This window comes from Parasphingorhabdus sp., assembly GCF_039968395.1.
Taxonomy (GTDB): Bacteria; Pseudomonadota; Alphaproteobacteria; order Sphingomonadales; family Sphingomonadaceae; genus Parasphingorhabdus.
Genome location: NZ_JBDVPV010000004.1, coordinates 229689 through 287359, shown reverse-complemented (window position 1 = coordinate 287359; position 57671 = coordinate 229689). Strand labels below are relative to the sequence as shown.

Here is a 57671-nt window from a genome sequence, read left to right as displayed (position 1 = left end):
GACATCTACCTCAGCTTTAGGCAAAAAGACGGATCATGGGGTGATGCCATTAACCTGGGCGATAAGATAAATACAGATGCCTGGGAAGCATCGGCGAGCGTGACACCGGACGGAAAATACCTTTTCTTCCATAGAATGGTAAGCGAAGGCAATGTGGATATATTCTGGGTGGATGCGCAGATTGTTGAGAACTTGCGAGCCCAACAATAGTTCGGTGAGAAACCGTCATTGAAGATTTAGATCACGGCGCCCCATCCCCCTCGGCTGTCATTCGCGGTGTGAAATCGCTGGCAAAGCTGGACGACGAATGATCCTCGGCAAATTTTGAAAGATAGTAAAATGAAAAATTTTGGGAGATTAAAATGACCATTGACTTGAAGTTCAAAGCTTTTCTCACCGCCGTCTTGCTTAGCAGCGCAGCTGCTGCAAGTGCAGAAGAAAGTAATGGCCCGGCACCGGAGGCTACGGCTGTTCAGGCCGCACTCTCATTCAGGGATATTCCGCTTCTTGAGAGCGCCTTTGTCGACACGTCGCCAGCAGACAGAGACGATGGTGTTTCGGTGGGCGAATTGGGTCTTGACGGTGGCAAGAAAGACAATATTGTCAAGCTGGCCCAGGAGATTGCCGACGGTGAACACGGTAAGTATGACAGCCTGCTTATCGCCCACAAGGATAAGCTCCTGTTTGAATCCTATTATCTGCGGGGGCGCATCAATCTGGCGCACGGCCAAGCCTCAGCCACCAAAGCCCATACCAGCTTGATACTGGGCCGTGCGATTCAGCTCGGATATCTGACCATGGCCGATCTGGACAAGCCGTTGATTGGTTTTCTGAAGAACCTTGACCGGACAAAACTTGTCGACGGTGCAGAAAAAATCACGCTCCACAAGGCATTGACTATGCATGGTGGGCTTAGCATCAATCGCGAAAATTGGGAAGAGATCGAGAAAAACCCTGTTCCGCTTCAACGTCAGGGTCTGGTTCAGACCCTTCTTGAGCACTCGAGACCGATCACCGAAGAGTCCCAAACCTACCTGTATGGCAATTTCAATCCAATGTTGGTGATGACGGTCATTGATGCTGTCGTGCCCGGTACGGCCGAGGATTTCATCAAAAAAGAGGTTTTGGATAAGTTGGGCATCACAAATTACAGCTGGGACACCCATGTCAGCGGCCTGCCACAGGCGGGTTGGATGGTGAGTATGACATCGCGTGACATGCTCAAATGGGGCAGTGTAGTCCTCAACGAAGGCAAACTAAACGGCGAACAATTTGTTCCCACAGAATATCTCGCCAAAGCCACTAGCGGCCTCGTCAAACCGACGGAGGATTGGATGCCGGAGACCTATCGCTATGGCTATTTTTTCTATCAAACGCCTGTTGAGGTTGGTGACAAAAGCTATAACGCCACTTTTGCCTGGGGCGGCGGCGGACAACGCATCATCGTGGTGGATGAGCTTGATCTAACCATTGTGATCACTGGCCATGACCGGGAAGATCAAATCATGGCCAGCATATCAAATGCCATACTACCGGCTTTTGCCGAACAAAGGTGAGTCACTTCAGCCAAATCTTCTGCGATTGTGATGAAAGCGGCCGTTGTTTTTAGGGCTGCCATTTCGCTTCCGATCCATTTGCCGTCACTAATGTGAGACGGGCCGTAGAATGCCCAATTTGCCCGACAGCACCGATGCATCAAAGATAGAATGGGCCCCACATGAAGAACTGAGCACCGAAAACACCAATGGCCATGAACAGCGTAGCAACCACGATAACGCCGGTGACCATCCGCATTCGCATGGCTGATGCGCTGTCTTGAGCGGAAAAGTATAGTTCCAGTATAGCCAACGGTGCCAGATAACAGGCAAATTGCATCACGATAAAAGCCGGTGCGCTCAATCCCCCATCCAACCCCCATCCGCCAGTGGTAATCGACCAGGCCATCACCATTAGCCGTAAAAACCAAACGCCATTGGCCACCATGAACGTTCGCATGGCCCAGCGGCTGTGTTTGTCGATCTGACGCCTTGCCGCAAGTCGCCAGGCAACGATTGCGAATGTTAAAATCAACAGTCCATCAATTGTTATCGCCACCGCACCCACAAGGTTCTCAACTTCGCCTCTCAGCCAGGTCATCATGATTCCACCCGTTGCCATCAAGAGGGCCATCACCATGAAGCTTCGCCCAATCCACCTGTGAAGCGCTGGCATGTGGTGCCGAATGAAAGGAAGCAGCTGGAGCATTCCGCCCAGGGAAATAATCGTGGCGCCAAATACATGGGTTATAAACATGAAGTTGCCCATGTTGTCGCCATCAACATGACCAACAACGATCGGTTTGTCATTCCACGTTGCGAAATCGCCGCTGATGGTGCGGGTGCCGTAATACATGACTATGAATGCAACAAAGGCGATCTGGCCGGCCAAGGCGATGAGATACCAAAACTGGCCTGACCGCCTGAGCCATTTTTCGGCGGCGGCAGTTCGGGTTTCCAAAGGGGGCGATTGGGCAAGATCGGTAAGGGGTTTGTTGGCGGTAGGCATTGGCACGCTCCATCAGTTTTGTTCTCAAGAAAAAAGGCTGCTGGACAAATTGCGCAGTTTCGTGGGACAGTCTCGCCGATTTGGAAATCGGCCATCGATTTGCATGAGAATTCGAAAATCAGTGCATGTTTTTGCGCGAGGAGTCTGAACCAGTGAAGTCTGACGCTTTATCGCCTCTTGTGAGGTTCCGGCTATTGGGTCCTGTCATCGACGAATGGGTTGCCACTCTCATCAAGAAGCACCCTTTTGGCCAACGCCATAACGTTTATTTTATGCTGTTCGCTGTATCGGCCATGCTGTCTTCATACGTTCGAAGTATCGGCGTTGATGCCAATCTTCTTTCTGGCCTCGCCGCAATGCTCGGTAGCGTAACCTGTGGCTGGGCCTGGCTATTCGTGCGCTCTCTTTTCATACCATCGCGCGAAGAGGCCGCGGCGCCGTTGATGGTGGTACTCTTCATTCTCATCCTTCAGTTTGTAGGTGCCGCTGGTGTAACGCTGGACAGCGGTGAGGCGGCTGTACTCAGGATGACAGGCAACGTCGTTGGCATGGTTGGCTCAACGTTTGTAATCGTGACCCTGGTAGAAATCGCGCGCCACATTCCTGGGACGCAAAAAGGCCCCGAACGCCGGTTTAGGCAGCTCTTTACAGCCGGATATCTCGCGCTGATTATTATGGCAGTTTTCATGGTGGAAGGGGCTCGAGAGGGATCGTTTTTTAGCACACACACCAAGACGATCCAGAGCATTGCCGCTTTAACTGCATTGGCGGGAGCCATAGGAGCTCTGAGGTTCAGGCGCCGGCATCCTTTGACGCCCAGATTGATCGAGGATCAAGCGGCGCAACCATCAGCATTGCCGACGGCTGCAGGCAGACGATTAGCGAGGCGCGTCGAAGAACTTATGCATAAGCCTGAGGTCTTTACCCAGCCTTCCGTTAAGGTTGCTGACATCGCAGCTCAACTGGGTGAACACGACTACCTTGTTTCAAAAGCAATCACCCAGGTGTTGGGACAGCCAAATTTCAATCGGTACATAAATCGCTTTCGTGTGGAGCAGGCGCAAATGATGTTATGTGATCCTGAACTGAGCGGGAGTTCCATCCTCGTAATTGCACTCGACTGCGGTTTTGCGTCAATCGGGCCATTCAACCGGGCGTTCCGAGAGGAGACGGGAATGTCTCCAAGTGCTTACCGGCAACAGAGTGCTCGCAGCCGGTAAGCTGCTTGCGATCCTCGGGTTCGCTGCCTGAATACAAACCAACGGATAAGGGCTCTCTCCAATCATCTATACTTGGATGTGACAAACGCCCTGACGGCGGGCGGTCCTTGGAGCTCTGGAACACAAGGAAACGAAATCGATCGGGCTGTCGCTCGGCCATTGGAGCATCTTTCTGGCGATCCACTCCATCGGCAACTAGAAGTTGAGATTTGGGTCGTGAGCCGAACGGCCGCTCTTCGAATGCAGCATGCACAAAGCTGAGATTCCGCTCTCGGCCCAGTAATTGTCGTTAAAAACGACCTAAGCTAATGTCCGCTTTCGGGATAAAGCGGTCACAACGATAGAGACTGCTTTGGGCGCAAAAGCGGACATTAGGTCTGACGCTTGTTCTGTTAACAATCGCCGTTATAAAAACTCCCATGACAAAAGAATCCATAAAATTGACGCCTTATCGTGCAGGTTCTCTTGAAGAAGTTTTGGAACTCACTGTTCGGGCTTGGACACCTGTTTTTCCAAAAATGGAGAAGGAAATTCCATCGTACGTTTACAAAGCTTTCTATCCCAGTGGCTGGCAAGCTAGGCAGCTTGCGGATGTTGAAGCAATGTGCAGCGACGGAGAAACGGAAATATGGTTGGCCTTGAAGGGCGGTGAGATAGCGGGTTATTTAGGGCTTCGTTCACATCCAGAAGACTCGATGGGAGAGATATACATAATTGCGGTCGATCCCCATTACCAAAGACAAGGGGTTGGCGCGGCTCTTATGGACTTCGCCTTGAGTTGGATGAAACAAAAGGGGCTAGCTATGGCAATGGTTGAAACAGGTGGAGACGAAGGGCATTCTCCTTCTCGCGCAACTTATGAACATGCTGGTTTCGAACGCTACCCCGTTGCTCGTTACTTTCGAAAAGTCTAACTCGTCCAACCTACCGCACGATGTTTTGGAATGCACTTATGTCCGCTATGGGCGCAAAAGCAGACATGGGGCATCGATGCAAACCTCAAACAAAATTTCACTTTTCGACCAGCTCGGAAAGCAGGAAGTCTACCGCCACTCGTATTTTGCTGAGAGCATATTTAGGGCGGTGATACAGAAGGTAAATTCCAGGATTCTCGTTGCGCGAAGCCGCAATCTTCGCATCATTCAAAACAATATGGATCAAATCACCTTTTGCTAACTCTTCACGAATTCCCCATCTAGCAAACATTGCAATACCGTTACCGGCAAGAGCTTCATCCAACAATGTGTCCCCCTGATTGCAAATAAGCCCAGGTGGCACGCTTAGCTCTCGCCATCCATTTTCCATTTGGGCTTGCCAGGATAAGATACCATTTGGGAGACGGTAATAAAGGGCGATGTGGTTTTGAAGATCATCAGCTGTTTGCGGCATACCGTGTCGATTCAAATATCCGGGTGAAGCAACTAAAATGAACCGACCATCAGTAAGCTTCCGTGCTATCGATCGTTCAGGTAAACTGGATGTTGCACGAATGGCAATATCAACTTCACTCTGTGCCAAATTGAAAATTTCATCTGTTAACTCGACATCGCAAATAATATTCGGATACCGCCTTTTCATTTTTTTAAGTGCGGGCATCAAGCGAAATCGGCCATAGTCTGGTCCGGCAGTAATCTTCAACAAACCAGCTGGTGCTTCCGAATGTTGACCAATCATCTCGTCGGCTAAATTCAATGCAACAATGGCGGGCTCTATTTGTTCCAGATACAATGCGCCGAGTTCGGTCAACTTTACTACTCGAGTGGATCGGTGAAAAAGAGTAACACCAAGTTCATTCTCCAGATCTAATATGCGTCTGGAAATCGACGATGCAGGCACACCTAATTGTTTCGCCGCACGTGAGAAGTTCTCTGTTCGCGAAACCTCAATAAAAAACTTAACAGCCCGAAGCTTATCCATTTGCAATCACCTAGCTATTATTGCGATAAAGACAATTATGGTATCCATATCAAGCTATATACACCGCATCCAGTGTAGCTTATTCCATATTTTGCAACAATGAAATTTGTGAGATATGCTATGAAATATATTCAATATGATAAAACGGGCGATCCAGCTGATGTGCTAATGATCAAAAATGCCACGGCTCAACTGTTGTCGTCTGGAGAAGTTCGAGTACGAGTCCTTGCAGCCCCTATTCACCCCGCCAATCTGTTACAAATTTCTGGAGAATACGGGATTGCACCGGAGCTACCTGCCAACCCCGGCGGCGAAGGCGTTGGTCGGGTTGTTGAAGTAGCGCCCGATGTAGCTCATTTGGCGATTGGACAGCGCGTAATGCTCGCGGGCGGTGCAACATGGCGGGAAGAAATTGTCGCACCTGCAGCCGCTTTCGTTCCGTTACCCGATGTCGGCGATGTTGAACAGATGTCGATGCTAACAGTGAATCCCTTGACCGCTCATTTGATCCTCAGTAATTTTGTCGATCTGAACGCAGGCGAATGGATCATCCAGAGCGCAGCAAACTCAGCAGTCGGCGAGTATCTTATTCAGCTTGCAAAGGAACGCGGTTTGAAAACCGTGAATATCGTTCGCCGCGAAAGCCTGATTCCTGAACTCGAAACTCTAGGCGCCGATGTTGTGCTAACCGATGGACCTGATCTTGCCGAGAGGGTGGCCGAAGCTACTAGTAACGCACCTATTTCGATGGCCGTCGACGCGGTTGGCGGAGTAACATTTACCCAAATGGTCGAATGCCTGGCGTTTGGCGGAACCATTGTTGCTTATGGTTCGCTTTCCAAGAAGCCGCCTGTGCTGAATTCGATTGCGACAATTTTCAATGATGTTCGTGTTCGTGGTTTCTGGCTCCAGAAATGGTTTGAGACAACAAGTGATGAAGATCGGCAGGCGGCCTTTGGTGCAATCATTCCGCTGATTGCGAGTGGAGCATTGAAAGCAAAGATCGATTCTCGTTTTGCCATTGAAGATATCGCCGCCGCGGTCACGCGTGCGGCCGAAAGTGGTCGTTCAGGAAAAGTGATACTGATTCCCAATCAGGAATAGCACAACCATAACTATCATCCAATAAAATGGCCTCGAGGAAATTTCGATGAACAACTATCAACCGCTGCTTTCATTCCATATCACGCGGAAACTGTCGACGATCCTTGTGACATTATTCGGTGTCATTTTCGCTGGGCCCGCCTTGGCTGGTGAAATGCGCAACCCAGTTCCAGACGGGCTGTTACCACATTTTGAGAGTTTGATCGCATTGGGTATTGTTGTTGGAGCGGTTGCTATTGCATGGTTGCTCAATCATCGGGCTCCAAAATCACGTGCCTTTGGTACTTTCCTTGCGGCTGTCGCATGCTTTGCCATTGTGATTTTATTTGCTTTGGTTCCACAAACTGGCGTGCTTGAAAATCCAAAACCGCATCGGGTTCCGATGGACGTCGCAAAACCGACGCTGTTATGGATTCAAGTTGGCGTTGCTTTGCTGGCAGGCTTAACCCTGCTGGGTGTGGCCTTTAAACAAAGCAAAAGTCAGGAAGAGCTGGTTTTATCTTCTGCAAACGAAGAAGCCCGCTACGGACGGACGTCCCGAATCTTGCACTGGACTACCGCAATCCTGTTCATTTCCTTGATCCCTACCGGGATATTCGGATCCATGATCCCTGACGATGCATGGTACAAGACCAAATTTTTTGTCATCCATGAAACAATCGGCTTCATTATCTTTGGTCTTTTCATTTTTCGGCAAATCTGGAATCGGAAATCAAAACGACCGAAATTGGAATCTTCGCTAAAACCGATCGAACGGAAAATGGCTCATAATGCCCATATCACGCTATATTTGTTGATGTTTGCGCTGCCTATTACCGGCTATCTAATGACTAGTATGCATGGCTCTTCATCATATTTCTTCTTCGTGAAACTAGAAACTTTTTTGCCGGAAAGTGAAGCTTATCAGATACCGGGGCTGTTTCACAAATTCCTGCTGCAATATCTGCTCTATATTATCCTCGGCGCGCATGTTCTTGGCGCGCTAAAACACCATTTTGTGGACAAACACAAGGAGGCTTTCAAACGCATGGTTAGCTAGCTTGGGATTTGGATCTACGTGGTGATCATTCATATCAAAAGGTCTGTTTTCTAATGTCCGCTTTCGGGATAAAGCGGACTCCGCCCAAACGTCGGATTTTGGGGCGCAAATCGGGGTATTATGAAATGATGGATTCCTTGATGCAAATGGTTCAGGCGTCAGGTACAAAAGTACCGTTCCATGTGCCGCTAGAATCTTCCTGACCCTTCCAAGTTCCCGAAAACTTCTGACGATTTTCACTGAGCTTCCAAATGAACGTACCGCTATTTTTCCGCGTGTGAGGGTTGCTCCACTTCGCTCGTAATGTTGAACCCGAAATCCTTCCGTCGGTAATGGAACCCATTCCCGTCGGATCGGTGAATGTTCCGGTTACTCTTCCAGATTCTTGGGTCAAAACGATTTTCATTGTCGCGGCACCTGCGTTGGCGGTCCACGTACCTTCCCAAGGTTTTTTTTGACAGGCCAATAAGCGAGATTCCAAGTCTGATTTTCCCTGAATCCATGTCTGATTTTTTTGGGAAAACGCTAAATTCTTAGCTTTGAGGACCTGTAATTGATCGTTATATTTTATTTGATCCGTCCTGATCAGTTCTTCGCCAGCCAGCTCACGCTTCCGATCAGCACGGTATCTAGAACTAAGACCTGTGATGCGCGTGTCCCAACTGCTCTCCAACAATTCCGCTGCTTTGATATTGTTTCGCTTTTTCACCCCTTCGGTTGGTTCGCTATGGCGAATTTTATAGGCTTGTTCGTAACGCGGCTTGGAAAATGCGATCGCTGTAGAAAGGCTATTCTCTGCGGATATTCTATCTTTGCGTAATTTTTTGATGGCCTGAGCATTGCGGTTCACCAGCATTCTGGCTCTTGCCAATTTTTGCTTTGCACGATCAAGTTCAGCCCAAGCAACGCGTTGTTCTTTCGATGCTTGTCGAACGGCGGAATATTGTTGATTGAGTCGCTGACGGCATGCGATGTCCCGCTGAAGCTGGTAGGCTCGCGTAGAAGCTTCCAATTCTTCTCGGGTTACTCCAAATCCAGTCCGAACTATGGCATCGGGTTTGTTGATTTTCAGCCGGGTGCATTCTTCTTGCAGTTTCGCAGAGAACTGATTGAGAGCAACAATTGCTTTTTGCATTTTCAGCTTGTCGTTGCCTCTCAGTTGATACTCTTCCAGCTGCATATTTCGAATATGAACGCGCATTTGTATTGTCCAACTAGAACAAATCAGTTCATCAGACTCAACAAGGAGCTGGTTTATGGCGCCCGTTGCTCCCCGCACCGCAGCGCTTTTCCCGGCAATTGCCGTCATCGCACTATCCCCCACGCTTGCAAGGTTTTGAGATTGTTCGCTCATCCCAATTCCCTTGGCAATATACTGAAGGACGACAGCGTTGGCCGGTGCAGAAAAACCGACCATTAGAAAAGCGGTGGAAACACCAACTGAGTACTTCATTTTCCATTCTCCGTATCAAACGAGAAGTCGTAGCTTGTGTCCGATTCGTATCCGAATGCATTCCACATGTATGTGATCGTTGTCATAACTGGGACATTGCGATCAGAGCGTGCAAGGCGCTCCGACCTTTCGAGACCGTTCTACTGACGCACCCAGGCTTTACCATTTGACAAACGCCATTTCAGTTGCCCCGGCAAAGAGATCGCATTGGGGTTTTTCTTGTCAATAAAGATCATCCCGGTTTGGTTCCATGCCGCTTGACCAAAGGTCTGTCCTGGCTTTCTACTTGGCATTTTCGCGGCAAACTCAAATCCGCTCTTGGTCCATACTAACCATGTAGCTCCATTTGTTCCGGCAAGTTGCAGGCCATTCAATATCTCCATGCCATTGTCATAACCATAGTAGCGCATGCGTTCATTTGCTGTACCAATATAAGCGGAGACAGTGCGATCAGCCCGCAAGCGGAAGGTGATGGAACCACCATATTCACGATTCACCCAAGTGCCCAAAATCGAAGCCCAAGCTCTACATTCACCAACAATTACCGGATCGGTTTGGTCATTAATTCGATCACAGGGGTCACGCTCAACTTGCTCTGCATCCGGTCCGCCGACAATATCATCCAGCTCGATTACCTCACCGCCACCATCTGCATCGCCAGTGCTTGTCTTGTCTTTGCATTCAGGAGATTGATAATTTTTGGCGCGTTCAAACCATTTTTTTGCGTTATCATAATCTCCTTTGGCTATTACAGGTGAAATTTTGCTCCGTTTCCCGGCCAGTTTTGCGGCATCCAACCTAGCTTTATATTGTTGAACAATTTTTCCAAATTTTTCTAGCAACTGCGCAGCCTCTTGAGGGTTGCAATTATATTTCAACCGCTGGATCATTCTATTCAATGACTCCGGATCGTTCGAGCGAGCAAGAGATATATTGTACGCATTTATGAGAATTCTGGCTGCTTGTATGTCGGACCAGCGCTTTGCCGCTTCCCGGCGTTTTGCTTCGGTTCGATAAGAATTTTCGGGAGAGAAAAGCTTCGCTTGTTCGAAGAGCAATCTGTCGTTTTCCAGAAGTTCCGCATCAAGAAGACGATATTGCGATACAGTGGCAGTACGAACCACGGATGCAACTCGTTTTCCAAACTGCTTCTCGATCCGTCGAATCGTTGGGCCATTCCGTTCTTGTTTTTCCGTCTGTGCATGGACCGCAGATTGCCCTGGACCATAGGCAACCGGAACCGTCGCCAGGAGTATCGCACTCACAAAAAACGAAAAATATCTAGACATGATTTTCTTTCCATTCCTAAAGCTAAGGCGTGAATCTTTGCTGCTCAATGATCGCAACAATCATTGATAGAGCATGCCCCTTTGGTGTCGGCTATGCTACAAATCACATTGTGGGGGACAATTTGCCAGAAGTGGGCATTTCCTGCGTAGCCTTAACATTCTAATGTCCGCTTTCGGGATATAGCTGTCACAACGCTAATGTCTGCTTTGGGCGCAAAAGCGGACATTAGGAATCTAGGAACGAAAATAGGGAAGCAGGCCGCTATTGGCGTGGCAATTGACATATTCACAGAGGCTTTTGTCACCGTCGATAATGAGCACCTCATGCCAGAGCTTCAGGTCAAGCTGTCCTTCATGTTTCTCCACCATTTTGAAGAAATTGCCAAAAATCGCGAGATGGGTTGGGTGGCTTTTTGACCAATTTTCAAGATGCTCCATGGAAATAAACATCGCGAGGCCGAAACTTTGTGCGGCCAGACTGCCATCCAGTGCGGTTTCGTCCATCAAGCGACAGGATGCACAACCCGATTCTACGGGGTTATCACGTAGATAGGCCATAGCCGCAGTCAACTTCGGTTTGACAACGTCCAGATAGGTTTCGAGTTCCTCATCCGAACAATCTCTCCAATTCTGGCCTGAACGGATCAGGCAAAGATTGTCAGGCAATTTTGTTGCCAGCCGCTGGCCGTGTGATGGTGCTAGTTTTGGTTCTGGAAGTCTGTCACCAATTTTGCTCGGGAAATTATCTTGCGCCGAGTCAGGCACCCGGTCCCGCATCCCGCCCCAGTAATTATGTTCACGGACTGGTTCGCCAAATTCTTTTGCGAGATGGGCGACGCCCGTTGGGCACTTTGAGGAGTGCAGTGTTTCAAATCGTTTGGTCGAGACGGTAAAAATCTCGCGCCAGAATCCGTGAGGACCGCTTTCTCTTTCGGATGCCTGCCACCAGTTTTTTAAAGTGGACCCCTGCCACCAGGCATCAAAGGCCGCCTGGCCGGGCCAATAGGCAATGAAGAGATCATTTTCATAACCAGAAGCATCCACATATTCTGCGCGCGTAACAAACGATGGCGGTGAATTGCCTGCGAAGGCGGTGTGAAATTGATCTTCAAATTCGCTAGCAGAAACGCCCTTCGGTCGCTGTGTGCCGAAATAGGCAAAAACCACTTCTTCAATGCCTCCATCAAATGCGGACTGCCATGCGTCAACTGGTGGTTCCCAGTTTTCGGGCATTTGTTTCGGCATTGTTGCTCTCCCTGTATCGCTGGCCGGCTAGTGGCTTATTCAGCGGCTTCAACAGCCACTTCGCTTTCCGTATCGAGAAGCTCATCAATAGAAATCACGCGGGGCTGACTATTGTCCGGATCTCCAACCTGTTCGACATTGGTACGGCGTTCCTTGTTGGCTACCATACGGAACACATCGGGACGCGAATAGTGGCCGGAAGGATCTGCCGCTGCTTTTGCAATGCTGATCATGTCGAGATCAATATCGGCGTAGATGATCCCTTCTTCGTCTGCATTCAGGGGCTCCCCAATTGAACTCCCGTCCGGACCAAAGATACGAGAGGCTCCGCCTCCCAATGGTAGCAGTTCTCTCTTGAAATCATTATCACAGATCATATCCTGAATTTCCGATGTCACCAAAGCGGTCGCTGCCAATACGAAACATTGACCTTCGGCTGCATAAACCTGACTCACTGCTGTGTTAAGTTCCGGACCCAAAGCATAAGCTTTCTCAGCATAGAGCGAGAATCCTGGCCAAGCACCGATATGGATTTGCTCATTTTGCGCATACATTGCGAATTTATTCAGCGGGTTTAGATGTTCCCAGCAACATAGCGAACCAACCCGTCCCAGTGCCGTATCACGCACAAAAAAGTCGCTGCCATCGCCTTCGCCAAATATTGTCCGCTCTGTATGGGTTGCCTTCAATTTGCGTCGGGGCGTGATTGTTTGAGTCCAAGGATCAATGTGGAGCTGAGCAATGTACAGGCTGCCGTCCTGTTTCTCGCTATAGCCCAAGACGACATAAATCTCATTGTCCATTGCGGCCTTGGCAATGGCCTGCACTTCGGGACCATCGACGGTCATGCAATTGTTAAAATGGCGCGGAACAAACTGCATCCCGACTGCTGCAGCGTCTAGCCATGCCCACCATGGATAGCCCGGTATCCAGCATTCCGGAAAGGCTATGAGCTTTGCACCGGCCTGAGCAGCTTCCTCGATCAGTCTTACCGTTTTGGCCACGCCTGCTTCCATATCGAAATATTCGGGTGCGGCCTGAACGCAGGCGACTTTATAGGCAGTGGATGTCATAATCTTCTCTCCAGAAATCCATGATGGGTAAATTGATTCCCAAAATTTTCATTCCAATGGATATCAATGTCATAAATTTCGCTTTGTCCGGACTGGCATGACTAATTGCCTCAGGCGGCATGGAGCAATTTTTTAGGTGACAATTGGCCAAACTTGGCCCATTTTCAGCAAATGGAGCAGGGACTAACGGTCATAAATACGGATTCGGTGCCGTCGTCGCACCGTGTACCCTATTGGCGTGACCTCGTTTGCGACACATTTGTAGAACTGGCCTGTGAGACCGCTAAAGCTCGCGGCTTCTTTGGCCAGATCGAGAGTCGCCAGGTCAATGACACCAAATATTCCCATGTCCGTTCGACATCCCACCATGTGGTAAGAGACCGCAGCAGAATTGCACGATCGACCGAAGAAAATTATCTGTTAAGCCTGCAGGTCAAAGGTCGCGGTATGTTGATGCAGGATGGCCGGGAAGCGATGCTCGATCCCGGTGATTTCGCATTATATGACGTGACCCGTCCTTATGAACTGAAATTTGAAGATGAATTCGAGCAGCTGGTTATGCAGGTTCCGCGCGACCAGATTGTCTCGCGGCTATTCGACGTCGATAATTTAACCGCAGTTGGCGTTTCTGGAAAAGTTGGCGTTGGGCGTCTTGCTTCAATGCTAATCACCCAGACTGCAAGCCAACTTGCGCATCTGGACTCGGAAAGCCTGGGGCAAGCTCAGGCCAGCACATTGGACCTGATGGCCAATGCTCTGGCAAGTCAGAAGGGCATGCGCAGTGAACTGGTTTCTGAAAGTCAGGAACTGACCATTCGCCGAATATTACAATATATAGAAGATACGTTGAGCGACCCGTCGCTAACCTGTGAAAAAGTGGCAGAAGCAAATGGTATTTCAGAGCGCTATTTACGGAAACTGTTTCAGAACAAGGGCCACGGCGTATCCGAATGGATATGGCAGCGTCGATTGGAACAAGCCCGTCAAGATTTACAAGACCCATTGCTCAACCATCGTTCGATAACTTCGATTGCCTATGATTGGGGTTTTAAAGATACCGCACATTTCAGCCGTGCGTTCAAAAAACGGTTCGAGCGAACGCCGCGACAATCACGCGCGCTTTAATCCCAAATCAGCACTTTTTCTTTACGAGCGGAGCATTGGCGTGTGACCGTCATGTGAATCTGTTTTGATGCCGACGCAACAAAATTTCTCTGTACCGAATTAGACAAACACTCGTGCCTCTGCATGCAATAAACCTGTGAATGCCTGCCTTAATGAATCACCCTGAAAAGACTGTATCAATGGCGGTCATTAACAGGGAGGTTGTTTTGAAACATCAGTTAAACGGATCGAGCAATAAGAGCGCATCATTCAGAAGGGCCGCATTGCAACTAGGTGCGGCTGCAACAACTATCGCCTTGATGGGCAATGCAGCGCAGGCACAAGAAGCTGGCGCGCAGGAAGACCAGAGCGGGTTGAATGTCATCGTGGTGACCGCCCAAAAACGTGCCCAAGGCCTTCAGGATACACCAATTGCGATTACCGCTGTGTCAGGTGAGACCCTCGAGGCACAGGGTGCTGAAAATATTTCGAATCTGCAGCAGATTACGCCAAATCTTATTTTTGATACAACCGCTCCAGTTTCAGGTGTTTCCTCTGGTGCCATCGTATTTATTCGCGGCGTTGGGCAGACCGATTTCCAGCTTACCACTGATCCAGGCGTCGGGACCTATGTTGATGGCATTTATATCTCCCGTTCTGTTGGCGGAGTTCTTGATGTTCTGGATCTTGAGCGTGTCGAAGTTCTGCGCGGTCCACAGGGGACCTTGTTTGGACGGAACACCATTGGCGGTGCCATCAGTCTGGTTTCCAAACGTCCATCGGACAGTTTTGCGGTTAAGGCAGAGGCAACCGTTACCAGCCGAGATGGCTATGCTGGATTGCTGGCGCTTGATGTACCACTTTCCGATTCCATCAGAACCAAATTTGTGGGATCGTACAAGACACAGGATGGTTATGTTACTGGTTTAAGCGATGGCAGACAACTTGGTGATACCGATCGCTTTTCAATTCGAGGTACGATCGAAGCAGATTTGGGCCCCAATTTGCTGGCCACTGTGTCCGCCGACTACACCCGTGTTGATGAGCAAAATGCGGCCAGCAAATTGGTCGGCATTTCGGTTGCAGCTCCTGGATCGCCAACGCGAACGGATTTTCGATTTGACCGAGCAACCGGCGGGGTGATTACTACCAACACTGCCGTTCCCCCGGGGGCACCGACACTCACGTTTCTGCAAAATGTTGGGCCGACCGGTGTCTTTGATCAGAGATTTATATTGCCCGGTCTCGACACAACCGTCGCCACCGGTCCCAATGGTACTGAATTGGATATCTGGGGTGTAGGACTGACCTTGGCGTTGGACGTCGGTTTTGGTGAATTGAAATCGATCACTGCGTATCGCAAAACCACAGGATCGTTTGCGCGAGATGCAGACGGATCGCCAATAGCGCTGACCCACACAAACAACTTCGATTATTCACAGGATCAATTCAGTCAGGAATTACAGCTGACCGGTTCAACAGCCGATGACAGATTGAAATTTGCATTGGGGGCCTATTATTTTGATGAAAATGGCACCGATAACCTGACTGTCACACTTCCGTTTTTGTTCGGTAACGTGAACAACTTTGCCGAGGTGAACAACAAGAGCTATGCGGCTTACGCACAAGGAACATTCAGCGTCACTGACCGGCTTTCTGTAACCGCCGGCGCACGCTATACTGAAGACGAGAAAAGCTATACTGTTCCGGTTGACGGCGGCGCGATTTTTAATGGCCCTGCTGCGGTATTTGGGCCAGCTGGAACTTTCACGCCGTTTTTTCCTGCCGGTACAGTCAGTCAGAAATTTGATAATGTCTCATTCAAAGGTGTGATCGATTACAAGCTTGATGATGGCACATTGTTCTATGTGAGCTATTCTGAAGGATTCAAAAGTGGCGGCTTCAATACGCGCTATCTTGTGCCTGTACCATCAGTGCAATCCTTCGCGCCGGAAGAGTTGACGACATATGAGGCAGGCATCAAATGGGAAGGTCTGGATCGACGTCTCCGACTTAACGGTGCGGTCTACAGCTCGGACTATGACAATATCCAACTCGTTGTTTACGATAGTGGCGCACCGCTGACACGCAATGCAGGTTCAGCCGATATCTGGGGCTTTGAGCTAGAGGCAACCGCCTTGCCGATTGATGAACTGGAGCTTGGTTTATCGGCTGGTTATATTGATGCAGAATATCAGACGGTTACGCCGCTTAATCCGCTTGTTGCTGGCGATAACCAGGTGCAACTTGACAGCGCACTTCCCAATACACCGGAATGGTCGTTAAGCGCCTATGCTGCGCTAACTCTTCCGGTCACTGACGACGCCGAGATCCGGACCCGGGCAGATTGGTCTTACACCAGCAGAATTGAGAATGACTCGGTGAACTCGATTTTTCTGACGCAACCTGGTGTGCATTTGATCAATGCATCAATTGGTTTGCATGATAATAATAGCGGATTTTCAACGACGGCCTTTGTGAAAAACCTGACCAACAAGCGTTACATCGTTAGCGGAGATTCGAACTTCGGCATTGGTTTTCATGAAGCCAATTTCAATGAACCGCGCGAATGGGGCGTAACTTTGCGTTACAAATACTAAGGAAAACGAACATGGCAAAACCCTTTGCATCCTCGACGGATCTCGAAGAAAAAACTGAAACACTGGAGGTTCTCGATGACGGTGTTTATGCGCTGACCGCAGAGGGCGATCCCAATGTCGGTGCCATTGAAGGAGAGGATTTTCTGGTCTGTATCGAAGCGCGTGCCACCCCTGCGGCAGCGCGAGATTGGCTGGTAAAACTGCGTGAGCATACCGATAAACCGATCAAATATCTGGTGCTCACGCACTACCACGCGGTCCGCGTTTTGGGTGCAAGTGCTTTTGAAGCCGAGACAATCATCACTTCTGACACAACGCTCAAGCTAATCAACGAGCGCGGAAAGGAGGATTGGGATAGTGAGTTCGGTCGGATGCCGCGCCTGTTTAAGGAGCCTGATGAAATTCCTGGGCTTACGCGACCTAATCTGACTTTCAGCGATCATATGACCATTCCGCTTGGAGGGGATCGCGGCCAATTGGACTTACAGTTCTGTGGCCGCGGTCATACCGCTGGAGATATCGCGGTCTGGCATGACAAATCAAAAACCCTGTTTGCCGGTGATCTGGTCGAGGCGCAGGCCGCGCTCTACACAGGCGATGCATTTCATATGGATTGGGCAAGCAATACACTGGATGCGGTGAAAGCGTTTCGTGCAGAAAAACTTGTCGGTGGTCGGGGCGCAGTTGCATTGGGTAACGACGCCTGTGATGCGGCTGTGGAGCAAACCCGGGAATTTCTCAATGGAATGATTGAAAATGTCGGTGCTGCGCACAAATCTGGCGGTACCTTGAAGGACGCGTTTCTGGCGACCCACAAGGCGTTGGCTCCGAAATTCGGACACTGGCCAATTTTTGAACATTGCCTGCCGTTCAATGTGCAGCGCCTCTGGGATGAGTTTGACGGAACCGATTGGCCGCGCATCTGGACGATGGAACGCGATCGTGAAGTCTGGGATCAGCTGCAGGACTGAACATGGCTCATTTGCGACCTCTAGAAGATAGCGAAATTGACGATCCGTTTATTGTTGAGCGGTTCGCTCATTATGCAGAGACACGAGGGTTTACGCCAAACTCAATCCGAACAATGGCGCGTCGTCCAGAAATTGTAAAAGCGTTTATGGCGCTTAATCAGGCCATTCTCTATGAAGGAACAGTTTCAGAACAGCTTAAAATGTTGATCAGTCTGGCGAGCTCTTTCGCTGCAGGATGTCTCTACTGCCAGTCGCACATGACCAACTTGTCGCATATTTACGATGCGCCGGACGAGAAAATTACCCAGATACTGGAATTTGAAACGTCTGAGTATTTCTCGGACGCCGAGAAGGCTGCGCTCAATCTAGCTTTCAGAGCAGCACAAACTCCCAACCAAGCTGAGCAAGGTGATTTTGATCGGTTAGGAAAATACTTTAGCGAAAGCGAGATTGTGGAAATTGTTGCGTCCATTGGATTGTTCGGTTTTCTCAATCGCTGGAATGATACCATGGCAACCAGTCTGGAGCCACTTCCAGCCGAACGCGCTGAGCGTATTTTGTCGGACCATGACTGGTCCGCAGGTAAGCATGTAGCGGGCTAGAACGGACGGATCGTGGCAAACATTCCCAACATTCCGGTCTGGCGCGACATTGGCTGCTCGCCCATACCATTGGCCCAAGAAGAGCGTGCGGAGATCTTGATCGTCGGTGGCGGCCCCGTTGGCCTCACGCTCGCGCTGGATCTGGGACGGCGAGGTCGCAAAGTTACGCTCATCAACCAACTGGATTTCATTTCGGCCGGCTCCAAAGCAATCTGTTTTGCTAAACGCACGCTGGATATTTGGAGTCGCTTGGGCGTGGCTGACCGTATGATCGACAAAGGTGTCATCTGGAATGTCGGCAAAGTCTTTTGCGGTGATAGCAATGACCCCCTCTATCAGTTTGATATGCAGCCAGTAAAAGGACAGAAAAACCCAGGCTTTATCAACCTGCAGCAATACCATGCCGAAGAAATTCTGTTCGAAGCGCTCCAGCAATATGACAATGTCGACATTCGTTTGGGACATGCCGCCACAGCGTTGGAACAACATGACACCGGCGCGCGGGTAGAAGTTGAAACGGCGGAAGGTAACTACACTGTTGACGCTCAATGGGTGATCGCCTGTGACGGCAACAAATCACCGATCCGGGAAATGCTCGGTCTCGATTTCGAGGGACGGGTTTTTGAAGATAACTTCCTGATCGCCGATGTGAAGTTTACCGAAGAGCGGCCTTCAGAGCGCTGGTTCTGGTTCGATCCCGCGTTTAACCGGGGTCAGTCTGCCTTGCTTCACAAACAACCTGATAACGTGTGGCGACTGGACTTTCAACTCGGTTGGGACATTGACCGGGAAGCATGCACGAAGCCAGAAAATGTCGAGCCATTTGTACGTGGTATGTTGGGTGGTGATGTTGAATTTGATGAAGAATGGTACAGTGTCTATACTTTCCAATGCCGACGAATGCGTCACTTTGTCCATGACCGCGTGATCTTCGCCGGGGATAGTGCTCATCTGGTTTCTCCTTTTGGCGCGCGCGGTTGCAATGGCGGTGTTGCGGATGCTGACAACCTTGGCTGGAAACTAGATGTGGTGCTTTCCAATCCCGCTTCGCTGCCGCTAATCGATAGCTATAATGAAGAAGCGACTTTGACTGCGGACGAGAATATATTGAACTCGACCCGATCGACCGACTTTATGACACCAAAAAGCAATATGAGTATCGCATTTCGGGATGCGGTTCTGGAGCTGGCCGCGGATTTCGCTTTTGCCCGGCCGTTCGTCAATAGCGGCCGTCTATCAACGGCGGTTGGATATCCAGAGAGCATTTTGAACACAAAAGATCGTGATGAATGGCATGGGGGCGTGGCCCCGGGCTATCCGGCAATTGATGCCGCCATCGCGGAGACATGGCTACTCGATCAACTGGGTGGCGAATTCGTGCTGATAACCAACGATCTGGACATTGCTGTCGATGGATTGAAACAAATTGATCTTCCTGGAAGCGGCGATGCTGGCAGCGCGGCAAGCCGTTATTCCATGCCGCCAGGCAGCGCCTATCTGGTGCGACCCGACCAATATGTGGCGGCCCGCTGGCTCAATCCAACAAAGAATGACGTTGTCGATGCCCTGACACGTGCGAAAGGACTTGCTGATAATGGCCAAGCTTAACACCGATCCGAATGTCGCGACCCCGGACGATTTGTATCAGCAGTTTATCGGCATGCATGAAGGCCTGAGCGACGCGGATAGCATGAAACTCAACGCGAAACTAATCCTCTTGCTCGCCAACCATATCGGCGAGCCTGTCGTTATGCGGGAAGCGATCGCGATTGCCAAAGCCGGTTTCGAACAGAATTAACTGATCAGTCCAGGAGAAGTTCCATGACTCAAACCCCCAATCTTTCGGGCATTCATCATGTCGCCTATCGATGCCGCGACGCAAAGGAGACGGTGGAATGGTATAGCCGGGTCATGGGCATGGAATATACCACCGCATTTGCCGAGGACCATGTCCCGTCGACCGGAGATTATGACCCTTATATGCATGTGTTTCTGGATGCCGGTAACGACAATATACTTGCCTTTTTCGAACTTCCTGAACAACCAGACATGGGTAAGGATCCCAACACACCTGAATGGGTGCAGCATTTGGCATTCCGTATCGGCGGCGAGGAAGAATTACTGGCGGCCAAAGCTCATGTCGAAGGACAGGGCATCGACGTCCTCGGACCCACTCATCATGGTATATTCAAGTCGATCTATTTCTTCGATCCCAATGGGCATCGTGTGGAACTAGCTGCCGATATTGGGACCGATGACCAATATGCTGAATTGAAACGGGTCGCACCGCTGATGCTGGATGAATGGAGCGAGACGAAGAAAGCTCCACGTCATGCCGACTGGCTACATGAACTGGCTCGTAAGGAGCATGAGAATTGAAACTCGCTACACTAAAAAATGGCTCCCGCGACGGGCGACTGGTTGTCGTGTCCAAAGACCTGACCTGCTATTGCGCGGCTGACAATATCGCCCCCACACTTCAGGCAGCGCTCGATGATTGGGCCAATATTGCTCCAAAACTGCAGGCACTATCACTTGATGTCGAGAACCAGGCTGCGCCGTGCGAACGGTTCCATGAACATGATGCGCGCTCACCTTTGCCCCGCTCTTATCAATGGGCCGATGGGAGTGCCTATATCAACCATGTTGAGCTGGTCCGAAAAGCACGCGGTGCCGAAGTACCGGAAAGTTTTTATTCTGACCCGCTCATGTATCAGGGCGGGAGCGATTCCTTCCTGGCTCCGCGCGATCCCATCCCGCTCGGTGATGTTTCATGGGGATGTGACATGGAGGGTGAAGTCGCGGTCATCACCGATGATGTCCCAATGGGTGTCAGCGAAGAAGCTGCCGCCGACCATATCAAATTGATCATGCTGGTGAACGATGTCTCTCTGCGCGGACTAATCCCCGGTGAACTCGCGAAAGGGTTTGGGTTTTTCCAATCCAAGCCATCCAGCGCATTTTCTCCGGTTTGCGTTACGCCCGATGAATTGGGCGAGGCATGGCAAGACAATGTTATTTTTCTTCCGCTGATGGTCGACTACAATGGCGAAGCTTTTGGCCGTGCCAATGCCGGTGTCGATGCAACATTCAGTCTCGCCAAACTGGTTAGCCATGCCGCAAAAACGCGGCCCTTGGCTGCTGGTGCAATCATCGGCTCTGGGACCGTTTCCAATCAGGATGAGAGTGGTGGTCCTGGCAAACCATGCAACGAAGGTGGATTGGGTTATAGCTGCATCGCCGAAATCCGTATGATTGAGACGATAAACCACGGCGCACCCAAAACGTCATTCATGAAACAAGGCGACACTGTTCGCATTGAAATGCGCGATGCTGAGAATCACTCGATCTTCGGCGCGATTGAACAGGAAGTGGTCGGGGTCTGATGAAGAAAATCTATCCAGATGCCAGCAGCGCGCTGGACGGACTTTTGTTCGACGGCATGCATCTGTGTGTAGGCGGCTTTGGTCTATGCGGTATTCCCGAACGGTTGATCGATGCTTTGCAGGAAAATGGCGTTAAGGATCTCACCATCGCGTCGAACAATGCAGGCATCGACAATGAAGGTCTGGGCAAGTTGCTGCGTTCAAAGCAAGTGAAGAAGATGATCTCTTCCTATGTGGGAGAGAATAAGGAATTTGAACGGCAATTTCTGTCTGGCGAACTCCAAGTCGAATTTTGCCCGCAAGGAACCTTGGCCGAACGCTGCCGTGCTGGCGGTGCGGGTATCCCCGGATTCTATACCAAAACTGGTGTCGGCACACAGGTGGCCGAGGGCAAAGAGGTCAAGCAGTTTGACGGAGAAAACTATATCCTCGAGCACGGCATATTTGCGGACCTATGCCTGATCAAAGGCTGGAAGGCGGACAAGGCTGGAAACCTGATCTTCCGTAAAACCGCCCGTAATTTCAACGCACCTATGGCGACGGCAGGCAAAATCTGCGTGGCTGAGGCGGAAGAGATTGTCGAAGTTGGTGAGCTTGATCCTGACGCGATCCACTTGCCGAGCATCTATGTCAAACGCCTGATCAATGGCGGGCCCTATGACAAGAAAATCGAGTTTAGGATGACACGGCAGAAAGCCGCATGAGTTGGGATCGGAACCAGATGGCTGCGCGGGCAGCGAAAGAGCTTCAAGATGGTTTCTACGTAAACCTCGGCATCGGCATCCCGACATTGGTGGCAAACCACATTCCAGAAGGCGTTGAAGTCACGCTGCAGTCGGAAAATGGCATGCTGGGCATCGGGCCTTTTCCCTATGAGGGTGAAATTGATGCCGACCTGATCAATGCAGGTAAGCAGACAATAAGCGAGCTGGATAGCTCTAGCTATTTTGGCAGCGCTGAGAGCTTTGCAATGATCAGAGGCGGCCATATCGATCTGACCGTGCTTGGCGCGATGGAAGTCGCTCAGAACGGCGATATCGCCAACTGGATGATCCCCGGAAAAATGATCAAGGGCATGGGTGGCGCGATGGATTTAGTGGCGGGGGTGAAAAAAATCATCGTTGTCATGGACCACTGTGCCAGGGATGGTTCACCGAAATTCATTCCGGAATGCTCATTGCCGCTGACCGGTATCAACGTGGTTGACATGATTATTACCGATATGTGCGTCTTTCACCGGGTCGATCACGACGGTCCGTTCAAGCTGATCGAACTAGCCCCCGGCGTGAGCGCACAGGATGTCGCATCCAACACTACCGGACACTTTCTCCTCGCTGAATAATCGCTTCAAACCATGTCCGCTTTGGGCGCAAAAGCGCACATTAGGATTAAGTTGATGAAATCTCGAATATGCTTATCAGAACTTCGAACGGTTACAGGTGAGAACTATTGGTTAAGCAGTTTCGTATTGACCAAGGCGATGGAGAGCAGTCGTTCTTTGATGGCGTCACGATTGTTCAATTGACGAATGAGGAATGGTTCTCGCCAGACAATTTCGATGTAGAAAGCCAAGGCGAGTTCGAAACAAGAAAACTGCTTTTGTTCGAGATTCTAAGCAGTGCATCGAAATACAAATATTTGGCCGTAGATTTTGTGGACTTTGACCCCACCAATCAATCCATAGAGTCCGGCGAGTGGTTTCGAACGGTATTATATGGCGTGAAGAGCACAAATTCTGAAAATTATGCATTCGAAGGTCTGGGTTATTCAGTCATCGAAGCGCAATAATCAGGACTATGGAATGTCTGCTTTGGGCGCAAAAGCCGACACTAGATTACGATGCAACGGACGGGTGATCGATTGGACTTTGGTACGTTTCTCAGCACGAAAGCAGAAGAGCTCAGCGCCCTTCATTCGACCGCAACGTGATCTCATCCGGCCCGGAATTCGTTACTGAAACGTCGCCCGTGAGTTTCAAAAACTCGATAAAAGAATCCGGATCATCAGCGTTAAAGACGCCAGAGAATTTCGTGTTAGCAAGTTTTGCGTCCGTCACTTTAATCTTCAACGGGTTATACCGACCAAATTCGCCGACAATTGATTGCAGGTCGTCACCCTCGAAAGAAAGCTGGCGATTGCGCCAGGACGTCGCAGCGGTAATATTAACTGCAGGAACAAACACAGGGCGCTGGCGTGCACCCAAAATCACTTCCTGACCGGTGGTAAGCAACATTCGCCCATCCGCCAATCGCGATGGCCCCGAGACGGTCCCGACCGACTCCGCCGGCAAAGCTGAAGATGTGAGGCTTTCCTTGCCGGTTTCAACAGCGACCTTGCCTTCCACGACCACAACCTTTGCACCATCTTTTGATATGCGCACATTAAACTTTGTGCCGATCGCTTCTGTGACCGTCCCATTGGCTACCACCCGAAATGGCCGGACAGGGTCATGCTCGACTTCGAACATGGCTTCACCCTGTATCAGGTTGACCACGCGCAGCTTTTTGGAGAAGTCCACTTTGATTTCTGACAATGTATTCACATGGACGACCGAACCATCGGGCAGTGCAATCGATCTTTGTTCACCCAGGACAGTCGCATATATTCCAGCCTCATCCGGCCCATCTGCCGGTGCGATAGTGGCTGGACTGTTCAGCCAAAGCATGCCTGCCAACAGCAAACACCCCGCCGCTGATATCATCCCGTAAAGCAAAGGTCTGCGGCGTGTAATCGGATCGGAAACAATATTGTCATTGTCGTTCAATACCGGGTTTTCGGCATGCTGATAAATCGGGATGACGTCGGGTGCGATTTTCTCCAGCAATTCTTCAATCGACAGGTTTTTCCAGGATTCAATATCATCCAACCCACAAAATAAGGAAGCAGCGAGAAGAAACTCGTCGATATGGAGCGGCGACTTTCTGAGCCACAACGCAAGTTCCTTGCTATCGGCGTCCGCAAAGTCGCCAGCATCAATGGATATCACCCAATTGGCTGCTTCCTCGGCTATTTTTGGGTTTTCAAGTGTAGTTTTCATGTTTCCAGTTCCACCCACAACGTGCGACATCGTAGCAGTGCGCGTTTGAGATATTTATGTACGGTGTGATGAGAGATATTCAGTTTTTCGGCTATCTCGCGGTGAGAATAGCCGTCTCGTTTTCTCAGGAGCAATATTGCCTGATAAAGGGGCGGCAATTGATCCAGTATTTTTGCGAGCTCGGCAATTTCGGCACGTTGTTCCAGTTTGTCGGAAAAAGACATGCCGTCAATTTCCGCGAGCGATTCTCCCACGGTATCGATATCCACGGTAAAAGGCTGCTTGTTCTTCTTGAGTAAAAATTCGTTGGCCAGATTTGATGCAATACGAAAAAGATAGGCATCGGGTTCGCGGATCAGATCCGGTTGAGCAACCCGACAAAGACGAAAATAGGCTTCCTGCGCCAAATCCTGAGCATCAATTTCGTTGCCGAGCCGCGCAGCCAGAAAACGTTTCAATCTTGGTGCATATTCGGAAAAACTGTTGGTAAGGCGAGGATCGGGTGCGCTGTTATGAGATGTTTTTTTCATCATATTCACCCTTTCCGCTGCGGTTATTCTCATCCACACAAAAACGCTCGTGACACCGCTTGTGGCCGGGCAATTTTCATCTACTCATATGCTAGAGTGCAATAAACCACTAAACTGGGTACAGAAATTTGTACATATTCTAGAAAATGACGTAGAATTTGTCTTTTCCAATTACAAAATGTCATCAGAATCAGAAGATTTGAAATAATTGGAAAAAACCGTACCCATTTTACAGTTGTAAATGGCTCCTTGGTGATAAGCGTATTCGAAATAGAGAGATACGCCGGGTTTTGAGGGGGTATTAGATGACTAATCAGATAAACGAACGGCCACATGTCAAATGCAAGGTAAAAAAAGCGAAGGCTGCCCTGCGCGTTGTGTCAAGTTTGGCCGCACTGAATATCGTACTTGTTGCAAACACGCAGCAAGCACACGCGGCAGCTGCCAGTGAAAGCAAAGTTGAAATCAGTATCCCGGCCCAATCAATGGAAACTGCCCTAAACAGTTTTGCGAAACAGGTTGGCAAGCAGATTGTGTTTTACTCTGATGACGCAAGAAGCCTTCGGGCCGGACCTGTTTCCGGCTCGCTGACGGAACGCGAAGCGCTCGATCGGATATTGCGCAATTCCGGACTTGAATATCTGTATATCAATGATCGGACGATAGGCATTCGTCGCAAGTCCAGTCTTCTCGGCCTGACCAAGACAAGTCTCCAGGCACAAGATCCCGAAAATGCGGATCAAGGTGCTCCAGGTCGGGTTCAAAGTTCTGACGGAACCATTATCGTAACCGGAAGAAAGCTCGATCAAGTCACCGCGATTGAAAAAAAGAGAGAAGCAAAACAGATCATCGACACGATCACTGCCGATCAATCCAGTCGTCTTCCGGATAACAATGTAGTTGAATCCCTGGGCCGTATTCCCGGCGTTTCTTTCCAGCGTGATTCAAATACCGGTGATGGTACAAATATTTCTATTCGCGGCCTTGATGCGGCACTGAACAACATTCAATTTGACGGCATTAACGCTGGTACTTCAGGCAATGATGGCACGCGGCGGGTTGGCCTGGAAGGAATCAGCGCAGATGATATTGCCGAACTTCGTGTCGCCAAATCGCTTCTGCCCGAAGATGAAGGAGAGGGTATTGGCGGTGCGGTAAATATTATTACAAAAACCGCGCTGGAACGCGGCAAGGACCGGTTTACCTTTGGTATAGAAGGACGTGCCTATGATTTTAACAGCCGGGAAGGCTTTAAGGTCAATGCTGGGCTGACAAAAATCTTTAGCGACAATTTCGGCGTGAATGTCTCCGCTTCATTCCGCCGTCGCGAGACACTCAACTACAGAATTAACTCTTCTGATCTCGAACCATTCCAGTTTTCGCGATTCAGAACGATAGACGGACAGGTTATCGACACGGCAGCCCTTATTGCCTTGAATGATGCACAAAACGCAGCGGATTTTGCCAATGGGGACACAACGCCGGACGACGATTATCTCGATCCGGGCAACAACCTGAACGATCTGATTCCGGGGCAATTGGCCAATACCAATGATCTGGCATTTCAAAGACAGTCTTATTCGGTTAACGATCAAACACGCGACACGTTCAACATTTCGGGTAGTCTCGATTGGCAAGTGTCGGACAGCACGAAGTTGACGCTGGGCGGCAGATTCAACCACGAGACACGCGATCAGGACATCCATAAATTTGATTTCTCGGCAGAGGACGAAGATTTTTCTCTCCGACCGGATGGTGTATTGCGGACCGACTACCTGTCCTCAATCACTAATTTCCGGCTGGAAATCGCGGATCGTGAACGGACCAGCGCAAGCATTTATTTGCGGGGTAAGTCGGATTTCGGACGTTTAAAGTTGAACTATCAGGCAAGCTATTCGACAGAAGAAAACAAGTCTCCTGATTCAGAAGTCGAGTTCCGGCAGAACAATACCATAAGGAACATTTTCAGGGGCAGGGATGCAGCCGTACCGGTCACCTCCGACCAGCAGTTTGCACCGTTCACTTTTGCAAGCAGATATGTCCCATCTCCAAATCTTGGCGTTTTGACCATACCGGGTTTTCAGCAAGCCCTGGGTGATGTGAACAACAGTTACAAAACCCAGCTGTTTGATATCCAGCAGGTTGATGACAATGTTAACGATCGCTACGCGCTTCGCTTTGACGGAGAATATGATCTGGATGCCGGGATCCTGACCACCGTAAAATTCGGCGCCAAATATGAACGGTCAGACACGAAAACAAACTCCCGGCGGTTTACATTTGGCGATGGCAGGGTTGGGCGAGACGGAACATTCAGCCCCGTCAACAACTCGGTAGACGATGATGTGGCATTCGGAGACTATGATCTGTTAAATACGAACCAGATTGTTTCTTTGGACGAAATCGGCAATCCACTTGCAGGTTACCCAATAACAGGCATTCCGCGCATTGATCCCGATGGCTTCAGAAGCATCGTCTCCACCTTTAACAGAACTGTTGATGATCGGGCACCGAGTAATTTTACGATCCGGGATTTGCGCGAAGAAATTTGGGCCGGCTATGCTCAGGCAGAATTCGAAACGGACAAATTCCTGTTGGTTGGCGGTGTGCGTGTCGAACATTACAAAGGAAGTTTTGACACGACGCAACGGATCGAAACTGCACGGTTCGTAGTAGATAACAGGGGCGCGCCTCTTAACGGCGTCAGAACCTTTATTCCCCTGTTGAACGAAGGTAGCCTCAGCGATCAACTCGCACCGGTTGCCACCGGAAACACGGACACACAAATTCTACCGCGATTAAATGCGCGATATGAACTTGCTGACAACCTGTTCTTGAGAGGCGGTTTTGGCTATTCTCTGGCCCGACCTTCACTGAGACAATTGAGCCAGGCCGGTGAGATTGACTTTGATATCAACATTGATGATGCTCCGACGTTGCTGACGGCGACGACGGTTGCAGATATTGTAGCCGCAGGCGGACTTCCAGTTGGCAATATCAGGGTGTCCAGTTCGACCGACCTTGATATTGAACAAGGCAACCCGAACCTGAAACCGGCCCGATCACGGAATATCGATTTAAGTCTCGAGTGGTATCCACGGTCCGGCACGTCGCTTTCAGTTGGGCTTTTCCACAAACGGATCAATAACTTCATTTTCATCAACAATGAACCTGCCGGTACATTTGATGGCGATATTGCTCTCACCACACTGACGGACCAGTTCAGCCCTGATACCGTAGCACTTTTTGCACCCTTTGGCGGCCTGTCTGCATTCCTTACCGGGCCGGGTGCAGATCTCATCGACGTGTCACTTCTACAGCCGCAAAACGGAGGTACGGCTACGATCAAGGGGGTTGAATTTGGTGTAAACCATCAGTTTGACTGGGCACCCAGATTCTTGAAGGATTTCGGCTTTAACGGCAATATTACCTTTACCGATAGCAGCGCAGAGCTTCCTGTCGGGCGATATGATTCCTTTACCGATCTGAACGTTTTGCTGGGTGACGCACAGTTTTTGGAAGATTTGCCTTTGCGCAGCGTTCCGTTCTTCAACTCACCCAGAGTTACCGCGAACGCATTGCTCTATTACGATGCGCATGGTCTCGATATCGGTCTCTCATACAGCTATCAGTCTTCCTCTTTTAATGAGCTGGATGAATTCGGATTTAACCAGTTTGATGATTCATACGGGCAATTCGATTTCTCGATAGCTTATGAGTTGCCGCAAAAGATCTTTGGCGGAGAATTTAAAGTCTATCTCGAAATCCCTGATTTTACGGATGGAGGCTCAAAACCAACTTCCGTTCAGACAGTTGGTCGGGGAACCAATCTCTACGATCTTGTCGCTTTTAACGGCCGCGAATATCGTTTCGGAATTCGGGGGAAATTCTAGAATTGTAGCAGCCCGTTCTCTTGTGAGAACGGGCGGTAAGGGTGGTTTGCACCTGACGATTTCTGGAATTTTGGAACGGAGGGGTTTATTGATCCCTCCGTTTCCGCATTGGGCGGGTATGAAACCGACAGATGTTATTTTTGGAAAGCAAGATGCCCAAACGCAAATATTTATCATTGATAACGGCATTGGGATTGCTCCTCACCGGCTGCATGACGCCTTCTGCTGCCAGCCAAGCATCGCAACCGGATACGCAGAACCTACCGCCCATTATCGCCATGGGAGACATGCACGGCGACTATGATGCATATGAACGGCTGATGCGCGCGGCCGGCCTGCTTGACGTCAACGGAGATTGGAGCGGCGGCAAAACCATATTCGTACAGACAGGGGATATCCCGGATCGCGGACCAGATACGCGGAAAATTATCGAAAGCCTGCAACATATTGAACAACAGGCTGCCAGGGCTGGCGGCACTGTGATCCCAATGGTTGGCAATCACGAAGCCATGAACATCTATCGTGATCTGCGCTATGTACATCCCGGAGAATACAGAGCTTTTGTTATGGATAGCTCCGGGGATCTGAGGCGCAATTACTACTCTGCCAATCGGGTCAAGATCGAAGCCGGATTCCGTGAAGAAGAACCCGGCCTGACTTCTGACCAAATTCAGTCCAGGTGGGAGAAAGATACACCCCTTGGCAAACTGGAACATCGCGCCGCCTGGAGCCCTTCAGGCTATATCGGTAAATGGATAGCCGGAAATCGGGTCGTGGCCAAAGTGCGTGGTTATCTGTTTGCTCATGGCGGCTATAGTCAGGAGTTCAGCCGTTTTTCACTGGATGACATGAACAAGGCAGCCGGGTCTGCCCTGCAAACACAAGACCGATCGCGCGAGACAATCTTGCGTCATAGACTGGGTCCGCTCTGGTATCGCGGCAATGTTCGCGGACGCAAGGATGATCCCGGGTTCAATCCTGACCAAGAGATTGATCAGGTCCTGCAAACCTATCAGGCGACCCATATAATCGTCGGACATACACGGAGTGAAAAGGGCATACGCGTGAGCCGCAGAGGTCGATTGTTGCAAGTCGATACGGGAGCATCCGCTCATTATGGAGGCGTGCCATCTTTCCTGCGGATCGAAAACGGTGAATTTTTCGCGCATACACTCAAAGGATTCAAAAAGCTGAAAATCGCAAACGACCATGTGAATCAGGAATAGATATATTTCATTTTTGCATTTGCACATGGGTTCAGAAGCGACGATAACAATCAAGGAAGCACAAGCTTCTGCATTAAGAGATGAGCTTCTGGCTCACGCCAACCTGCCCGACCGGCAAGGTGGTGGTCCTGATCGGACGATGCGGCCTTATGGCAACCGGTCTTTCACTGGTAGCTTCTGCCCATCGCTTTCGATGCGAGAAATAGGAGTTTGAATTGAAAGCACTGATCAAAGCCAAATCGGAACCCGGGCTGTGGCTGGAGGATGTTCCGGAACCTCAAACCGGTATCAACGATGTGCTGATCAAGGTGAAACGCACGGCTATTTGCGGCACCGACATGCATATCTACAAATGGGATGAATGGGCGCAGAAAACCATTCCTGTCCCGATGACGGTTGGCCATGAATTTGTCGGTGAAATTGTCAGAATCGGGGACAATGTCCGCGGCTATGAACTGAACCAGATTGTATCGGGCGAAGGTCATGTCGTGTGCGGTCGCTGCCGGAATTGTATGGCGGGGCGTCGGCATATGTGTGCGGATGCTGATGGCATCGGTGTCAATCGGCCGGGTGCCTTTGCCGAGTATCTCGCTTTGCCGGCTGCCAATTTATGGCTGCACAATGACGGTATAGATCTGGATGTCGCATCGCTGTTTGATCCATTTGGCAATGCCGTGCATACGGCGTTACAATTTGATGTTCTGGGTGAAGATGTTCTGATCATCGGTGCTGGCCCGATTGGTATGATGGCGGCCGCCGTTTGCCGCCATGCCGGGGCTCGGCATGTTGTCATTACCGACGTCAATGACAAGCGGCTGGAAATGGCACGCAAATTGGGCGTGACCCGCGCCGTCAATGTTACGCGCGAAAGGATTGATGATATCCAAAGCGAGCTGGATATGAGCGAAGGTTTTGATATAGGGCTGGAAATGTCGGGCAATGAAGCGGGCTTTGCTTCTCTGATTGAAAATATGTGCCATGGCGGGAAGGTAGCGATTTTGGGGCTCCCCGAGACAAGCATGGTGATCGACTGGCACAAGGTCATTTTTAACATGCTGACGTTGAAAGGCGTCTATGGACGAGAGATATTTGAAACCTGGTATAAAATGTCAGTGTTCATCGATACCGGCCTCGACATTTCTTCACTCATTACTCACCGCTTGCCCTATACGGATTTCGAAACCGGGTTTCAGGCGATGCTGTCGGGCGACGCCTGCAAAGTTGTGTTGAATTGGGAAGATTAGATCATGTACGGGAATTTTCAGCAGCATTTGCAAAGCGAACTGGATCAAATCAGGGCGGATAGCCTGCATAAGGACGAGCGCTTGATCACCTCTCCGCAAGGGGCGCTTGTGGGGTTAAAAGATCGCAAGGTTATCAATCTATGCGCCAATAATTACCTCGGCCTCGCGCAAGATCCTGATGTCAATGCCGCCGCAAAAAAGGGTCTGGATGACTGGGGCTATGGCATGGCGTCGGTCCGCTTCATTTGCGGAACGCAAAGCCAGCACAAGGAACTGGAAGAGCGATTATCAACCTTTGTGGGCATGGAGGATACGATCCTCTATCCGTCTTGTTTTGATGCCAATGGCGGCCTCTTTGAAACGCTGTTGGGTGCTGACGATGCCGTCATCTCTGACGAGCTGAACCATGCCAGCATCATTGATGGAATACGGCTGAGCAAGGCCAGGCGTTTCCGCTACAAGAATAACAATATGGTTGATCTGGAAGCGCAACTGCGCGCTGCCGATAAGCAGGGCGCACGGTTCAAGCTGATCACTACCGACGGCGTGTTTTCCATGGATGGCACCATCGCTCAGCTTGATAAAATCTGCGCCCTTGCCGAAAAATATGATGCGCTGGTTCATTTTGATGATTGTCACGCAACCGGCTTCGTCGGCGACAACGGGCGCGGCACACATGAGTATCGCGGCTGTATGGATCGCGTCGATATTACCACCGGAACCCTGGGCAAAGCCCTTGGCGGCGCGAGCGGAGGCTATACCAGCGGGAAACGTGAAATTGTCGAATTGCTGCGTCAGCGATCCCGTCCTTATCTGTTTTCCAACACCGTCGCTCCGCCCGTCGTCAGTGGTGCGATTGCAGCCCTGGATGCAATTGAGCGATCACCTGAACGTCTGGAAGATCTGAATCGGAAGACCGCACATTTTCGGGATGCGATGACAAAGCACGGCTTTAGCTTGCTGCCCGGTGAACACGCCATCGTTCCCGTGATGCTATATGACGCAAAGGTCGCCAAGACATTTGCCGATGCGATGCTGGAAGAGGGCGTCTATGTTGTGGCTTTCTCCTATCCGGTGGTCCCAAAGGGAAAGGCAAGGATCAGAACCCAGATATCGGCCGGACTATCCTATGCAGAAATTGACAAAGCCATCACAGCATTTGCGGATGTCAAAGCGCAACTTTCAGTCTGACATCTAGATGATAGTTGCTTGGGCGATCAGTCCTGCAATTTCCGCTTTCGGGATAAAGCAGACACAGCGCTGGCGTCCGCTATGGGCGCAAAAGCGGACGTTGGCGCAGAAAGTTCAATTCAGGCCATCTGCAATTGTATTTACCTGCATAAAATCAGCAGACAGCGTGGGGTTTTCCGGTAAGTAGGCTGCAACGCGCTGCAACCAAGCTTTGACGACCGGATGTGCCGCTGCACTTAGATTTTCTTCGAGTCCGAACATATATCCCCAGACCAGTTGCGGGAATACCGCAAAGTCGAGCATAGTTGGTTGATCGAGCGAGCCCAAATAGGGTCCTTCGCCGATATGGCTGACAAGCTCGCTCGCTATCCGAAGCTGCATATCCTGATAGTTTTCGGTCAAATCCATATGCTTGGCCATGTCTTGGATAAACGGTGCTTTCTGGAGCGCTTCCGGCCAAAGATGGCGGGTCTTTTCAGACAGAGGTGTCTGAGCGCTTAAGATGGCGGCCAAACGCCAGCCCGCTTGTCGGAAGCTGTGGTTCATTTCACCGTCAATCGAATAGCGGAAAATACTGAGCAAAAAGCTATCGCTAACCCATTTGTCGATTTGCTCGATCTTCGTCTTATGCGCTTCGGGGCAAAGGGGCTTCTCTGGAAACAGTTCATCAAGCCAATACGCTTGGGCCGACGATTCCAATCGCCATTCACCGTCAATTTCCAGCACCGGCACCTGAGTTTGGTCCGTAAAACCAATGGTGACTTCAGGTTCCACCGGATTGACCGGTACATGCGTGAAATCAATGCCTTTGTAGTATAGAAAGCTTCCGGTTTTTCGAACATAGGGGCTTGTCGAATACCCGTATAATTTGACTGACTTCATATCTCGGATTTCCTTTGGTTTTATTCTTCCGCGGCGTCTTGAATTCGGGCGTGAACCCGCTGCACAGCCGCAGCAATTTCCTCTGGGGTCTCTTCCTGCAGAAAATGTCCCCCTTGCGTTTCGGTGACGGCCGCATTTGGAAAGTTCTTTTTCATGTTAGACAGTCTTTTGACCAAAATGGAATCCTGCATTCCCCAAACTATTTCCGTCGGAAAGTCGCGGCCCTGATAATATTCTTCCAATTCTCTATATTGTTTTGAACTGGGATGATCCGGGCCATTTGCGGACATGCGCATCATCGCCAAAATGCCCTTGGCGTTGCCGCTGTCTCGCACAGGTTTTTCATAAAGTCGGATTACGTCTTCCGGCATTGAGGCCGGATCAGCCTGAAAGGATGGCAATTGACCGTATATGGACACAAGGCCTTCAAACATGATCTCACCAACAACAGGCGTATTGGCGAGAACAAGCGGCGCTGCCAGATCTCGTTCCTCCTTTGCTGAATCGAGAACGGTGTTCAGGATCACTGCGCCCTTCATCAATTCAGGAGAGCGGGCAAGCGCGCCTATGCCGATGGGGCCACCCCAATCATGGCCAATAAAGATGGCGTCCTGAAGTGTCAGCTTGTTCAGAGCAGCGTTCATCCATCGCAGATGATTTTCAAGCGTGTGCTGACTGGCCGGAACTTTGCTCGAAAACCCAAGCCCAACGATCGTGGGCATGATGACTCGGAATTGATCGCGCGGCAGTTTGTCGGCAACTTTGCGATATAGAAACCCCGTCGTAGGAAGCCCGTGCTGCATATAGACGGGATATCCAGAACCGACCTCCAGGATATGGATTTTGATGCCAGGCTCTACCTCCACAAAGTAGCTTTTATAGTCGTCGCCAACAAATTTGGCCGCATAGTCGGGCAAAGGGAAGGCTTCAAAACTCCCCCCTTCCAATGCGATTGTTCCATCGCCAGCGGGCGTTTTCAATTCTCCATCGCGGGTCAAAACAAATCCGGCCATCGCTACAGCAAGAAAAACTACCCCCAATATACTCAGCAATATTTTTTTCACTGTCCTGTCTCCTGATTAGAATTGTCGCGCACTTGGCGCTAATGTGATTTAGGTTTATGGCACTGCCATGCCCGCTTGCACCGCTGGTCGTGCGGCCATGGCTACATGCCAGTTTTCCAGATTTTTGAAGGTGTCTCCAATCAAGCCTTTAGCGCCTTCATAGGCGGCTGATGACCACGGATAGATGGCCATGTCGGCAATGGAGTAGTCGCCCGCCACATGTTTATGATCCGCCAGTTGCTTGTCGAGAACGCCAAGAAGCCTGACCATTTCATCCGAGAAGCGCTTGATTGCGTAAGGCAGCTTTTCGTCGGCGACATTTAGGAAGTGGTTCAATTGTCCCAGCATTGGCCCCAATCCCGCCGTTTGCCAAGTAAGCCATTCCAAAACTCTGATGCGCTCCGGACCGCCTGTTGGTAGAAACTGATCTGATTTTTCGGCGAGATAGGTAAGGATCGCACCGGATTCAAACACACTCAGGCCATTATCTCGGTCGACGATGGCCGGAATCTTGTTGTTTGGACTGATTTTCAGAAAGTTTGGCGCAAATTGCTCGTCATTTTGGAGGTTGATGGCGTGCACTTCATACGGCAGCCCCATTTCCTCCAAAGCTATTGATATCTTGCGGCCATTTGGTGTCGTGGAAGTGTATAGATCAATCATTGCATTCTACCTTTTTGATGCATGCAATGATCATTGAGTAGAATTGGGACGAACTCAAGCTGATGTGGTGACACTGGATTTTAACGCAGCGAGAGCTTCTGACGGTTCGAGCCGCCGGGTGTATTCGATGTCCACATCGGCAAGAATGATTCGACCATTGCCATCCACCACGAAAGTGGCAGGCACAGGAAGTGCCCAGCCGGTATCAGCATTTAGTTCATCCAAATTCATTCCAAAATTGGTGAATAGCTGCTGCAATCCGGCAGGTAGCTCAAACGCAATACCTACAGCCTTGGCAAGCTGATTACCGGTGTCGGTCAAAACCGAAAATGTCAGTGCATTTTTTTCAATAGTCGTCAGGGAGTTGTCTGGCTTCTCTGGCGAAATCGCAATCAATTGGCCGCCAAGGTCGGTGATCTCGCCAAGAATTTCCTGATACGCCTTCAACTCCAGATTGCAGTAGGGACACCAACCGCCACGATAGAAGGTAATAATGAGCGGGCCCGCTTCGTTCAGGCTAGATAGCGAAACGGATTTTCCAGTCGCGTCGATAAGTGATGCATCGGGTAGAGAATCTCCAGCCTTAAGCGCATTCTCACCAACCTTACGCTCTTTGAGCTCCTCGTCCGCTGCGCGCATGACTTCCAATGCTTCAGGCGGGAATCGAGCTACGGAATCTGCAAGGGTTTCTTGCAGAAGCTTTGCAAGCGTACCTTGTTGAAGGGTGGATTGAAGTGACATGTTGGCATTCCTCAATTGTTGAATGAACCGGAAATCTTGGGATAGCGCTTCGCCAGTGAGCCGTCATCAGTTCATATTGCAACTTGCCGTTGCATCAGATAGCCACTAGTTTATGATTTTGGAGAAATGCCTATGCTCGGTTCGCAACATCTGGAATGGGAAGAGGTCAAGAGTTTTGCAGTTGTCGCGGATGCTGGATCAGTCCGACGGGCTGCACGGGCTCTGGGTGTTCATCATTCAACGGTAAGCCGACGGATCGATAATCTCGAACATGCACTCGGCACCAAGCTTTTTGATCGGCAGCCTGAAGGCTTTGTCTTGAACGCCGCTGGCGAGGAGTTTGTCACAGCTGTCCGCGACTGCGGGGCCCGGCTAAACAGCGCTGAACGATCCATATCTGGACAAGACGGCGATATGAGCGGTGTTGTCACGGTAACAATGGCAGAGCCGATTGCCGTTCATACCTTTGGTCCCCGGTTGTCAGAATTTACCGACATGCACCCCGGCATCGAAGTCCACATGATTGCAACAACCAGTATATTGGATGTCTCCAGGCGAGAAGCCGATATTGCGATCCGTATCGACAACAATCCACCCCAATCTCTCGTCGGAAAACGCATCATCACCTATAATCAAACGGTTTACGCGACACAGGAATATCTGGATTCTCAAGATTTTGAAAATGATCCGGAATCGGCGAGATGGATTGCGTGGGATGCTGACGATGACAAATTTCCGGAATGGACCAAGGAAACCGAATTTAGCAAAGTGCCGATGTGGGGATGCTTTCCCGGCGCAGCAATGCAGTTGTCGGGGGCAAAAGGCGGTCTGGGTTTGGCCATGATTCCCTGTTTCATCGGAGACCGCGAACCACACCTGGTACGCGCCACATCCAGAAAACCGATCAAAGCCCGAGACATCTGGTTGCTAACACATAGTGACCTTCGGAGGACTGCGCGGATCAAGGCATTCATGACTTTTGCCGAAAAGGTCCTTCGTGATGCCAAGCACGAGTTTCTGGGAACCATTTAGATCAAGCTCAAATTCCGCTTGAGCAAAATCCAGTGGTGCGTAGATAAGCCACCAAGTTGCATAACAATCAAATGACAACGAACTGATGCACCGCCAAGTACGAATGAAAGACCCTTAGAGGTTGTTCAAATCGAACCACGAAAATTGCGGAGTACAAAAAATGGTCTATCCTCTTACCACGGCAATGGCAGGCGCTTTCCTGATAATATTGCAACAGTTTTTGATGATGAATGCAGGCTCGCACCGAGCGAGAGCCAAGATTGGCGTAGGCTATTCTGAAGACCAGGATCTTGAACGGAAGGTTCGGCGTCACGGCAATCTCGCAGAGAATGGAGCGCTGTTTCTTGTCATTCTTGCACTGGTCGAAGGATTCTCCGGCGGCGGCACTACCGTGACCATCTTTGCGGCAGTTTTTGTAATCGCGCGCATATCGCACGCCATCGGATTTTCATCGCTATCCGGTTCACATGCCGATGGCAGCGCATTCACACCGTTTGTACTTTTTAGAATGTTCGGTGCGATGGGTACTGGATTAACCGGTATCGCGCTCGGCTTGTACCTTACGTACCTCCTGGCGACGCTTTGAGATCTGGTGTCATCCACAATCGCATTCAACAAGTTTTTGATCGGATTCTCGAAAGGTTCTCTCATTATGAAATTCACCATCAAACTCATCACTCCGATCATGACCTCCTGGTTGGCCTTATTCGGAGCACCGGCCACTGCTGAACATCACGAAGTTGCGGCGACCCAGGGTCATATTGATGCCAACCCAAACGCCTTGGATGAAATGTTCAAGCTGCCGATGCACGAAGAAATTCATATGCTCAATATGATCAAGCTAAGGGACAAAGCAGAATATCCGGAGAGCAGTGAATTTGCGAACAAGGGCTGGACTGGCGCTAAGGCCTATGCGGAATATCGCCGACATGCTGGACCCATTGTAGCGCGGCTGGGCGGCAGCACACATTATACCGGTGTGCCGCAGCTTACTTTGATTGGCCCGGAAGGCGAACAATGGGATTCGATCTTCATCATCTACTATCCCGATGTGACCGTTTTACAGGCTCTGTTCGAAGATCCTGAATATCAGAAACATGCCTTTCATCGGAAAGCCGGGGTCGCAGATTCCAGACTCATTCGCATGGTTCCTGCGCCTGCTCCCAAAAAGTAGCTGCTTGCCCTTTTGTGAATGAACAAGAGTATCTTCAATTCAGTCAAACAGTCGAAAGGCGTCTACATCATGAAAATATTTAACGCTCTGGTCATATCCTTTGTGACAGTATCGATGGCCGCACTAGTTGCCTTGCCCGCCAATGCCAAAGATCAAGAATCGACACCAGCAACTTACGTAAACTCCGATGCAAAAGCCTATGCAGCGATGCAGACACTTCCTGCTGATCAACCGCTGCACATGCTCAACATGATTCGCTTCAAAGACAAGGCGAGCTATCAAGATGATAGTGAATTTGGTGCGAAGGACTGGACAGGTCGACAGGCCTACGAAGAATATAGCCGTCACTCCAGTCCCATTGCCACGCGAACTGGCGGCAAAGTGGCATATTTCGGTATGCCTCAACTCACACTAATCGGGCCAGAGCATGAACAATGGGATGCCGTCTTCATTGTGTCCTATCCCAATCTGGCTTCTTTTTTGGCCCTTGTTGGTGATCCCGAATATAAAAAGCACGCCTTCCACCGGAGCGCTGCTGTGGCGGATTCTCGGTTGGTGCGAATGGCCCCGGCGCCGATACCCGAATAACCATCCTGGCAATGAAACCCCCAGCACTTTTAATGGGAGCTCCACAATGATCTTACCCGAATCGTACAAACAGATGTTCTCCACCGTTTCAGAGGATGGAAAGCTGACTTTGGCATTGCACGATAATCCGATGCCGACGCCGGAATCGGATGAGATTATAGTGCGGATCGAAGCTACGCCGATAAATCCCTCCGATCACGGGGTCATGTTTGGTGGAGCCAATATGGCAGAAGCCGAGTCCAGTGGCGAAGGAGCAAACAGAGTTCTGACCATACCCGTTTCTCCACCCGGCATGGCCGCCATGAAAGGACGAATTGGTCAGGATATTCCGGTTGGCAATGAAGGTGCCGGCACTGTGGTGGCCACCGGTGAAGGTGAATATGCAAAAAGCCTGATCGGAAAAACGGTTGCTGTGATGGGCGGCGCCAGCATGTATGCCGAATATCGCTGTGTCCCGGCCGTTCAAGCTATGCCGCTATTGCCCGGTTGCACAGCGAAAGACGGAGCGTCCAGTTTCGTCAATCCATTAACCGCACTCAGCTTTGTCGAGACCATGCGGTTGGAAGGGCACAGCGCGATCGTGCACACTGCAGCGGTTTCCAATTTGGGGCAAATGCTCAACAAAATCGGACAGGCTGACGGAATTGATATCGTCAATATTGTCCGCCGCCAGGAGCAGGCGGATATGTTAAAAAACCTCGGTGCCAAATATGTCATCAATTCCAGCAGTGATACATTCAAAACAGAATTGATCGACGCCATTGAGGAAACCGGGGCAACCATCGCCTTTGATGCAACGGGAGGCGGCTCGCTAGCGTCTGATATACTGATTGCGATGGAGGCCGCCGCAGCTCGCACTCCCACCGTCTTCAGTATCTATGGCTCAACCAAGCACAAGCAGGTATATCTCTATGGTGGCCTCGACACATCACCAACCGAGTTCGTGCCGCGAAGCTACGGAATGGCCTGGAGCGTTGGGGCATGGCTGCTTCCAAACTTTCTGGCAAAAGCAGATCTGGAGGTTGGAGAACGTTTGCGTATGCGTGTTGCGAAAGAACTCAAAACCACTTTTGCGAGTCACTATACCGATGAAATTTCACTATCGGATGCACTAGATAGTGAAGTCGTAGAACGCTACAATGCCAAGTCAACAGGCTCGAAATTCCTGATTTGCCCGCAGCTAACATTGTAACGAAAAGTCGAGGAACCAATGTCTGCTTTCGGGACAATGTGATGACCGGGCTAACGTCCGTTTCTGGGCCGCGTTGCAAACCAACATCCTTTCTATCTGTAATGTCTCTTTTGTGCCCAAAGCGGTCATCAGAACTCAATCCACCGGCGAACATCTGTTAGCATCATCCTGTTTCCAGATCCGGCAATCCCACATCATCTGCTCAAGGCTCGTCGCCCGATTGACAAGATACTGAAACTTCACTTCGTTGACCTCGCGTGGGGTCATCGGAAAACCTTTCGCCGCATACTCCGGATCAATCCATCCCATGACATTACAATAGCCCCGGTCTGCACAATGCGCCCGAGCAATGTCCGGCAAAATTTCGGGATCAACATTCCGGTACCCGTCATGTGCACGCAAGCTAACATTTGCTCCGGTCGCAAGAGCTAACCAGTTGCTGCTAGCCAGCGCTTAGATAGAAATTGAGGAATGTCCGTGACGGACGCTCATAACCTCCATCTATAAGCTGCTTTGCATTGGCTAATGGCCGCAGGCGATCAATTGCCGCATTATATCTCCACAATTGAGAGGGGGAGAATGTTGAAACGACCGCAATCCGCGCTTGTTGTGGGTGCCGGAGTTATTGGCATGGCGACAGCTTACGCGCTCGCGCGCAAGGGATTGTCCGTCACTCTTGTCGACCGCGAACCGCGACCCGGGATGGGATCTTCATACGCAAACGGCGCGCAACTCAGCTATTGTTATACAGATGCTTTGGCCACGCCCGCCATTTTGCCATCCCTGCCGGCATTGTCGCTGGGCTTGGACAAAGCGTTTCGGCTCAGAGCGCAGTGGGATTTGGATTATGTGTATTGGCTGTTGGCCTTTCTCCGTAATTGCACACATCAAAAATTTGCCGCCAACACTGCGGCCGCTTTGGAACTGGCGCAAGATTCCTGCAAGGCAATGGCTGCCATGCAAAACAGCCATAAAATCGAATTCGGACACAAGGTCGTCGGGAAAATGCATGTCTATTCGGATGAGGCACAATTTCGGAAGGCGAAAGCGCTGTCCGAAAAGAAGAGGGTATTCGGGATTCGTCAGGAAGCCTTGTCCTCCGCAGAAGCCATCCGGTTGGAACCGGCATTGCTTAAACGGACGGATCCAATTGCCGGCGTTATCTATTCTCCCGATGATGCAGTAGGCAACTCACGTACTTTTTGCACGGAAATGCTCAAGTTGCTGGTCACAGAATATGGCGTCAAAACTTCTTTCAAAACCGCCATTTCAAATGTCAAACTCGATCAGAGCGCGCAAGCGACCTGCGGAGACGGAAGTGTAATGTCTGCAGATATCGCCATTCTGTGCACGGGAAGCGCAGCATCTGATCTGCTCGCTCCGCACGGCGTCCGTATCCCGGTGCAACCCATGAAGGGTTATTCTTTTGAACTTCCGGCTAATAACTTTTCGCCCAAGATCAGCATTACCGATAGCCGTCGCAGAATTGTGTTCACCAATCTTGGCGACAGAATAAGGATTGCGGGATTGGCTGAACTGGGCAGCACCTCGACGCGGGTCAGTCCGAAGAGCATGGAAAATCTTGTTGAAACAGCACGGCAATCCCTGCCCGACGCTGGACACTACAATCATGCATCGAATTTCTGGGCTGGTTTGCGTCCGATGACACCAAATTCTCAGCCGATAATTTCGCGCCCGCATGATCATCTCGCGATAAACACCGGCCATGGGATGCTGGGCTGGACGATGGCCATGGGGTCTGGCGAAAAGCTGGCAACCTTAATGTGAGCCTTTAGACATCGTCGGCGGAAATATACTCTTCGACATCAATTTCGTCCGCCATCCTGCCCACTGCCACCGCCACGGTGGCATCGCCGGTCACGTTCGTCATCGTCCGCATCATATCCATGATGTGATTGATGCCGGCGACAAATGCGATGGTTTCGAGCGGCACGCCAATCGAGCTAAGGACAAGGCTCATCATCACCAGACCGGAACCCGGGATTCCGGCTGCTCCCACCGAACCCAAGGTGGCAGTTATCGCGATCAGGAAATATGAAGTCCAGCTTAGCTCAATTCCAAAAAGCTGTGCGCCAAACAGGGCAACCAGTCCGAGATACATGGCGGTGCCATTCATGTTGATCGTTGCACCCAGTGCCACCGTGAAACTCGCCACGCTTTTCGACACTCCCAGATTACGCTGGACACAACGCAAGGTTACCGGGAGAGCGGCATTGGAGGACGCGGTGGAGAATGCAACCGCCTGAGCGTCCACGATGCCTCGGTAAAAATCAATCACCGGCAGTTTGGCGATGGTCTTGAGAATGACCGGATAAACAAGCAATATAATGATGAAACAACCGGCATAGTTCAGTGCCACCATCTGGGCCAGAGGCAGCAGCGCTTCAAAGCCGAATGTTCCTGCAACCCACGCCATCAGTGCGAACACGCCAAAGGGGGTCAGTTCCATCACCAGCATCGTCATTTTTTGCATGACTGCCGAACCGGCATCAACGGCACGCACCAACGGCGCCGCTTCGTCACCCGCCATCAGCAGCGCGATACCGAACAGCATCGCAAAAATGATCAACGGCAATATCTGTCCCTGTGCCATTGTCATGACCGGATTCTCAGGAATCAGCGACAAGATCATTGCGGTTGGTGAGGTTGTTGCGGGTTCCGGAATCGCCACACCAGCTGGAAGACTTATGTCCAGACCGATGCCCGGCTGGAATATCGTTCCCATTGCAAGACCGAGTGAAATCGAAATAATCGCGGTCGTGACGAAGAGCATCAGCGCCTTGCCACCTACATTGCCAAGTTTGCGCAGATCACCCAGCGCAGCAATTCCCGAAACGAGCGAGAAAAAGATCAACGGAACGATCAGCATTTTGATCGCACGAATGAACAGATCCCCAATCCATTTTATCTGTTCTGCGTCAGGGCCCCATGCCAGACCTGTCACAATGCCGAGCAGCAGGGCTCCGACGACACGCTGCCAGAGCGGAATATTGAACCAGAATTTCAGCATTGATTATCCTTCAGCAGCGGCTGGCCAGGTAATGCGCCGCGATATTCGCCATTTTCAATGAGCCGAACCCCATTGACGAAAAGATGGACTACGCCGGCAGTCAGCTCGGTGGGCAATTGATAAGTTGCCCTTGGAGAGAATTTTTTTGGATCAAACAGAACGATGTCCGCAACCATGCCTGCTTTGAGGTAGCCACGATCCTTGAGTCCGGTGATATCCGCAGTCTGTCCACTGCTCCGCCGGATAAACTGGGCAAGCGAGAGCAATTGGTCGCGAACAACAAAATCTTGATATGCCTTTGGGAAGCTTGCATATTTCCGGGGATGACCGGTGCTTCCGTCCGATCCGGTTACGACCCAATTGCGCTGTGCAAATGCCTTGATATCGTCGGGATTCATATTGAATGACGCAACTCTTGCGTCTCCCTTTTCGACGATCCTGACTGCTGCCAAAACCGGATCGATGCCCTGGGCATCAGCGATTTCGGCCAGGTTTTTCCCGACCGTTACTTCGGCCTCGCCAAGACCCGCCGTGATCAACAGCCGACTGGCCCCGCCTCGCCGTTCCAGGTTTTGTACGATCTCGGACTGGATTTTCTTGCGCGTCTCCGCAGATTTAAGTCGTGTGCGCAAACCTTCCAGCCCGCCACTCAGAGACCAGCGCGGCATCAGGGCGTTGCTGATACGCGTGCCAGACGCTGTCCAGGGATATTGATCGGCTGTAATTTTCATCCCCTCCGCGCGCGCATCCTCGATCAGGGTAATCATCCTGGCGCTGTGCCCCCAGACTGCCGGGCCTAGTGCCTTGATATGGGAAACGTGCAGCGGCGCCCCGGACTGCCGGCTAATCTCAATGGCCTCTCGTAATGCACCTGCGACGCCAATGTTGTAGGTACTCTCATCGCGCATGTGCGTGTCATAATAGCCACCAAAGCGCGCCGCGACTTTGGCCAGCGTGATCACTTCATCCGTTTTGGCAAAATTTTGCGGCGTATAATATAATCCGGCAGACAACCCATAAGCGCCTTCGCACATCGCGCCGGTCATTGCCGTCTTCATGCGCTCAAGTTCAACTTTCGTTGGTGCTCGATCGATATTGCCGATAACCTGTTTCCGCAAATACCCGAACCCCGCAAGATATGCGACATTGGTACCAATCCCCTGATTATTCGCTTTCTCGGCCATTTCGCGAACCCTGGTACTTCCATGGCCATCATTGCCAACCACGACAGTTGTCACGCCTTGAAAAGCAAATGCGAGATTGGCACGACGGGAGTCATCTTCAGAAGCCAGATCGCTCCCGGCATGTGTGTGTGGATCGATAAATCCAGGTGCAACCACCAAACCGATTGCATCGATAACGGTATCGACCTGGAATCTTCGGTGCCCTTCCGACCCAACAAATATGATTTTGTCATCCCTGATTGCAATGTCAGCCGATTGTGCCGGATTGCCGGTGCCGTCAAAAATTTGTCCGCGCATGATCAGAACATCCGCCTGCTCCAAACTGGCCTCGGGGATGGACTGACAGCCTGTCAAAGCGATCAGGCCGGCGAGCGCACGAGCTTTTTCAGTGATGCTACGCCATGTCATTCGGGAGCGCTGGTTGCCAGCAGTGTTTCCATCATCGCCACCGCAGATTCTCGCCCGATCCTGGCAATCAGGCCACGATCCGTTTCATCTCCCAATTCGAAAGTTACAGCTGGCACACCATATGTTTCAAAGGCATGGGCTTTTGAAATCGGTCGGTCGGGACTGTGGCGAGCATCCCGGTTTACATCATAGTCCGGCATGCGCTCCTGATAGCGTTTCAACCAGTCACGGATAAATAGCGGCGGGTTCGTTGGAAACTCGTCCGGGATGGTGTAGAATACATCTTTCTGGGTCGAATGAAAATCAAGTAGCAGACGCAATTTCTGATCCGGGTTTTGGGCAATTTTCCTGAGCAGGCCGTCCATCAATCTTGTTTCTGGCTGGGTGAACGGACCCCAGTCACGATTGAGATCAACACCGCCTGTATTGTGCCGCCAATGCCCGTGAACCACGCCGTCCGGGTTCAGCATCGGCACAATGATTGTTTCAAACCGTGCCCGGTATTTTCTAGCCAGCGGCGTATCTTCCAGCAATGTTTCCACAAATGGCAGCATCGCAAGCGCGCCGGTGACTTCGGGCGGATGCTGACGCCCTACCAACACGACCTGTTCGCGCGGGGTGGCTTCGGCAGACTTGATCGTCATCGCCGGGATATCCCGATATTCGGCGGACTTTCCCAGTAGCCATTGCCGGGCATCCGGAGATTTCGCCGCATGGTTCAGCCAAAGCTTATATTTGGATGGCGGGAAAATTTCCTGCCCGGCAACGAACAACGGCTTGTTGCCCAGCTTGATCGACAATCTGGCGCGCTTCCGACCGTCCACTTCCTCGATTTTGACCCATTTCTTTTTTAGATTGGTCCAGGTCACACCATCGGTGCTGATCTTTGGCCAGTACCGGTGACCGCAGGCTTCATAATCAAGATTGACCGTGACTCTCGTCGGTTTGAGCGCTGTCAATCTGAAGGCGTACCAGGCACTACAATTGATCGGCGGCGCATCTTCCGGCGCGAGGGTGATGTTGAGACGTTTTTTGCCAGAAGTTACGCAGGATTTGATATTCCCTGTTGGGAAATTGGTATCAAGTTTGACAGCCCGCGTCTCGCATTTGGGAGAAGTTTCAGCGACTTCTTTCGCCAATATCGGAGAAGGATTCCACAACCCCAAGCTTGCCACGAGGATAACCAACATCGGTATTCGACCAATCATGTGCACCTCTTTCCGGTGAATGGCAGGACCGGGTCATCATCCGGTCCTGCTCACATACCTAGAACTTCTTCTGAATCTCGAAGCTGAACTGACGGCCACGCGCGCTGTGCAATTCACCAAAAAAGCCATAGCTTTCGTCGGCGATCGGTGGATCCTGATCGAAGATGTTGTTGAAGCCGACTTTGAGACGCGTTCCATCCAACGCAGTGTCATTTTCGATCGTGTAACTTATCGACGCATTGAGCGTGAACCAGTCATCGCCCCGGAAAAGTGCACCCGTCGTATTCTGGGTCGCGCTCGGGTCGTTCCATTCACCCACATAACGGCCGAACAGGCTGAAGCGGACCGGACCATTTCTCACGTTCATTGATCCGGACAACCGCCATTTGGGGCGGCCGTCCCGTTCGATCAGTTCACCAAAGCCTTCTGCAGCTAGCGTTGCCACATCGCCTGCGGACAGTTGCGGAATGCCTGAAAGAACTGATTCCAGATCGGCAAGCGGCGCGCCTGATGCCCCTGGAGACTGGTTAAAACCGATGAGACGGGCAGCATTGACCTGGAATTTCAAATCACCGATCGGTGTGCTGCCGACATCGTAAATCAAACTCAGATCGACGCCTTCGGAAACCCGGCTGTCCAGATTCTGATATGGATTCAAGATCTGCACAATATCACCGGCCGGATTGATCCCGGTTCCCGCATAAAGTGCCAGCTGTCCTGCATCAGGCGCATCCCGAACCACGTTGGGATTGGACCCGCCCTGCAGACGCTGAAGCAAGTCCAGATATAGTGCGTTCTGGTTCCCGAGAATGCCGACAATACCATTTTGACGAACCCGCCAGTAATCGGCCGTCACAGTCAGGCCCGGCAGAAATTCCGGAGCCAGGACAATACCGAGATTGATACTCTCGGTTTTTTCCGGCTGCAGATTTGGACCGCCTGACCGGAAATCGATAAGGCCTCGGGTTCCGCAATCCGAAACATCTGCTTCGATGCCCTGGATAATCTCGGCGACACATTCCACTGCGGGAATTTCCGAGTTGGAACGCGTGGTGCCCTGGTCGTTCACCTGCACCAGATTTGGTGCGCGGAACCCGCGGGACCATGCACCGCGAAGAATGACACCGCGAACGGGCGTCCATGAGGCAGCGGCCCGCGGAACAAAGGTACTGCCGGAGTCCGAGAAACTTTCAAAACGCCCGGCCAGCTGAACATTGAATTCGCTGATCAGCGGTATTTCCATATCTTCGGAAACAAGCGGAATGAATGCTTCAGCATAGCCAGAATAGACCTGGCGGTTGCCACTGGTATCCGGAGACGGGCTGGAACCGATCACATCGCTGCCAAAGGTGTCGCCATTGACGGCATTGGTAAATGTAATCGTACCGTCAAGCCGCGGATCACGATCATCGAAGAAAGTCTCCCTGCGGAATTCAATTCCGGCGGCAAGACCCACATCACCACCTGGCAGCGTGAACAAATCGGGTTTGGATACTTTGAAATCGGCCAGAGCGAGGGTGGTTTCACCTCGGCGGAACACGTCGATTGATACGTCCTGCAGCGTCTGGGGGTTGCTTGGCGTACAATCTGCCCGGTTTGGTCCAAGTCCCTGACCCTCAAAGCAACCGCCGTTAAACGGGTTATATGCAGTCGCATCATTCCGGTTGATTGCATCCTGGAGCAACGTGCCCGAGATTCGATTTGCCGTGAAATCATTAGTACGAGCTCGCGAATACACGAAACCGGAATCAAAATCCCAGCCTGCTAATTCTCCCCGGAACCCGCCAACAAAGCGGAACGTATTCTTGGTCACGGTTCCCATTCTCGGTCCGACATCGACAAAACGATAATCTTCGAGCAACAAGTCCCGGCCACCGGCGTCAACATTCGGACCAAGTCCGTTTGTGACGCGATTGGGATTTGGTGATCCATCCGCCAGTGTCGTTGCGCCCAGCGGGTTATAAAAGGCTGATGCGAGGATTCCGATCGGAACAGCACTGAGCATGGTATTCTGTTCACGTTGGCGACTGGATTTCGAGCGATAATAGGAACCTTCAAAATAGAATTCCACAGAATCGCTGAGTTCGTGATTGAACAAGGCCTGGATGTTATACCTGTCTTTTTTGGAGAACAGGTTCCGGTCTGCGCCGAGATCGTAACGAAGATCGCGGTCAATCGTTCCGCCATTATCCGCACATAGTCCGTTACCCAGATCGATAAATCGACCATCAGTGGGCTGGCCACTTGCGCCAAACAGGCTACACGGCTGGAGATGGAAATCATCATCCCGCAAGACAGTGGTATTTGATGACGTCGCACTGGAACCCTGGATATCAAACGCGCCGAAAGGTGAATTGATCGAGCGATTGTCGAATTGGGTATCGCCTTCAAAATCGGTCCCTACGAGAAATGGTCGAAGATCGCTGCTTGCAGAATAATCCCGGATCGAAACCGGCGCCCCATTCTCGTGGAAATAATATCCGTAAAGCGTCAGATTGCTGCGACCTTCATTGAAATCAAAGCCAAGTCCTCCACGAACGCTGACGCTGTAAAGACTTGTGCCGGTTGATGCGCGGTAATTACTGCGCACAAAGCCGCCATCCAGATTGTCTTTCAATTGGGTATTCACAACACCGGCCACGGCATCCGCGCCATAAAGAGCCGATGCCCCGTCGCGCAATACTTCGACACGCCGGATACCGCCTGGCGGAATGGTGTTGGTGTCAGGAGAAACAACGGGAACAAACAATTCAGTCTGGAAACCCGGATTAAGCACCATGCGGCGTCCATTGATTAGCAGCAGCGTGTTTCCGGTTCCAAGTCCGCGGAGGTTGATCGAAGCGATATCGCCGCGTGCGCCATTGACACCGCCTGCCGTGCTCTGTTCGTTAAATGAAACCTGACCAGCCTGCGGAATCGACCGGAACAGTTCATCACCCGAAGCAGCATCGGTCGTTTCAATGGCCTCTTCATCGAGAACCGTCACCGGCAGCACGTCATCAATTTTCGCGCCCTTGATCTGAGACCCGGTGACGACAATAATACTTTCATCTGCAGCTGCGCCAGTCTCGTCAACTGATTGCGCGAACGCCGTGCCACAACTTGCTGCGACGAGAGCTGATGAACATAAAAGCCTGCAGGTTTTTTTCTTTGAAAAATTCATTTTGGTGACCCCCCAAGTCAAATTTTTTCGAATTCCAAATCCATTTTTTGGATGATCGAGTGTCGCTGTAGTCGCGACTATGGGAGAAACATGCCCATATTGGCGTTTCAATGCAATCAAATGTGCTAGATAATAAGCAACATGACCTATAAACAATGGCTATAGTTGCATGCGTGCCACAAAATTTCTCAATTGCTGATCAAGCTCTCAATTGCTGTCAAACAGGCGGCCAATATTTCTGGCTGGTGCCCGTCAACATGACTGATCGCGCAGACCGGATGCGAAATGCTTGTTGAAAATTCATGCTTTTCGAGGTTTTCGGCCATGAAGGAGTTCGCGGTAAATCGATCAACAACCGATATCCCAACACCCAGCCTGACCAGCGATGCTGCGACATAATATGTATGTGTGGTTACCACTTCGTTCGGGGTTATCGCTTCCTTTTCGAGCCTTTCGGTCAAGGCGGTGCCCGCCGGACCACTGTCCTTTAACCCGACAAAATCTGCCTCGTGCAGCACCGAAAGGTCAACCTTGCCGTCTTTGGCATCCAATTGACCGGGTTGCGTAATCAACACGAGTTCTGCGTTCGAAAGATTGCGTGATACAAGCCGCTCATCGTCACTGGCCTCAAATCCAATGCAAAGGTCGCACTTTTTCTCCAGCAAAGCCGCATCCATTTCATCGGAATGAAGCGTCGTGATCTCGAAACTCAGCTGAGGATCATCTTTGCGAAGCCTCGCGATCCAGTCCGGGATCACTGTCAAACTCAAGGAAGGCAATACCCCCAAACGGATATGTCCGCCTTTGCGATTCCGGATATTGCTGGCCGCACGATTAAGTGCCCCGATCTGACCGTAAATATTCTCTGCATCTGCGAACAGTTCAATTGCAGCCGAGGTCGGCGAGAGCTTTCCCTTTTTCCTGTAGAAAAGCGCAAACCCCAGTTGATCTTCTGCGTGCCGCAAAACTTTGCTTACCGAAGGCTGGGACACATGTAGAACTCGAGCAGCGCCGCTGATCGAGCCCTCCCGAAAAACATGATAGAATATTTCGATCTGACGTAGTCTCATAACCTAAAGCAATGGATGCGCATTTTCCGGAGCGCAAGAAGGAAAGGTATTTTTAGGAAGAAAAGGATTGCCTCGGACGCTCAGTACAAACAGTCGGGGTCAATATATTTGAGCGCTCTAGCTTCGGCTAAGCTTTCCGGCACACACCCGGATCCTGTCTACCGACTGCTTCCCCGACGCCCGCGAAGTTCTGGAGCCTTTGTCGGGATGCGGTATCATTGAGTCAGAGATCCCGGATCATATCCGTCAGATTGAAGCCATGGCTAATGGCGCATGATCGATCGCAAACGTCACGATATTCGATCAATTTTGCGCGTCATCCGGACTGATCCTTGGCACGCCCCGTAAACTGGCCATCAGCTCGGCATGCCCGCGCAATTGCCGCTCAGCTTCATCTGGTTCAGGTAGCAAATGAGCATTGCCGCGCTGATGCGTTCCGCCCAAAACGATGTTCTCCCGCCGGGGAAACATATAGAGTATCCCGCCCGGCTGGCGGCTAATATAACTGTAATCAATTTCCGGCTGCGGTTTGAGCAGCGTCAACTGTCCGCGAATGGGATACATATTTTCGTCATCGAACAGAATACCGGCACCCAGTCCGGAGCAATTGACAAGAGCTGTATGCGGCAACCGAGCCAGATCACCGAGAGTGGTAAATTTCTTCGTCCAGAATTGCACTCCCATTGCAGACAAATCTTGCATCAAGGCAGCCAGGTAGAGATTGGGGTCGACCATGATTGTCCGGAACTTGCTGGTGACCCTGCGCCCCAGAAATTCCTCGTAAGTTGACTGGCCGTCCTGCCGCAAAGGCCGCATCTGGAAATGATCTATCCAGTAAACACCATATCTCGGATCGATTAAAAATGGTGTGAATCCGGCTATTACATCAGCGTTTATCGCATCGTCGGACGGGCCGCTATTCGCATTTTCACCCGATCGATAATTCGGACCGGTCAGGATTATTGCACCGGCAATATTGGACGTCGTGTCCGGAGAAAACTGTTCAGCATAGATTGACACGTTGATGCCGCGCTGCGCCAATAACCAGGCGGTCGTCAAACCGCTTACGCCCGCACCGATTATGCCAACCGAACCTGGATGTGTTTTGGAGATTTGATCCGCCGCCCACCGGGCGCATGGCCAGGACAAGGTGTAGCCATCGCCGCCATGCCCATAATTATGGACGACCAGCTTTTCGCCCAGCTTGTCGGAAGCAAGCCTGAACCCGCCAATACGGCCGGGACGCAACCCGACAACCGAGCGATCAAAAAATGCTGGCGATAGTTGAACCGGTACACCTGGCCGTCGAGATTGTGTTGGCACAAGGCGGGCTGTCTGGCAGGCAGCCAGAGTCGCAGTACCCAGCGACAAAACGACCGACCTGCGGGTTATGGACCATTTTCCGGATTGCCGTACCATGACTCTTGCTTAGCTCAGAACCAGGAACTCTCATAGAGTTAGTAATCCTCGTTCAGAAAATCCTTTTCGGACGGAAATAGTGCAGAGTGCCGGGTTGTAAATCCTGCTCCCACAATGAAAATCACGCGCCGCTTCGTGTGGGTTTTCTATGTCTGAGATTTTGCGAAAAAAGTCACACAGCTGCCGCCAGATAGCTGGCCTGATTGATCGCGGCCTTTGCATCCAGTTCCATCGCTTCATAGGCGCCGCCGATCAAATCAGCCGGGATCTCTGCAGCAACCAGATCGTCATAGACGTCCCTCAACGGGTCCTGACCGGCACAGATAATCACGGTATCCGCTTCAACGACATGCGGCTGCCCATCGCTTTGCAGAATGTGCAGGCCATCATCATCAATCTTCACATATTCCACGCCGTTCACCATGCCGACACCGCGCCGCGTCAATGCCAGTCGATGGGTCCATCCGGTGGTTTTTCCCAGACCAGCACCCACCCGGCTTTCCTTGCGTTGCAATAAAGTGATGTCACGATCGGACTTGGCGACCTGCGGTTCAACACCGGTAACACCACCGCGCGGATGGTTTTCGAAATCAACCCCCCATTCCCTGGCAAATACATCCCGGTCAACCGCCCCTGAGGGACCGGAATGGCTGATCAGTTCGCTGACATCAAAACCAATGCCGCCTGCGCCAATTATCGCGACCTTTTTCCCGACCGGTTTTTTCCCTTTGATCACATCAATATAGCCTGCGACCTTGGGATGATCGATGCCTTCGATCTCAGGTGTACGCGGTTTGATTCCGGTTGAAATAACGACCTTGTCAAAGCCTTCCTCTTGCAACGTCGCAGCATCGACTCTGTTGTTCAATCGAAGGTCAATCCCGTGCACTTCGATCATCCGGTTATAATAGCGAATCGTTTCGTAAAACTCCTCTTTGCCCGGTATGGTCTTGGCCAGATTGAACTGACCTCCAATTTCGGACGACGCCTCGAATAACGTCACGGCATGACCGCGTTCGGCAGCCACTGTCGCATAGGCCAGGCCTGCCGGACCGGCACCGACGACCGCGATGCGCTTCGGTTCGGTTGTGGGCAGATAATTGAGTTTGGTTTCATGGCATGCGCGCGGATTGACAAGGCAACTCGTCAGTTTTCCCGAAAATGTGTGATCGAGGCACGCCTGGTTGCAGGCAATGCAGGTATTGATTTCATCTTCACGACCCTCAACAGCTTTGCGCATGAACGCACTGTCGGCGAGCAGTGGGCGCGCCATGGACACCAGATCTGCATCACCGCGGGCCAGGACCTCCTCTGCAACATCGGGCATGTTAATCCTGTTGGAGGTAATCACCGGAACGTTGACTTCCTTGCGAAGACGCCCGGTTACCGAGGTGAAAGCAGCGCGCGGGACCATTGTCGCGATGGTCGGAACCGCGCTTTCATGCCAGGTAAAATGGGTGGAAATGATGGTCACACCGGCTTTCTCCAAAGCCTTTCCGAGTGCAATAATTTCTTCCCAGCTCATCCCGCCTTCGAGCATATCCATGGCGGCAATACGGAAAATAAGGATGAATTCATGGCCTACCGCGGCGCGGGTTTGTTCAACTATTTCAATGGCAAACCGCATCATGTTTTCAAATGATCCGCCATATTCATCTTCGCGCAAATTGGTTTTCTGGACCAGAAATGTTGAAATCAGATAACCGGCAGAACCAATGATCTCGACGCCATCATAGCCGGCCTTTTGCGCCATGACGGCACATTGGACATGGTCATCAATCTGTTTTTGAATGCCGGCCTTGTCCAGTTCGTTCGGGACATGACGGGCGATCCGCGACCGGACTGCAGACGGCGCAACCATCTGCGGGTTGTTTGCCAGCGGGCCGGGATGCAATATCTGCATGCATATCTTGACGTCTGCGGCGGCTTCATGGACCGCATCTGTAACCATGCGATGCTTGGCCGCTTCCTCATCCGTCGACATCATCGCGCCGCCCATGGAGGATTCCGGATTTGGAGCGATACCGCCAGTTATAATCATCCCGATATTATTGGCGGCACGCTCGGCAAAATAGGTGGCCATTCTCTCAAAACCGCCCTCGGTTTCTTCCAGCCCCGTATGCATGGATCCCATTATCGAACGATTTTTGATAGTCGTGAAACCGAGGTCCAGCGGTTCGAGCAAATTGGGATAAGCCGTGTTCATTTTCAATATCTCTTGTGTTTTCAAATTTTCTATCGGGTTAAAACTGTCACGTATCACGCCAATTCAGGCGCTTCTACTGTCTTCTTATTGGCGACTATCGGCCGGAGTCCAATCATCACAATTGGCAGGCGACGAGGCCGCCAGCACCAAGTTCGGAACGGGATTGAAATTTCCGGCTGGCAAACTGGCGGCGATGCCTTAAACCTGTCGATACTTGATCACGGAGAACATATGAAATTACGCCATGCTTGTGTTGCACTTTGCTTGTCGTCACTGGGCAGTTCAATTTCAGCCGCAAATGAAAGCGATGCCGGGAAATTCACGTCAGACCGTGTTTTTGACCTGGAATTCGGAGATAGCCCGCAAATTTCGCCCGACGGTTCGACCATCGTTTATGCAAGAAAGTCGATGGACAAGTTCAAGGACCGCGTGATCAGCGATTTGTGGATGATTGATACCAGATCCGGTGCTCATCGCCCGATGGTTTCGGGCAAAGGGTCCAGTTCGTCGGTCCGCTGGTCGCCAAATGGCGATCGACTTGTCTATCTCACCACAACCAATGGCAAGCCCGATCTCAGGTTGCGTTATACCGATAGCGGGGAAAGCTTTTCACTGGCCCAGCTGGAAAATGGAGCCAGCGCACCTGTCTGGTCGCCTGATGGCAGGTCGATTGCCTTTTCCATGCTTGTTCCGGAAGAAAAAGCATCCTTCGCCAAACCTCCAAAAAGTGCGGAGGGCGCAGAGTGGGCAGAACCCGTACGTGTGATCGACGATCTGGTGTTTCGTTTTGATGGTGCCGGTTATTTGCCCAAAGGGACAACCCATGTCTTCGTTCTCAGCACAGATGGCGGTACACCCCGCCAGGTCACGTCGGGCGACAATGGATTTAACTCTCCGCAATGGCTCGGCAACGATAAATTGCTGGTCACCGGCAATGATGTCGAAAATGCGGACCTTGATCCGATTGAAAGCGAAATTTACCGCATCGAACTGAACAGTCTGAACCGAACGGCTCTAACCCAGCGAGATGGCCCGGACTTTGCGCCAGCCGTTTCGGCCAATGGTGCGCGGATTGCCTATCTCGGCTTCGATGACAAATTGAAATCCTATCAGCATACCGAGCTTTACGTGATGGCACCGGACGGATCCGGATCCCGAAATCTCACAGCTAGTTTTGACCGATCCATCGATGCTTTTGAATGGCGTGCGGATGGACGTGCCTTGATTGCACAAGCGGAAGTAGATGGTCTGTTGTCGCTGGTGTCGATTGATTTGTCCGGCAAAGTCACGACGTTGCTCGACGACATGGGCGGCACGTCTATCGGACGGCCCTATGCCTCTGGGAGTTTTTCAGTTGCAACAAGGGCAGGGGGGAGTAGCCCGATCATCACTTACACCAAAGCGGTTGAGAACCGGCCCGCAGAAATCGCACTTTCCAGGGGCGGGCGCGCTGGTCGGACTATGACACGCCTGAACGAGGATGCACTGGGAAATTTGAATCTCGCACGCATCGAAGAAATCAAAGTTTCGTCAAGCCATGACGGGCGAGAGATCGAGGCGTGGATCGCGCTGCCACCCGGTTTCAAAGCTGATGGGTCTTTCCCGATGATCCTTGAAATTCACGGTGGGCCTCATTCCATGTATGGCCCCTATTTCTCGGCAGAAATTCAGCGTTATGCTGCCGAAGGCTATGTGACTGCTTATGTGAATCCGCGGGGGTCGACCGGCTATGGTGAAGAATTCGCGCAACTTATTGACTTGGACTATCCCGGCAAAGATCACGACGATTTGATGAGCGTCGTCGATGCGCTGATCGCCAAAAACTATGTTTCTGCTGATCGCTTGTTTATTACAGGAGGGTCTGGCGGCGGCGTTCTGACGGCGTGGGCAGTGGGAAAAACCGATCGATTTGCAGCTGCGGCGACAATCAAACCGGTGATCAACTGGACGAGTATGGCGCTCGCCGGAGATATTGCGCGCTATGTCAGCCGGCACTGGTTCCGTGCCCAACCGTGGGAGCAACCCGAAGAATATTGGAGGCGCTCGCCGCTGTCCATCGTGGCGAACGTGAAAACACCGACGATGGTCATGGTGGGCGAGGCAGACTGGCGCACACCGGCATGGGAGGCCGAGCAATATTATACCGCTCTCAAAGTTCAGAAAGTGGATACAGCGCTGGTCCGGATACCGGGTGCTTCGCACCTCATCGCCGCGCGGCCCAGTCAGTTGATTGCCAAGGTGGACAATATCATGGGCTGGTTCAGCAAATATGATCCGTCCCGCCCGAAACCGGAAGGCGAATGAGAAGGGCTATTTTGGCGTGGCGGAATTTTAGGCGGAGCGCCTGAGATCACGGCTTCCGGAGATGTCCAGCCAGTCGGCCATGAACGCTTCAGTCGAAACGGCTTTTGAAATGTGCCAGCCTTGGGCGACATCGCATCCGAATGTCTTCAACCGGTCCATGCAAGCTTGATCTTCGATACCTTCGGCAACCACCTTGAGGTTGAGGGCATGGGCCAACTCAATCGTCGATTTGACCATCAACTGGTTGGCATTGTCGGTCATCATCGTTTTGACGAAACTCTGATCAATCTTGATTTCATCGACGGGAAGGCGCTGCAGATAGCTCATCGTTGATTGTCCGGTACCATAATCGTCGATTGAAACACTGATGCCTGCTGCGCGGACCTGCTCGAGGGCACTAATGGACAATTCCGGGTCAGCCAGTGTGGCCGTCTCGGTCATCTCAAAAATGATGCGGTGGTTGTCGATATTGGCTTCGTTGACCAATCCAATCGCCGTTTGGATGAATTCGCTGTCTCCCAGCAATTGTGCGGAAATATTGACCGAATAGTTTAGGTTCGGATGCGTCACCGCCCAATTCGTGACATTTGCGAGGGTTACTTTGAGAACGTAAAGCGTCAATTCGTTCACGCGGCCCGCTTTTTCAAGCAAAGGAACGAAGACTTCTGGACTGATATTGCCATGTTCTCTGTGTTTCCAGCGCACCAAAGCTTCTGCCCCGGACAAGCGGTCCTCTGCCAGATCCCATTTGGGTTGATAGACCACCCAAATATCTTGCTGTTCGATCGCCTGTTCCAGATCCGCGAGCAAACTCTGATTCCGGCTGGTGGCCAGTGCAGCGTCATCATCATGTCTTGCCCAGCGCTTGCCACCAGCCTGAGCTTGCCCGGATGCGATTTTGGCTTTGTCGATCGAACTGTCGCTTATCCCAAATGCGGCGTTCAGTTTGATTTTGGTGTCGCCCGCCATTACCGGCGCTTGCAAGAGTGCTGCCGCAGTGTCGAAATGGTTGGTGATGTCGTTCACATAATCCTTTTTGACAATCCAGCCGACAATATCCGTGTCCAGATGATAAATGATTTCATCCTCGGCGAGATATTTGAAACGGTCGGCGAGGTTCTGGAAAAGATCGATACGGCTTTGTTCGGTCGTAACCACCAGTAACTCGCGATAGTCAGTCAGTCTGGCGGACGCAATTTGGCGATTTTCCCGCTGAGAGAGAAATTCTCTCAGAGCAGCCTCATTCGGCAGCTGACTGGTCATGTTTTGAAGTCGCGTGGTTTTCAAGGCAAAGTTTGTTTTCAGAATTTTTTCTGCAACCAGCAATGTTCCAATAAAGAAAAAGGCTGGAATATTCGAAAACGAAAAGAAAGCGAAATATTCGGATATCAGCAAGGCCGCAAACAGGATCACGGTTGTTGCTGCCGCATATATTGTGATCCTCTTTTGCGAGGCACGATTGCGGGCGAGACCGAATGTCAGGATGAGCATTGCCAGAACAAGCGGAGGCCAAAATCCGATCTGCGGGATATTGCTGCCTTGAAGCAGAGTTTCTGCGGCCATGGCTTGTATGACAACGCCGGGCATTATCCCAAATCTGCTCATCGGATAGCGGTCACCAAGTTCGATTGCCGTGGCACCCACCAATATCTTTTTGCCGGCAAGATTCAGATC

The 57671-nt window shown here is 51.1% G+C and carries 49 protein-coding genes and 1 riboswitch (2 of these 50 cut by a window edge); of the genes, 28 read left to right on the top strand and 21 right to left on the bottom strand.

The features are described from left to right. On the top strand, positions 1–210 hold the final stretch of the coding sequence (locus ABJI30_RS10500; protein ID WP_348018143.1) for an alpha/beta hydrolase-fold protein. 1467 nt of this gene lie to the left of the window's left edge; only the last 210 of its 1677 coding nucleotides appear in the window; the start codon falls outside the window, past its left edge; the stop codon is at positions 208–210. A gap of 152 nt (positions 211–362) precedes the next feature. Beyond that, positions 363–1556: a serine hydrolase gene (locus ABJI30_RS10495; RefSeq protein WP_348018142.1), complete on the top strand. Its 1194-nt coding sequence runs from the start codon at positions 363–365 to the stop codon at positions 1554–1556. 139 nt (positions 1557–1695) lie between these two features. Here the strand turns inward: ABJI30_RS10495 and ABJI30_RS10490 are convergent, their stop codons facing one another. Then, complete coding sequence (locus tag ABJI30_RS10490) at positions 1696–2544, bottom strand: DUF2306 domain-containing protein (RefSeq protein ID WP_348018141.1); 849 nt, start codon at positions 2542–2544, stop codon at positions 1696–1698. A 152-nt stretch (positions 2545–2696) separates the two neighbouring features. On the opposite strand from ABJI30_RS10490, the gene ABJI30_RS10485 reads away from it, so the two are divergent. Next, the gene (locus tag ABJI30_RS10485) at positions 2697–3764 is read left to right on the top strand and encodes an AraC family transcriptional regulator (protein WP_348025481.1); all 1068 of its coding nucleotides are present in this window, start codon (positions 2697–2699) and stop codon (positions 3762–3764) included. 419 nt (positions 3765–4183) lie between these two features. Then, positions 4184–4678, top strand: a complete 495-nt coding sequence (locus ABJI30_RS10480; RefSeq protein WP_348018139.1) for a GNAT family N-acetyltransferase — start codon at positions 4184–4186, stop codon at positions 4676–4678. 97 nt (positions 4679–4775) lie between these two features. Here the strand turns inward: ABJI30_RS10480 and ABJI30_RS10475 are convergent, their stop codons facing one another. After that, a complete protein-coding gene (locus ABJI30_RS10475; RefSeq protein ID WP_348018138.1) occupies positions 4776–5681 on the bottom strand; it encodes a LysR family transcriptional regulator in 906 nt (301 codons plus the stop codon). A 120-nt stretch (positions 5682–5801) separates the two neighbouring features. Between ABJI30_RS10475 and ABJI30_RS10470 the strand changes: the two genes are divergently transcribed. After that, positions 5802–6785: a zinc-dependent alcohol dehydrogenase family protein gene (locus ABJI30_RS10470; RefSeq protein ID WP_348018137.1), complete on the top strand. Its 984-nt coding sequence runs from the start codon at positions 5802–5804 to the stop codon at positions 6783–6785. 142 nt (positions 6786–6927) lie between these two features. Next, positions 6928–7824, top strand: a complete 897-nt coding sequence (locus tag ABJI30_RS10465) for a cytochrome b (protein WP_348018136.1) — start codon at positions 6928–6930, stop codon at positions 7822–7824. A 151-nt stretch (positions 7825–7975) separates the two neighbouring features. On the opposite strand, the gene ABJI30_RS10460 is transcribed toward ABJI30_RS10465, so the two are convergent. The 4 genes from ABJI30_RS10460 to ABJI30_RS10445 form a co-directional block, all read right to left on the bottom strand. After that, complete coding sequence (locus ABJI30_RS10460) at positions 7976–9277, bottom strand: hypothetical protein (protein ID WP_348018135.1); 1302 nt, start codon at positions 9275–9277, stop codon at positions 7976–7978. A gap of 140 nt (positions 9278–9417) precedes the next feature. After that, entirely contained in the window at positions 9418–10566 is a 1149-nt protein-coding gene (locus tag ABJI30_RS10455; RefSeq protein WP_348018134.1) for a hypothetical protein, read from the bottom strand. Positions 10567–10800: 234 nt separating this feature from the next. Continuing rightward, positions 10801–11811, bottom strand: coding sequence for a phenylacetaldoxime dehydratase family protein (locus tag ABJI30_RS10450; RefSeq protein ID WP_348018133.1), 1011 nt, complete (start codon positions 11809–11811; stop codon positions 10801–10803). 35 nt (positions 11812–11846) lie between these two features. Beyond that, on the bottom strand, positions 11847–12884 hold the full coding sequence (locus tag ABJI30_RS10445; RefSeq protein ID WP_348018132.1) for a carbon-nitrogen hydrolase family protein: 1038 nt from the start codon (positions 12882–12884) through the stop codon (positions 11847–11849). A 153-nt stretch (positions 12885–13037) separates the two neighbouring features. On the opposite strand from ABJI30_RS10445, the gene ABJI30_RS10440 reads away from it, so the two are divergent. The 11 genes from ABJI30_RS10440 to ABJI30_RS10390 all read left to right on the top strand — a co-directional run bounded on the left by ABJI30_RS10440 (position 13038) and on the right by ABJI30_RS10390 (position 23335). Further along, positions 13038–14009 (top strand): helix-turn-helix domain-containing protein, encoded by a 972-nt coding sequence (locus ABJI30_RS10440; protein WP_348025480.1) that lies wholly within the window; start codon positions 13038–13040, stop codon positions 14007–14009. A gap of 206 nt (positions 14010–14215) precedes the next feature. Further along, positions 14216–16588: a TonB-dependent receptor gene (locus tag ABJI30_RS10435; RefSeq protein WP_348018130.1), complete on the top strand. Its 2373-nt coding sequence runs from the start codon at positions 14216–14218 to the stop codon at positions 16586–16588. An 11-nt stretch (positions 16589–16599) separates the two neighbouring features. Next, on the top strand, positions 16600–17559 hold the full coding sequence (locus ABJI30_RS10430; protein WP_348018129.1) for an MBL fold metallo-hydrolase: 960 nt from the start codon (positions 16600–16602) through the stop codon (positions 17557–17559). Between the two features lie 2 nt (positions 17560–17561). Continuing rightward, positions 17562–18161: a carboxymuconolactone decarboxylase family protein gene (locus tag ABJI30_RS10425; protein ID WP_348018128.1), complete on the top strand. Its 600-nt coding sequence runs from the start codon at positions 17562–17564 to the stop codon at positions 18159–18161. A 12-nt stretch (positions 18162–18173) separates the two neighbouring features. Further along, positions 18174–19769, top strand: coding sequence for an FAD-dependent oxidoreductase (locus ABJI30_RS10420; RefSeq protein WP_348018127.1), 1596 nt, complete (start codon positions 18174–18176; stop codon positions 19767–19769). Then, positions 19756–19959, top strand: a complete 204-nt coding sequence (locus ABJI30_RS10415) for a DUF2783 domain-containing protein (RefSeq protein WP_348018126.1) — start codon at positions 19756–19758, stop codon at positions 19957–19959. The genes ABJI30_RS10420 and ABJI30_RS10415 overlap by 14 nt, the downstream gene beginning before the upstream one ends. A 23-nt stretch (positions 19960–19982) precedes the next feature. After that, entirely contained in the window at positions 19983–20540 is a 558-nt protein-coding gene (locus ABJI30_RS10410) for a VOC family protein (protein WP_348018125.1), read from the top strand. After that, positions 20537–21547 (top strand): fumarylacetoacetate hydrolase family protein, encoded by a 1011-nt coding sequence (locus ABJI30_RS10405; RefSeq protein WP_348018124.1) that lies wholly within the window; start codon positions 20537–20539, stop codon positions 21545–21547. The genes ABJI30_RS10410 and ABJI30_RS10405 overlap by 4 nt, the downstream gene beginning before the upstream one ends. Beyond that, entirely contained in the window at positions 21544–22251 is a 708-nt protein-coding gene (locus ABJI30_RS10400) for a CoA transferase subunit A (RefSeq protein ID WP_348018177.1), read from the top strand. The genes ABJI30_RS10405 and ABJI30_RS10400 overlap by 4 nt, the downstream gene beginning before the upstream one ends. Then, the gene (locus tag ABJI30_RS10395) at positions 22248–22889 is read left to right on the top strand and encodes a 3-oxoacid CoA-transferase subunit B (protein ID WP_348018123.1); all 642 of its coding nucleotides are present in this window, start codon (positions 22248–22250) and stop codon (positions 22887–22889) included. Before ABJI30_RS10400 ends, ABJI30_RS10395 begins: the two co-directional genes overlap by 4 nt. Before the next feature lie 107 nt (positions 22890–22996). Then, positions 22997–23335 carry a hypothetical protein gene (locus ABJI30_RS10390; RefSeq protein WP_348018122.1) on the top strand — a complete coding sequence of 113 codons (339 nt, stop codon included), beginning with the start codon at positions 22997–22999 and terminating at the stop codon, positions 23333–23335. A 112-nt stretch (positions 23336–23447) separates the two neighbouring features. Here the strand turns inward: ABJI30_RS10390 and ABJI30_RS10385 are convergent, their stop codons facing one another. After that, positions 23448–24584: a FecR domain-containing protein gene (locus ABJI30_RS10385; protein WP_348018121.1), complete on the bottom strand. Its 1137-nt coding sequence runs from the start codon at positions 24582–24584 to the stop codon at positions 23448–23450. Next, positions 24581–25117 (bottom strand): RNA polymerase sigma factor, encoded by a 537-nt coding sequence (locus ABJI30_RS10380; RefSeq protein ID WP_348025314.1) that lies wholly within the window; start codon positions 25115–25117, stop codon positions 24581–24583. The genes ABJI30_RS10385 and ABJI30_RS10380 overlap by 4 nt, the downstream gene beginning before the upstream one ends. Before the next feature lie 302 nt (positions 25118–25419). Between ABJI30_RS10380 and ABJI30_RS10375 the strand changes: the two genes are divergently transcribed. The 4 genes from ABJI30_RS10375 (at position 25420) to ABJI30_RS10360 (ending at position 32668) form a co-directional block, all read left to right on the top strand. Then, the gene (locus tag ABJI30_RS10375; RefSeq protein ID WP_348018119.1) at positions 25420–29007 is read left to right on the top strand and encodes a TonB-dependent receptor; all 3588 of its coding nucleotides are present in this window, start codon (positions 25420–25422) and stop codon (positions 29005–29007) included. Between the two features lie 152 nt (positions 29008–29159). Further along, positions 29160–30233 (top strand): metallophosphoesterase, encoded by a 1074-nt coding sequence (locus ABJI30_RS10370; RefSeq protein WP_348018118.1) that lies wholly within the window; start codon positions 29160–29162, stop codon positions 30231–30233. Between the two features lie 65 nt (positions 30234–30298). After that, positions 30299–30403, top strand: a riboswitch (SAM-I-IV-variant riboswitch). Between the two features lie 45 nt (positions 30404–30448). After that, on the top strand, positions 30449–31477 hold the full coding sequence (gene tdh, locus ABJI30_RS10365) for an L-threonine 3-dehydrogenase (RefSeq protein WP_348018117.1): 1029 nt from the start codon (positions 30449–30451) through the stop codon (positions 31475–31477). Between the two features lie 3 nt (positions 31478–31480). Then, a complete protein-coding gene (locus tag ABJI30_RS10360; RefSeq protein ID WP_348018116.1) occupies positions 31481–32668 on the top strand; it encodes a glycine C-acetyltransferase in 1188 nt (395 codons plus the stop codon). Positions 32669–32782: 114 nt separating this feature from the next. On the opposite strand, the gene ABJI30_RS10355 is transcribed toward ABJI30_RS10360, so the two are convergent. From ABJI30_RS10355 to ABJI30_RS10340, 4 genes are read right to left on the bottom strand one after another with little or no spacing between them, the layout of a single operon-like run. Further along, positions 32783–33550, bottom strand: a complete 768-nt coding sequence (locus ABJI30_RS10355) for a glutathione S-transferase family protein (protein WP_348018115.1) — start codon at positions 33548–33550, stop codon at positions 32783–32785. Positions 33551–33570: 20 nt separating this feature from the next. Continuing rightward, positions 33571–34614, bottom strand: a complete 1044-nt coding sequence (locus ABJI30_RS10350; RefSeq protein ID WP_348018114.1) for an alpha/beta fold hydrolase — start codon at positions 34612–34614, stop codon at positions 33571–33573. 54 nt (positions 34615–34668) lie between these two features. Next, a complete protein-coding gene (locus ABJI30_RS10345) occupies positions 34669–35277 on the bottom strand; it encodes a glutathione S-transferase N-terminal domain-containing protein (protein WP_348018113.1) in 609 nt (202 codons plus the stop codon). Between the two features lie 54 nt (positions 35278–35331). Further along, complete coding sequence (locus tag ABJI30_RS10340) at positions 35332–36018, bottom strand: peroxiredoxin-like family protein (RefSeq protein ID WP_348018112.1); 687 nt, start codon at positions 36016–36018, stop codon at positions 35332–35334. A gap of 132 nt (positions 36019–36150) precedes the next feature. Here ABJI30_RS10340 and ABJI30_RS10335 point away from each other — a divergent pair, with 132 nt between their 5' ends. The 5 genes from ABJI30_RS10335 (at position 36151) to ABJI30_RS10315 (ending at position 40004) form a co-directional block, all read left to right on the top strand. After that, a complete protein-coding gene (locus tag ABJI30_RS10335) occupies positions 36151–37050 on the top strand; it encodes a LysR family transcriptional regulator (protein WP_348018111.1) in 900 nt (299 codons plus the stop codon). A 160-nt stretch (positions 37051–37210) separates the two neighbouring features. Continuing rightward, positions 37211–37636, top strand: coding sequence for an MAPEG family protein (locus ABJI30_RS10330; protein ID WP_348018110.1), 426 nt, complete (start codon positions 37211–37213; stop codon positions 37634–37636). A 66-nt stretch (positions 37637–37702) separates the two neighbouring features. Then, entirely contained in the window at positions 37703–38224 is a 522-nt protein-coding gene (locus tag ABJI30_RS10325) for a DUF1330 domain-containing protein (protein WP_348018109.1), read from the top strand. Positions 38225–38293: 69 nt separating this feature from the next. Next, positions 38294–38812 carry a DUF1330 domain-containing protein gene (locus ABJI30_RS10320; RefSeq protein WP_348018108.1) on the top strand — a complete coding sequence of 173 codons (519 nt, stop codon included), beginning with the start codon at positions 38294–38296 and terminating at the stop codon, positions 38810–38812. A 46-nt stretch (positions 38813–38858) separates the two neighbouring features. Beyond that, positions 38859–40004: a zinc-binding dehydrogenase gene (locus tag ABJI30_RS10315; RefSeq protein ID WP_348018107.1), complete on the top strand. Its 1146-nt coding sequence runs from the start codon at positions 38859–38861 to the stop codon at positions 40002–40004. Between the two features lie 135 nt (positions 40005–40139). Here the strand turns inward: ABJI30_RS10315 and ABJI30_RS10310 are convergent, their stop codons facing one another. After that, positions 40140–40406: a hypothetical protein gene (locus ABJI30_RS10310; RefSeq protein WP_348018106.1), complete on the bottom strand. Its 267-nt coding sequence runs from the start codon at positions 40404–40406 to the stop codon at positions 40140–40142. Between the two features lie 123 nt (positions 40407–40529). On the opposite strand from ABJI30_RS10310, the gene ABJI30_RS10305 reads away from it, so the two are divergent. Continuing rightward, positions 40530–41792 (top strand): FAD-dependent oxidoreductase, encoded by a 1263-nt coding sequence (locus ABJI30_RS10305; RefSeq protein WP_348018105.1) that lies wholly within the window; start codon positions 40530–40532, stop codon positions 41790–41792. Positions 41793–41796: 4 nt separating this feature from the next. On the opposite strand, the gene ABJI30_RS10300 is transcribed toward ABJI30_RS10305, so the two are convergent. From ABJI30_RS10300 to ABJI30_RS10270, 7 genes are all read right to left on the bottom strand, one after another. After that, on the bottom strand, positions 41797–43035 hold the full coding sequence (locus ABJI30_RS10300; protein WP_348018104.1) for a dicarboxylate/amino acid:cation symporter: 1239 nt from the start codon (positions 43033–43035) through the stop codon (positions 41797–41799). Next, positions 43029–44627, bottom strand: coding sequence for an amidohydrolase family protein (locus tag ABJI30_RS10295; protein ID WP_348018103.1), 1599 nt, complete (start codon positions 44625–44627; stop codon positions 43029–43031). Before ABJI30_RS10295 ends, ABJI30_RS10300 begins: the two co-directional genes overlap by 7 nt. Beyond that, a complete protein-coding gene (locus ABJI30_RS10290) occupies positions 44624–45835 on the bottom strand; it encodes a M14-type cytosolic carboxypeptidase (protein WP_348018102.1) in 1212 nt (403 codons plus the stop codon). The genes ABJI30_RS10295 and ABJI30_RS10290 overlap by 4 nt, the downstream gene beginning before the upstream one ends. A 58-nt stretch (positions 45836–45893) precedes the next feature. After that, on the bottom strand, positions 45894–48998 hold the full coding sequence (locus ABJI30_RS10285; protein ID WP_348018101.1) for a TonB-dependent receptor: 3105 nt from the start codon (positions 48996–48998) through the stop codon (positions 45894–45896). Between the two features lie 188 nt (positions 48999–49186). Then, positions 49187–50068, bottom strand: a complete 882-nt coding sequence (locus ABJI30_RS10280) for a LysR family transcriptional regulator (RefSeq protein ID WP_348018100.1) — start codon at positions 50066–50068, stop codon at positions 49187–49189. A 303-nt stretch (positions 50069–50371) separates the two neighbouring features. Beyond that, positions 50372–51487, bottom strand: coding sequence for an FAD-dependent oxidoreductase (locus ABJI30_RS10275; RefSeq protein ID WP_348018099.1), 1116 nt, complete (start codon positions 51485–51487; stop codon positions 50372–50374). Positions 51488–51659: 172 nt separating this feature from the next. After that, a complete protein-coding gene (locus ABJI30_RS10270; protein ID WP_348018176.1) occupies positions 51660–53693 on the bottom strand; it encodes an NADPH-dependent 2,4-dienoyl-CoA reductase in 2034 nt (677 codons plus the stop codon). A gap of 231 nt (positions 53694–53924) precedes the next feature. Between ABJI30_RS10270 and ABJI30_RS10265 the strand changes: the two genes are divergently transcribed. Further along, positions 53925–55997 carry a S9 family peptidase gene (locus ABJI30_RS10265; RefSeq protein ID WP_348018098.1) on the top strand — a complete coding sequence of 691 codons (2073 nt, stop codon included), beginning with the start codon at positions 53925–53927 and terminating at the stop codon, positions 55995–55997. A 27-nt stretch (positions 55998–56024) separates the two neighbouring features. Here the strand turns inward: ABJI30_RS10265 and ABJI30_RS10260 are convergent, their stop codons facing one another. Then, positions 56025–57671, bottom strand: partial view of an EAL domain-containing protein gene (locus ABJI30_RS10260; protein WP_348018097.1) — the 3' portion only. It continues 681 nt past the right edge of the window; only the last 1647 of its 2328 coding nucleotides appear in the window; its start codon lies off the right edge, out of view; its stop codon occupies positions 56025–56027.

Bases quoted from the DNA above. Each gene is read 5' to 3' on its own strand.
- ABJI30_RS10380 (WP_348025314.1), bottom strand. From the start codon at position 25,117: ATGATGAAAAAAACATCTCATAACAGCGCACCCGATCCTCGCCTTACC.
- ABJI30_RS10415 (WP_348018126.1), top strand. From the start codon at position 19,756: ATGGCCAAGCTTAACACCGATCCGAATGTCGCGACCCCGGACGATTTG.
- ABJI30_RS10355 (WP_348018115.1), bottom strand. From the start codon at position 33,550: ATGAAGTCAGTCAAATTATACGGGTATTCGACAAGCCCCTATGTTCGA.
- ABJI30_RS10270 (WP_348018176.1), bottom strand. From the start codon at position 53,693: ATGAACACGGCTTATCCCAATTTGCTCGAACCGCTGGACCTCGGTTTC.
- ABJI30_RS10410 (WP_348018125.1), top strand. From the start codon at position 19,983: ATGACTCAAACCCCCAATCTTTCGGGCATTCATCATGTCGCCTATCGA.
- ABJI30_RS10370 (WP_348018118.1), top strand. From the start codon at position 29,160: ATGCCCAAACGCAAATATTTATCATTGATAACGGCATTGGGATTGCTC.
- ABJI30_RS10305 (WP_348018105.1), top strand. From the start codon at position 40,530: ATGGCCGCAGGCGATCAATTGCCGCATTATATCTCCACAATTGAGAGG.
- ABJI30_RS10475 (WP_348018138.1), bottom strand. From the start codon at position 5,681: ATGGATAAGCTTCGGGCTGTTAAGTTTTTTATTGAGGTTTCGCGAACA.
- ABJI30_RS10320 (WP_348018108.1), top strand. From the start codon at position 38,294: ATGAAAATATTTAACGCTCTGGTCATATCCTTTGTGACAGTATCGATG.
- ABJI30_RS10280 (WP_348018100.1), bottom strand. From the start codon at position 50,068: ATGAGACTACGTCAGATCGAAATATTCTATCATGTTTTTCGGGAGGGC.
- ABJI30_RS10295 (WP_348018103.1), bottom strand. From the start codon at position 44,627: ATGACATGGCGTAGCATCACTGAAAAAGCTCGTGCGCTCGCCGGCCTG.
- ABJI30_RS10375 (WP_348018119.1), top strand. From the start codon at position 25,420: ATGACTAATCAGATAAACGAACGGCCACATGTCAAATGCAAGGTAAAA.
- ABJI30_RS10265 (WP_348018098.1), top strand. From the start codon at position 53,925: ATGAAATTACGCCATGCTTGTGTTGCACTTTGCTTGTCGTCACTGGGC.
- ABJI30_RS10425 (WP_348018128.1), top strand. From the start codon at position 17,562: ATGGCTCATTTGCGACCTCTAGAAGATAGCGAAATTGACGATCCGTTT.
- ABJI30_RS10395 (WP_348018123.1), top strand. From the start codon at position 22,248: ATGAGTTGGGATCGGAACCAGATGGCTGCGCGGGCAGCGAAAGAGCTT.
- ABJI30_RS10285 (WP_348018101.1), bottom strand. From the start codon at position 48,998: ATGAATTTTTCAAAGAAAAAAACCTGCAGGCTTTTATGTTCATCAGCT.
- ABJI30_RS10360 (WP_348018116.1), top strand. From the start codon at position 31,481: ATGTACGGGAATTTTCAGCAGCATTTGCAAAGCGAACTGGATCAAATC.
- ABJI30_RS10300 (WP_348018104.1), bottom strand. From the start codon at position 43,035: ATGCTGAAATTCTGGTTCAATATTCCGCTCTGGCAGCGTGTCGTCGGA.
- ABJI30_RS10335 (WP_348018111.1), top strand. From the start codon at position 36,151: ATGCTCGGTTCGCAACATCTGGAATGGGAAGAGGTCAAGAGTTTTGCA.
- ABJI30_RS10450 (WP_348018133.1), bottom strand. From the start codon at position 11,811: ATGCCGAAACAAATGCCCGAAAACTGGGAACCACCAGTTGACGCATGG.
- ABJI30_RS10480 (WP_348018139.1), top strand. From the start codon at position 4,184: ATGACAAAAGAATCCATAAAATTGACGCCTTATCGTGCAGGTTCTCTT.
- ABJI30_RS10470 (WP_348018137.1), top strand. From the start codon at position 5,802: ATGAAATATATTCAATATGATAAAACGGGCGATCCAGCTGATGTGCTA.
- ABJI30_RS10430 (WP_348018129.1), top strand. From the start codon at position 16,600: ATGGCAAAACCCTTTGCATCCTCGACGGATCTCGAAGAAAAAACTGAA.
- ABJI30_RS10455 (WP_348018134.1), bottom strand. From the start codon at position 10,566: ATGTCTAGATATTTTTCGTTTTTTGTGAGTGCGATACTCCTGGCGACG.
- ABJI30_RS10315 (WP_348018107.1), top strand. From the start codon at position 38,859: ATGATCTTACCCGAATCGTACAAACAGATGTTCTCCACCGTTTCAGAG.
- ABJI30_RS10275 (WP_348018099.1), bottom strand. From the start codon at position 51,487: ATGGTACGGCAATCCGGAAAATGGTCCATAACCCGCAGGTCGGTCGTT.
- ABJI30_RS10345 (WP_348018113.1), bottom strand. From the start codon at position 35,277: ATGATTGATCTATACACTTCCACGACACCAAATGGCCGCAAGATATCA.
- ABJI30_RS10290 (WP_348018102.1), bottom strand. From the start codon at position 45,835: ATGATTGGTCGAATACCGATGTTGGTTATCCTCGTGGCAAGCTTGGGG.
- ABJI30_RS10495 (WP_348018142.1), top strand. From the start codon at position 363: ATGACCATTGACTTGAAGTTCAAAGCTTTTCTCACCGCCGTCTTGCTT.
- ABJI30_RS10385 (WP_348018121.1), bottom strand. From the start codon at position 24,584: ATGAAAACTACACTTGAAAACCCAAAAATAGCCGAGGAAGCAGCCAAT.
- ABJI30_RS10340 (WP_348018112.1), bottom strand. From the start codon at position 36,018: ATGTCACTTCAATCCACCCTTCAACAAGGTACGCTTGCAAAGCTTCTG.
- ABJI30_RS10330 (WP_348018110.1), top strand. From the start codon at position 37,211: ATGGTCTATCCTCTTACCACGGCAATGGCAGGCGCTTTCCTGATAATA.
- ABJI30_RS10460 (WP_348018135.1), bottom strand. From the start codon at position 9,277: ATGAAGTACTCAGTTGGTGTTTCCACCGCTTTTCTAATGGTCGGTTTT.
- ABJI30_RS10325 (WP_348018109.1), top strand. From the start codon at position 37,703: ATGAAATTCACCATCAAACTCATCACTCCGATCATGACCTCCTGGTTG.
- ABJI30_RS10445 (WP_348018132.1), bottom strand. From the start codon at position 12,884: ATGACATCCACTGCCTATAAAGTCGCCTGCGTTCAGGCCGCACCCGAA.
- ABJI30_RS10490 (WP_348018141.1), bottom strand. From the start codon at position 2,544: ATGCCTACCGCCAACAAACCCCTTACCGATCTTGCCCAATCGCCCCCT.